Origin of the sequence: Pseudomonas sp. MS646, from assembly GCF_036693845.1 — a bacterium.
Lineage (GTDB): Bacteria > Pseudomonadota > Gammaproteobacteria > Pseudomonadales > Pseudomonadaceae > Aquipseudomonas > Aquipseudomonas chlororaphis_E.
Map to the genome: position 1 here is coordinate 1983008 of NZ_CP144763.1, position 57671 is coordinate 2040678.

Here is a 57671-nt window from a genome sequence, read left to right on the forward strand (position 1 = left end):
GCCCTCATCGTTGGAGGCGTTGCCTTATGTCTGTTGCCAGGGGTTATGCAGTGGTTGTGCCAAGTGGGCCGAGGGTGTGGATTTATTGGGCGGGCCGCTGGTCGGGCGCGCAATGGCGGGATTTATTGCACCGAATCAAAGCGTATTGCCCGGTAATGGAGCGTTGAGGCTGGCGCATCGCGGCGCAAGCTTTGCTCCTGCATCGGATCCATTGTGGGAGCGGGCTTGCCCGCGAAAGCGGTGCGTCAGTCAACATCCATGCTGAAGGTGCTGACGCCTTCGCGGGCAAGCCCGCTCCCACAGGATCTCAGCTGTGAAATACCAGGAACAGCAGCACGATGTTCACCACCAGAGACACCAGCGCCAACGTGCGCCAGACCTTCAGCGGCTCGCGTTCCAACAGTGGCCGGGGCCTTACGCTCAAGCTGCGACGTTCGCCCTGTTCCAGCAACAGCAGCCATTCCTCGGCGGTTTCGAAGCGCTCGTCCGGGTCTGCCGCCACGGCGCGCTCCAGACTTTGCCCGAGCCATTCGGCCAGGTCCGGTCGATAACGGTGGGCACTGACCGGCACGCCAAAGCGCGGCCGCTGGAACGCCTCGATCTCGCCATAGGGGTAGTGGCCGGTCAGCAGGAAGTACAGGGTCACGCCCACGGCGTACAGGTCTTGCCGAGCGGTCGGCGCGTGGCCGGCGAAGGCTTCCGGGGCGATGTAGCTGGGCGTTCCGGGCAAGACGTTGGCCTGGTCTTCGGACAGCCCCGGGCAGTAGGCCAGCCCGAAATCCAGCAGGCGCAATTCGCCATCGTCCCCCAGGTGCAGGTTTTCCGGCTTGATGTCACGGTGGTAGATCTGTCGTCGATGCAGGAGCCCCACCGCGCGCACCAGCCGTTGCGCCAGGTCCAGCCATTGTGCCAGTGGCAACGGGCCGCCCTGGTCGAACAGCTCGGCCAGGGTCGCGCCGGGGTATTCGCGCATCACGTAATACAGGTGCTGGCGCTGGGGCACGCCATGGACTTCCGGAAATTGTCGACCGGCGACCCGCCTGAGAAACCATTCCTCGGAGAGCAGCGCTTGCCCGGCCCGACTGTCGTCCCGGAGCTGGCCGGGCAGGGTTTTCAACAGCCATGGCTGGCCCTGGCCGTCGTGCACCCGGTAGAGCAGTGATTGCTGGCTTTGACCGAGCAAAGCTTCGACCTGCCACCCCTCGAAGGCCTGGCCTGCTTTCAGCGCTGGGGGCAGGGGCCATTGCTGCAACTGGATCAGCGCGTCGCCGATGCTCGCTTCGCCCAAGGCGTCGACGCGCACCAGCAAGGCGCTGGCGTTGTCCTGGCTGCCGGCCAGGTGCGCGGCGTTGACCAGGGTCTGCGCTGCGCGATCGAGGTCCGGTTGGTCGCGCAGGACGCCGGCGATGGCCGTGTCCCCCAGGGCGGCCCAGACGCCGTCGCTGAGCAGGACGAAAGTTTCGTCGGGGCGCAGTTCGCCATCGAGGAAATCCAGCACCAGGTGTTGATCCAGCCCCAACGCTCGCTTGAGCACATGTTGCATGCCCTGTTGGTCCCAGACGTGGTCTTCGCTGATGCGATGCAGATGATCGGCGTGCCAGCGGTAGACCCGGCAATCGCCGACATGGGCGAGGGTGAAGCGACGGCCCCGCAGGACCAGCGCGCTGACGGTGGTGAGCAGCGGTTGCCCGCCACCGTTGGCTTGCAGCCAGCGATTCTGCGCCAGCAGCAGGCGATCCAGTGCCTGGGCCACGCCCCAGGTTTGTGGCGTGGCGTAATAGTCCAGAGCCAGCGCCTGCAAGGTCGACCGGGCCGCCAGCCCGCCGTCGGCGCATTGGCTCACGCCGTCGGCGATGGCGAACAGGTAGCCCTTGCTGGCGGCCAGGGCCGGGGCCGGGGTGACCAGGCGCAGGGCGTCCTGGTTTTCGTCCCGTGGGCCGATGGCGCTGGCTTCGGCAAAACTCAGTTGCAGGCTCATGGGGTTGGCTTACACCCGGGCGGCGGTGACGGCGGCCGAACCCCAGGTGGTTCTCCAGCGACGCTTGACGCCGTACAGGCCGAACCAGGCCAGGACGCCGAGACTGGCGAACAACCACAGCGCCATCTGGTAGCTGCCGGTGCTCTGCTTGATCGCACCCATGCCCGCCGCCAGGGCGAAACCGCCGATGCCGCCGGCCATGCCGATCAGCCCGGTCATCACGCCGATCTCGCGACGGAAGCGTTGCGGCACCAGTTGGAACACCGCGCCGTTGCCTGCGCCCAGGCCGAGCATGGTGCAGACGAACAGGGCCAGGGCGGCGTAGGAGTTCGGCAGGTTGAAGCCCACCGCGGCAATGCAGATGGCCGCGACGGTGTACATGCCCAGCAAGGTGCGGATGCCGCCGAAACGGTCGGCCAGGGCGCCGCCCAAGGGCCGCATCAGGCTGCCGCCAAAGACGCAGGCGGCGGTGTAGTAGCCGGCCGTTACCGGGCTCAGGCCATACTGGTCGTTGAAGTAGCCGGGCAGGGCGCTGGCCAGGCCGATGAAGCCGCCGAAGGTCACGCTGTAGAAGAACATGAACCACCAGCTGTCACGGTCGCCCAGGGCCTTGAGGTAATCGGCCATGGATTTGGCTTTGGGGCGCTCGGGAGCGTTCTTGGCCAGCCAGGCGAAGAGGACCAGGGTCAGCACCAGGGGGATGAGGGCGAAACCGAACACGTTGGTCCAACCGAACGTCACGGCCATGATCGGCGCGATCAACGCGGCGAGCACGGTGCCCGAGTTACCGGCACCGGCGATGCCCATCGCCTTGCCTTGGTGCTGGGGCGGATACCACTGCGAGGCCAACGGCAGGGCCACGGCGAACGAAGCCCCGGCCACCCCCAGGAACAGGCCCAGCAGCAGGGCTTGTTCATAGCTGTGGATGCCCAGCTTCCAGGCGCAGAACAATGCGCTGATCACGATCACCTGACCCACCATGCCGGCGGTCTTTGGCGAAATCCGGTCGGCCAGAAGGCCCATGAACAGGCGCAGCACCGCGCCGGCCAGGATCGGCGTGGCGACCATCAGGCCGCGTTGCTGGGTGGTCAGGTGCAGGTCGGCAGATATCTGCACCGCCAGTGGGCCGAGCAGGTACCAGACCATGAAACTCAGGTCGAAATACAGGAAGGCCGCGAACAGGGTCGGGGTGTGGCCGGATTTCCAGAAGCTTGAATTCATCGCGCACCTCAGCGGTTAAAGTCTCGAAAATGAGTCAGTGCTTCGAGGTGGTGCGCCACAACGGCGACCCCCACCGACCCCGGACGTTGGGGCCAAAGCAAAAAAACGCCGCAACCCGAGTCGCCAAGCCAGGCGAAAAGGGTGTGCGACGTCTTTGTCGTAGGTGGGGCAACCGCCGTTGGTTACCTGTGAGGTTGCTTAAGCGAGATCTGTGCCAACCTGTGAGGGCTATCGCGAGCAAGCTCGCTCCCACAGGTAACTTGGGGGGGCTCACAAAGGCAGTGTTCACCCTAAAGCCCGCTCCCACAGGTGACTTGGGGTGTTCACAAAGGCAGTGTTCACCCTAGAGCCCATGTGGGAGCGAGCTTGCTCGCGAAGGCGTCGGGCCAGGCGCCGCGGGGCGTTCAGCCGAGCAGTTCGTTCATGGCAATGATCTGCTCGGCCACCTGGATCAGCTTCTGCTGGCGGCTCATGGCCTGGCGGCGCATCAGGGTGTAGGCCTGTTCTTCGTTGCAATCCTTCATCTTCATCAGCATGCCCTTGGCCAGTTCGATGCGCTTGCGTTCGGCCAGTTGCTGGTCGCGGGCCAGCAGTTGGGCGCGCAGGGCCTGGTCGCTTTCGAAGCGGGCCATGGCCACGTCGAGGATCGGTTGCAGGCGCGCGGCGTGGATGCCTTCGACGATGTAGGCGCTGACCCCCGACTTGATGGCCTGGCGCATCACATCAGGGTCGTGCTCGTCGGTGAACATGACGATCGGTCGTGGCTGGTCGCGACTGACCAGCACCACTTGCTCCATCACATCGCGTCCGGGTGACTCGGTATCGATCAGAATCACGTCCGGACGCACCGTTTCGACGCGTGCGGGCAAATCGATGGTCAGGCCGGATTCGTCGATCACCTCGAACCCGGCTTCAATCAGGGCCGCTTTCAGGCGCCCGACTTTTTTCGCGGTGTCATTGATCAGCAGGATACGCAGCATGTGGAAGGCTCCTGTCAGCGACTGGCGAAAAGGGCGGCGGCATCGCTCAAGGCGTGCAGCTTGAAGCTTTTGGCATACCCGGCCGGGTCCGTGCCGTCCCAGGTGGTGCCGTCGATCAACAGGCTGCTGCGCATGTCCGGCAGCGGGGCGGGGATGTCCAGCGCCGCGCAGGCTTCACGGTACAGCGTGAGTTGCTGGACTTGCCGCGCCACGTCCAGGTAGTCCGGGTCTTGGCGCAGCAAGCCCCAGCGACGAAACTGGGTCATGAACCACATGCCGTCGGACAGGTACGGCAGGTTCACCTCGCCGCCGCCATGGAAGCGCATGGCGTGGGGATCCTGCCAGCTGTGGCCCAGGCCATCGGCATAGATCCCCAGCAGCCGCGGTTCGATGCAGTCCAGCGGGGCGTCGAGGTATTGCGGCGCACTTAACAGTTGCGCGGTGCTGCGGCGGTTCTCGCTGTTCTGCTCGATGAAGCGGCTGGCCTCGAGAATCGCCATTATCAGGGCCCGGGCGGTGTTGGGGTACTGCTCGACGAACGCGCGGGTGCAACCCAGGACCTTTTCCGGGTGATCGGGCCAGATGGTCTGGGTGGTCGCCAGGGTGAAGCCCAGGTTCTGTTTCACCGCGCTGGCGCACCAGGGTTCGCCGACGCAGAAACCGTCGATCCGCCCGGCCTGTAAGTGCGCGACCATCTGCGGTGGCGGCACCACCACGCTGTCGACGTCGGTCAAGGGATGGATGCCCTGGGCCGCCAGCCAGTAATAGAGCCACATGGCATGGGTGCCGGTGGGGAAAGTCTGGGCGAAGGTCAGTTTCGGGCGAGATTGGTGCACATGCCGTTCCAGTGCCTCAGGACTGGTCACACCTTGGGCCTGCAAGCCGTGGGACAGGTTGATGCTCTGGCCGTTCTGGTTCAGCCCCATCAGCACGGCCATATCGGTCGGCGCGACACCGCCGATGCCCAGGTGCACCGCATAGACCAGGCCATACAAGCTGTGGGCGGCATCGATCTGACCACTGACCAGCTTGTCCCGCAGGTTGGCCCAGGATGCCTGGCGCTTGAGGTTCAGGGTCAGCCCGTAGGGCTGGGCGAAACCCTGGGTGGCGGCCACCACCAGTGGGGCGCAGTCGCTCAGGGCCATGAAGCCAAGATTGACCGCGCTCTTTTCCGGGGCATCGCTGCCGTTGACCCAGGCCAGGGGGTTGGCTGGAACTTCATTCATCGTGCATCACCTTCAACATGAAAGCGCCGTCATCCGGCTGGATGACGGCGCCCTTGTCCTCAAAACCGTGTGGCACTCATCCCGACGAGGGCATGGGCACTGATGAGCGAAAAGGGTGCAAGGCATATGCCATCGCGGTGCTCATCACCTTTCCATCAAGATTTCAGGCGCCGCGCCTTCCATCCTGTCGCTTCTTCCATTCGCCACGTTGCAGAGGAGACACCGGTGCAGGACACATCATCTCGCTCCACGGCATTGACTGACCCGCGCGAGCGGGTGGTGCACCTGCGGGTCGTCCAGGGCACGGTGGCGCTGAGCAACGCCCGGTGCGGGCATTGCCAAGCGCTGCCGAGCGGCTGGCAAGGGCTGGTGGTGCTGCGCGACCCGTTACGGTTTTCCGGCGGCGAGTTACAGGTGCTGCCGGTCAGCGCGGCGCCGCTGGTGAAGTTGCAGGCGTTCTTCGACATGAGCGATGCCTTCGCCGCGAAAAGAGCCGAGGCCGCGCCGTGGGCGGTGTTGCCGGTGGCGGATGACGTCGTCCGGTCCCAGGCGCGGCTCGAACGCTGGTTCATCGAACAGGCGCTGGGCGGTACCCCGGGTTATCACGCCGTCGCCCAGCTGTTGCGCCAGCATGAAAGCTACGGGCTGGTGCGTTTCCTGTTGGAGCAAGGTACCCGCAGTGAAAAGCTCAACACCCTCGCGCAGCGCTACGGGGTGTCGGTCTCGCATTTTCGCCGGCTCTGCCGGCAGGCCCTGGGCAGTGCGGCCAAGCCCGCCTTGCGTGGGTGGCGCACGGCCCAGGCGTTGTTGGACATGAGCCTGGGCAATGGTTCGCTGACCGACGTGGCCCTGGCGTTCGGCTTTGCCTCTTCCTCGCATTTTTCCAAGGAAGTGCGCGAGCTGGTGGGGTTCGCCCCCAGCAGCCTGGCCGACATCACCTACCTGCCGGGCAAATGAGCCGATGAGCCGCCGCGTGTTGTCCCTGTCCTTGCTCCTGCTGCTCGCACCCCTCGCGGCCCGGGCCGATGTCTACAGCTTCGAGGCGCGCGAGCAGAGTGCGCGAACGTTTTTCAGCGAGCTGGCAGGCGTGTTGGGCAAGCCCGTCATCGTCAGCAAAGTGGCGGCGGCCAAGCGGGTTGGCGGCACCTTCGACTTGCGCACGCCGCAGCAGACGTTCGAGCGCATCAGTGCGCAGATGGGCCTGATCTGGTATAGCGACGGCCAGGCGATCTACCTGTATGACGGCTCGGAAATCAAAAGCTCGATGGCCTCGTTGCAGACCCTGACGGTGGCCAAGCTGCTGGCGTTCCTCAAGCAATCCGGGCTGCACGACACGCGTTACCCGCTGCGCAATGACGGCCTGCGCACCTTTCACGTGTCCGGGCCGCCGATTTATGTCGACCTGGTGCTGCAGGCGGCACAGTTGATGGACAACCAGCGCTCGGAGCTGCTGTTGGGCAAGCAGCAGATCGGCGTGATCCAGGTGCGCAATACCTTTGTCAGCGATCGCCAGTACGAGTTGCGCGATGACAAGGTGACGCTGCCGGGGCTGGCCAGCGTGATCGAGGCGTTGTTGCGCGGCGAGCAGCATGAGGTCGAACCGGCGGTGGCCCAGGCGCCGTTGCAACGGCCGCGCGGCATGATGCCGGTGTTTCCCCTCGAAGGCTTGGCGAACACGCCGTCGGAACACGACCCCACCGCGCCGCGCATCCTTGCGCGGGAGGTGGCCGCCGGCAACATCCGCGTGGTGGCCTACCCGGACACCAACAGCCTGCTGGTCAAGGGGCTGCCGGAACAGGTGCATTTTATCGAGAACCTGGTGAACGCGCTGGACACGCCGAAACGCCACGTCGAACTGTCGCTGTGGATCATCGACCTGCACAAGGACGAACTCAATCAGCTGGGCATCAACTGGCAAGGCGCGGTGAAGTCCGGCGGTACGTTCAGTGCCTCGCTCAATGCCGGCTCGGCGACCACCCTCGACGGCGCGTCGTTCGTCACCCGCGTGCTGGCACTGGAACGCACCCAGCGGGCCAACGTCGTGTCGCGCCCGGTGATCCTGACCCAGGAAAACGTCCCGGCGATCTTCGACAACAACCGCACCTTCTATGCGCCGCTGGTGGGAGAGCGCAGCGTCGACCTGCAACACGTGACCTACGGTACCCTGGTCAGCGTACTGCCGCGCTTCGCCCAGGCGGACGAAATCGAGATGTCGCTCAACATCGAGGACGGCAACGAGGTTGAGCGCCCGGCCCAGGACGAGCGCCAGGGTGCGTTGCCGACGGTGGGCCGCACCCGCATCAACACGGTGGCGCGGGTGCCCCAGGGCAAAAGCCTGCTGGTGGGCGGCTTTACCCGTGACGATCACGGCGAGCAGATCGGCCGGGTCCCGGTGCTGGGCTCGATCCCATGGCTGGGCAGGTTGTTCAGCTATCGTCAGAGCCGTTCGGCCAACACCGTGCGAGTGTTCCTGATCCAACCTCAGGAAATTCGCCAGGCCCTTGAACCCATCACAAGCGAGCCGGGCGGCCCGTTGCTGACCCCGGAGCAGCATGAGCGCTTGCGTCGTTCTTACTTCCGGCTGTCGCAACCATGATCCTGCCGCCGGTTTCCATGGGGGGACGCGTCGCCCAGGCCCGCCTGAACAGCGAGAAGGCTGCCGAGCATCCGCAGCCGCCGGCCGACGCCTGGGCGGACGCGGACGACAGCGCCACGGCGGCGGTGGCGCAGCGCATCGTGCAGATCAGCGACGAGCTGTCGGCGGCGCTCACCCAGTTCCGTGGTCGGCGCTTGTTCGAGCTCAAGTCCGAAACGCCGACCGACACCTTCGAGCGCGTGCTGGAGGACGACACCGTGCCCAAGGCGCGGCAGGTGCTGAGCCTGGCGAGGCTGGCGGACAAACCGGTGGCGTGGCTGCTCGACCTGGCCCGGCAACTGTTCCCCGACGACAGCGACCTGGCTTTGGTGCTGCGTGCGTTATTGCGCCGGCGCAAACTGGAAAGCCTCACCCGCCAGCGCCTCGAAACGCTGTTGCAGACGGTGGTTGCCCAAGGCTCGCCCAAGCGCATGAACGCCGGGATCAATGCGGCGCTCAAGGCGCGGATGTTCGGTGCGAGCATGGCGGTGCGGGCCGGCTTGTTGCGCGAAACCTACCGCGACTTTCTCGAATCCGACGACGGCCCGCTCAATGCCTACCAGGATTGGATCGCCCTGTACGGGCCGTCGCAGCGCATGAACGTGCTGGCTTTCATCGAGGCCGCGTTGCTCACCGACATCAGCGCCCAGGACCCCAGTTGCTCGCACACCGAGTTCGGTCAACTGCTGGGGCGGCTGACCGACCTCAAGCACCTGCGCTCGGCCGATGTGCTGTTCATCGATGCGCTGCTGGGCGATGCACTCGTCTGCCGGCACAACGCCGATGAGGCCGACTGGCTGGTGTTCCTGTTCGGTGTGCTGGCCTACCCCGATGACCTCGACCAGTGGCTGCTCGGCGCCTTGGGCGAGCCGGTGCTGCTCAGTTCCCACCGTGACCGTTCGGCGCTGTTGCAGACTGTGCGCCGGCTCAGCCTGCGCTTGCCGCCGCCGTTGTTCGCCGATGCAGACGCGCCACAGCGCCTGGCGCAACAGTTCACCCGCCTGGCCGATGTCGCCTATGCCCATGAATGCATCGAGCAACGCCGCGCCGGCGGTTGCCCGTGATGCCATCCCGGAGCCTGGCCTGAATGCTCAATGTATTTTTGCGCAACGTCAGCGCGCGTCCGGAGCTGCTGATCCTGACCTTGATGGTGATGATCATCGCCATGCTGATCATTCCCTTGCCCACGGTATTGGTGGACGCGCTGATCGGCCTGAACATCGTCATCTCGCTGCTGGTGTTCATGGGCTCGTTCTACATTGAGCGCATCCTCAGCTATTCGACGTTCCCGGCCCTGCTGTTGCTGACGACTTTGTTTCGCCTGGCGTTGTCGATCAGCACCAGCCGGCTGATCCTGAGCCAGGCCGATGCCGGCGAGATCATCGCCTCGTTCGGTGACTTCGTGATCGGCGAAAGCCTGGTGGTGGGCTTCGTGATTTTCTCCATCGTCACCATTGTCCAGTTCATCGTCATCACCAAGGGCTCGGAGCGGGTCGCGGAAGTGGCTGCGCGCTTCTCCCTGGATGGCATGCCGGGCAAGCAGATGAGCATCGACGGTGACCTCAAGGCCGGCGCCATCGATGCCGCCCAGGCCCGGGAAAAACGCAGCGTGCTGGAGCGCGAGAGCCAGTTGTACGGCTCCTTCGACGGGGCGATGAAGTTCATCAAGGGCGACGCCATTGCCGGCATCATCATTATCTTCGTCAACTTCATCGGCGGCATGGCCATCGGTGTCGGGCAATTGGGCATGGACATGTCCATGGCCTTGTCGACCTACACCCTGTTGACCATCGGCGATGGTCTGGTGGCGCAGATTCCCGCGCTGCTGATCGCTATCGGCGCCGGGTTCATCGTCACCCGGGTCAACGGTGACGACAGCAACCTGGGTCGCAACATGCTCAGCCAGATGCTCGGCAACCCGTTCGTCCTCGGCGTCACCGCGTTGCTGGCGGTGGGCGTCGGCCTGTTGCCGGGCTTTCCCTTGCTGACCTTCCTGGCAATCGCCAGCGTGCTCGGGCTGGTGGTGTTCGTGCGCCAGCGCAACACCTGGCGCCAGGGCTCGGCCGAGCAGCGTGGCGAACCCGCCGGCCAGGACGTGCCACAGGCCGATTCAGGCTTGCTCGAAGACGTCGACAACATCGCCACGGAGACCGTCGCGTTGATGCTGCTGGTGCCCGCCGCACGCCTGCCGACGCTGGAAAAGCAGCGTTGGGCCGCACGCTTTCGTAGCCAGTTTTTCGTCGACTACGGGTTGCGCATTCCCGAACCCCGATTGCGAGCCAGCGAGGCGCTGCCGGCGCATCAAGTGGCGGTGCTGATCAACGAAGTACGCGCCGAACAGTTCGACATTCATTTCGACCACTGGCGCCTGCTGGACTATTCGCCCGAGTTGGAGCCCCTGGGGTTTGCCCTGGTGCGCGGCAACGACAGCAATCGCCAGGGCGGGGTCTGGGTTGGCGCGGCTGACCGCGAGCGGGTGCAGCAACTGGGCTATCACCTGCGTCCGGCGGACGAGGAATGCTATCGCTGCCTGGTCACGTTGCTGGCGCGCAACATCCGCGAGTTTTTCGGCGTGCAGGAAACCAAGCAACTGCTCGACGAAATGGAAAGCCGCTATCCCGACCTGCTCAAGGAAGTGTATCGCCACGTCACCGTGCAGAAGATCGCCGAAGTGCTGCAGCGCCTGATCGGCGAGCGCATTTCCGTGCGCAACATGAAGCTTGTCCTTGAATCGCTCGCGCACTGGGCCTCCCGGGAAAAGGACGTGCTGGCGTTGGTGGAGCACGTGCGCGGGGCCATGGCCCGCTACATCAGCAACAAGTTTGCCCAGGGCAACGACTTGCGCGTGCTGTTGTTGTCGCCGGAGTTCGAAGAGGGCATACGCCGGGGCATCCGGCAAACCTCGGGCGGCAGCTTCCTCAACCTTGAGCCAGCCGAATCGGAAGAGCTGATGGACCGCCTCAGCGTCGGCCTGGACAGCGTGCACATCGCCCACAAGGACCTGGTGCTGCTGTGCTCGGTGGATGTGCGGCGCTACATCAAGAAACTGATCGAGGGCCGCTTTCGGGAGCTGGACGTCATGTCGTTCGGCGAAATCTCCGAGACCGTTTCGGTCAATGTCATCAAAACGCTGTAGGGAAATCTTTCGTCAATGAACCTGCGCCTGGAACGACACGCCGCCCACCCCCTGCGCCTGCGCGGTCCGTTGATCGAAGCAGCGCTGACAGAGGTAGTGGTCGGCGAGATCTGTGAAGTGCGTCGGCACTGGCGTTCGCCCGAGGTGGCGGCCCGGGCGCAGGTGATCGGCTTCAAGCCCGGCACCGTGTTGCTCAGCCTGCTGGGCGAGGCGAAAGGCTTGTCCCGGGAATCGATGATCGTGCCCACCGGCGCAACCCTGCAATTGACCTGCAGCGATGCCTTGCTCGGCAGCGTGGTCGATCCCCAGGGCCGCATCGTCGAGCGCCTGGCACCGTCGACAGCGTTGGCGCAACGGGACTGCCCGGTGGATGCCGACCCACCGTCGTACCAGCAGCGGCGCCCGGTGACGGAGCCGTTGCGCACCGGCATTCGGGCTATTGACGGTTTGCTGACCTGCGGCGTCGGCCAGCGCCTCGGCGTCTTTGCCGCCGCCGGGTCCGGCAAGACCACCTTGATCAACATGCTGATCGCGCACACCGATGCCGAGGTCTTCGTGATCGGCCTGATCGGCGAGCGTGGGCGGGAGGTGACCGAGTTCATCGCGCACCTGCGCGAGTCGCCCCAGCGTTCGCGCTGCGTGGTGGTGTACGCCACCTCGGATTTTTCCTCGGTGGATCGTTGCAACTCGGCGCTGCAGGCCACCACCATCGCCGAGTACTTTCGTGACCAGGGCCGGCGCGTGGTGTTGTTGCTCGATTCACTGACCCGCTACGCCCGCGCGCGCCGCGACCTGGCCCTGGCGGCCGGTGAAGCGCCGGCGCGGCGCGGTTTTCCGGCCTCGGTGTTCGATGCCTTGCCGCGCCTGCTGGAACGCCCCGGCGTGACCGCTGGCGGCAGCATCACCGCGTGGTACACGGTGCTGCTGGAAAGCGATGACGAACCGGACCCGATCGCCGAGGAGATTCGCTCGATCCTTGACGGCCACGTCTACCTCAGCCGTGCGTTGGCGGCCAAGGGGCATTACCCGGCCATCGACGTCTTGCGCAGCGTCAGCCGCGTGGCGACACAAGTCACCACGCCGCAGGCTCGGCAATTGGCCGCGTCTGCCCGGGACACGCTGGCCCGTCTCGAACAGTTGCAGGTGTTTGTCGACATGGGCGAGTACAGCCCAGGGGCGGATGAGGCCAACGACCGTGCGATGCAATGCCGCGACGCCCTTGAGCAGTGGCTGCGCCAGCCCACGGATGAGCGCTGCGAGCCCGATGAAACCCTGCGCCGCCTGCATGACATCCTCGCTTGATGGGCGCCGCCTGCTGGCCCTCAGTCAGTGGCGCCAACAGCGCGGTGAGCACGCGCTGCTGCGCGCCCAGCTGCAATTGCAGCCGTTGTTGCAGGAACGGCGCGGCTTCGAGACGCAAGAGGCGGCGCTGCTTGAGCTGTTGGCCAGCCACCGCGCGAATGACTGCGTGCTGGATCACGGGCAACTGTTGGCGCTGCTGCGTACCCAGGCCGTCATCCGGCGACGGATCGATCTGCTGCGGGTCGAGCGTGACCGCGTCGACCAGCAGTGCGGAGCGGTTGAGCAACAGGTGCAAACCCAGCGCGAGTACCTGCGTTCGTTGCAGCGCAAGCACCTTCAGCTTCAGGGTGCGGTCGAGCAGCAACGCCGCCGGCAACGGCTGGCGCAGATACGCCAGGAAGAACGGGAGCAGGAAGACATGACGGGGATGAGGCGATGAATCAGATTGTCGGGGCGCCCGCTCGGCCGGTGCAGACGTTGGAGCCCGTGGGCGAAGGGCGACTGGACGAGCGGCAGGACATGCTCGTCCCGGTGCAGGAAGAGGACTTGCCCCAGGGGGTGCTGGACCTACTGGCGGCGTTGCCGGGTTTTCCCCCACTCCAGCTGGACAGCGGTCGCGGGCTGGCCCGGCATGCGATGCCTATCGTTCAGGAGGGCGACGCCGTCCAGCACCGCGACGCGTCGCTGAGCGGCACGGTCGCGAGGGATGTCGTGCATGAGCGAAGCGTGACCGCGAAGCCTTTGCCACAGGCGAGCCCGTTGTCCGAGGCGATGTCAGTGGCGGTGTCGTCACGGCTGGAAATGGCCGTTGAGTACACGAATCTACCCATGCAGGCGGCACCGATGGAGCCGGCGCCGGCCGAGCCGTTCGCGGCTGTCGAGCAAGCGTTGCGCACGTCTGCACCGAGCTCGCAGGTTGTGCGCCTTGTGCCCGGCGCCATCCCGGCGCCGCTTGCTCCCGTGGTCATGCCGACAGCGCCGGACGCAGGGGGGATGACCTCGCCGGGATTGCTGCAGGTGCCGTTCAACAACGGTGCGGCCAGCGGCCAGGTGACGATCCATCGGCTGCCGGACGAGTCCGCTCGCCTGATGCTCAGCCCCAGCAATGCCCTGGTCCTGGAGCAACTCAAGGAGCCTTTCGCCCAGGCGCGGGAGCCGGCCTGGCGATTGACCGACAGTGACGGCGAACAACCGCGCCAGGGGTCGCAGCAGACGCCGGATGACGATCAGGACGAAGCGCCGGAACATCCAGCGTGAGGGCCTTGAAGCTGCGGCGGGTCGATTCCCGCCTGCATGCCTGCACGCAAGCGATCGAGCGTTGGCGCCGGGCCGGTCGGACGGCTGGGTTGGGCCGGGTGCCCGACCGCTCGGGCTTCATCCAGTTTCGCGCGCAGGGCGACGGCGGGGACTGGCACGGGCTGATCCTGGCCCATGACTGGCTGCATCGAGCGTTGCCGACCTCGCCGTCGTGGGTGGGGCGGCAGAGCCCGTTGTCGAGGATCGTCGCTTTGTTCCGTGCGGTGCCTCGGCCCTTGCCGTTGGCGGTGGATGAGCTGTGCTACAGCCGGCTGGCGGATATCGAAGGCGTAGAAAGAGCGTGGTCTCCGACGCACGACGTGCCCTGGTTGGACACGCCTCGCGGGCGCGTGTGGGTCACGCGCTTGCCGCCATCGGGCAGCGTGACCGAGCCCCTCGGGCCGGACACCTGGCTCAAGTCATTGCCGATGCGCCTGTTGTTGCAGTTGGGCGTCAGTGAGCTGCGCGCTGCAAGGCTTCGGCGCCTTCACAAAGGCGATGTCCTGCGCATCACCGAGCGGACTCAGCACGGTTTGCTGGCAAACCGTTGCCTGGGCGTTTTCACATTCACCGAAGAGGGCTTACATATGCAACCGAGCGTGGCCGATGCCGATCCACCGATCCCCCCGTCACCTGGCCCATCCGTTGATCCGAGCGGGCTGATGGTGCGCCTGGAGTTCGTCCTCGCGACCCACGACATCGACTTGGCGCAACTGTCGCGGTTCATCGACGGGCAACTGATCCCACTGGCCGCCGATGCCGCGCGGCACATCGAGATTCGCGCCAATGGCCGGCCCGTGGCCGTGGGGGAGTTGGTGCAAATGGAGGCGCAGTTGGGCGTCGAGCTGCTTAAGGTCTATCGGGACGGCCGCGATGAATGACGTTTCGCTGATCGCGCTGCTGGCGTTCGCTTCGCTGTTGCCGTTCCTGGTGGCGGCGGGCACGTGCTACCTGAAGTTCTCCATCGTCTTCGTCATCGTGCGCAACGCCCTGGGGTTGCAGCAGGTGCCTTCGAACATGGCGCTGAATGCGCTCGCGCTGATGCTGGCGATCTTCGTCATGACCCCGGTGATGAAGCAGGGCCATGACTATTACAAGCACGAGGCGGTGGCCTTTACTGACCTCGAGTCGGTGGTGAATTTCGCCGAGAACGGCCTGGGCAGCTACAAGGATTACCTGCGTCGGTACACCGACCCGGAACTGGCGCTGTTCTTCGAGCGTGCCCAGGCGGGCCAGGTCGATGCCGACGCCGACCGGTATGCCGAGGATGACCTGGCGCCGTCGTTGTTTTCGCTGCTGCCGGCCTATGCGCTGAGTGAAATCAAAAGCGCCTTCAAGATCGGCTTTTACCTGTACCTGCCGTTCGTGATCGTCGACCTGGTGATCTCCAGCATCCTGCTGGCGCTGGGCATGATGATGATGAGCCCGGTGATCATCTCGGTGCCGATCAAACTGGTGCTGTTTGTCGCCCTCGACGGTTGGGCGTTGCTGTCCACCGGGTTGGTCAAGCAATACCTGACGTTGTTGGCATAGGGGCGGACGATGAACGACCTGGTCTATGCCGGTAACAAGACCCTGTACCTGATCCTGCTGATGGTGGCCTGGCCGATCATCGTCGCCACGGTGGTCGGCCTGGTGGTGGGGCTGATCCAGACCGTGACCCAGTTGCAGGAGCAGACCCTGCCGTTCGGGTTCAAGTTGTTGGCGGTCGCCGCCTGCCTGTTCCTGCTCTCGGGCTGGTACGGCGAAACCCTGCTGGATTTCAGTCGCGAAGTCATCCGCCTGGCGTTGGACTAGGCCGATGTCGATGACCTTGTTCTTCGAGCTGTACGCCGGGTTCGCCGCCGCGCTCCTGGGCGTGGCACGCCTGGCGCCGATGTTCTTCATGCTGCCGTTCCTCAACAGCGGCGTGCTCACCGGCGTGCCGCGCCAGGCGGTGATCGTGCTGGTGGCGCTGGGGTTCTGGGCCTATGTGGGCGTGCCCGTGCCCGCCCTCGACAGCCTGGCGTTTCTCGGCTTGATGCTGCGAGAGGCGAGCATTGGCGTGCTGCTGGGCGGGCTATTGTGCTGGCCATTCTGGGTGTTGCATGCCATGGGCAACCTGATCGACAACCAGCGGGGCGCGATGCTCAGCAGCACGGTGGACCCGGCCAACGGCGTGGACACCTCGGAGCTGGCGAACTTTCTCCAGTGGTTCGCCGCGGTGGTCTACCTCGAAGGTGGCGGCCTGCTGTTGATGCTTGAAACCGTTGCCCAGAGCTATCGTCTGTGCGGGCCGGCGAGTGGTTGCGCGATGAACCTGCCGGCTATCCATGCCTTGCTGGACATGCTGGTGGGCAAGACCCTGGTGATCAGTGCACCGGTGGTGGCCGCCTTGCTGGTCAGCGAAGCCCTGCTCGGCTTGCTTTCGCGCTATGCGCCGCAGATGAACGCGTTCTCGGTGTCGCTGACGGTCAAGAGCCTGGTGGCGCTGGTGGTGCTGATGCTGTACTTCGGCGTGCACCTGCCGGATGAAGTGCTGCGCATGGGCAGCACGTCCGCAGGCCTGGCCGACTACCTGGAGGCCGAGGAGGGCGGGCATGTCGTCCAGCGCCTCGAAGACTGAAAAACCCACGGCCAAGCGGCTCCGGGATGCGGCCCGCAAAGGCCAGACGTTCAAGGCCAAGGACCTGGTCATCAGTTGCCTGACCCTGTGCGGCATCAGCTACCTGGTCTTCAACAGCTCGCTGGTCGAGGTCATGGAGGTCTACCGGCGGATCATCGACAGCGGCTTTGACGCCGACCTGCAAGCGTACTCGATGATGTGGGTGCTGCTGGGGCTGGAAGCGTTGCTGCCGCTGTTGCTGGTGTGCGTGCTGACCAGCGCCGTGCCGGCTTTGCTGCAAAGCGGTTTTGCCTTGGCCAGCGAAGCGTTGAAACTCAATTTTGGCGCGTTGAACCCGGTCAACGGCTTCAAGAAGCTGTTCAGCCTGCGCACCGTCAAGGACACCGTGAAGGCGCTGTTGTACCTGGGCAGTTTCGCCCTGGCGCTATGGGTCGTCTGGGTCACGCAACGGCCGCTGCTGTTTGCCCAGCTGTTCGCCCAGGCCCCCGATCTGTTCGCGATCTGGGGACGTTTGTTGCTGGTGCTGGTGCTGGCGTTCCTGGCCTGCGTCGTGTTGATCGTCGTGCTCGATGCGGTGTGCGAGTACGGGCTGTTCATGAAGGACCAGATGATGGACAAGGATTCGGTCAAGCGCGAACACAAGGAGCAGGACGGCAACCCGCAGATCAAGGGCCGCCGCCGTGACCTGCACATGGAGCTGCTGTCGGAGCAGGTCAAGTCCGACGTGCGCAGCTCGCGCATGATCATCGCCAACCCGACCCACATCGCCATCGGCGTGTACTTCCGCCCGGAAATCACCTTGCTGCCGTTCATTTCCCTGATGGAAACCAACCAGCGCGCCCTGGCCGTGCGGGCGTACGCCAAGGAGGTGGGGGTGCCGGTGGTCAACGACGTGGCCCTGGCCCGGCGCATCTTCAAGACCCACCAGCGCTACAGCTTTCTGCAGGTGCAGGAAGTGGAGCAAGTGCTGCGCTTGCTGATCTGGCTGGAGCAGGTGGAGCAGGCGTGAGGCCGATGTGCGCCCAGGCTCATGCACAACCCTGTGGCGAGGGGATTTATCCCCGCTGGGCTGCGCAGCGGCCCTAAACCAGACAACGCGGTGCGTCATGTCAATTGAGTTTGCCGTTTTGGGGCTGCTGCGCAGCCCAGCGGGGATAAATCCCCTCGCCACAAAAGATTTCTGCCGACCAGGGGAAGGCACTCACCGCAATGAGCGCAATTTGGCAGCGCCCCCCACCCGCGGTTTGGCTCAATGCACCCGTCAGCGACGCTGGCATTTTTTCAGGAGTGGGGCCGATGAGTCGCAACAACAAACAAGACGAGCAGGTGGCCCTGGAGGTCGTCGATGCGGTGCTCGCGGGCGCGGCGTTGAAGGACGTGCAAGGCATCAGTGACGAACACATGGCCAGCCTCTATGCCTTCGCCTTCGAGTTCTACGAGCAGGGGCGACTGGACGATGCGCAGAAGTTCTTCCACTTCCTGTGCATCTACGACTTCTACAACAGCGATTACTGGATGGGACTGGCCGCCGTGCACCAGCTCAAGCAAGACCACCAGAAAGCGATCGACCTGTATGCGATTGCCTTTGCCCAAGGCAAGGACGACTACCGGCCAATGCTCTACACCGGCCAGTGTCACCTGGCCCTGGGCAAGGTTGGCAAGGCCCGGTTGTGTTTCGACTACGTGCTCGAGCACGCCACGCAAGACACGCTGCGCGAGCAGGCCAAGGTGTATCTCGACACCTTGGCCCACATGGAACAGCAATGTTCGGAGGACTGAACATGAGTGAGATTACCCGCCCCGCGTACCCGGGCGTTACGATGAACCGCGCCGAGGCCTTTGAGCGCTACGGCGCCGCCGCCAGCCAGGCCGCCAGGACCACACAGTACCGCGAGGCGGGCCAGAAGGCGCTGGAGGACCTGATGTCGGTGCGCTACGAAGGCCAGGGTGGCCCGTCCACCGCCAGCCTGGGCCGGCCCGTGCTGCATCCGCCGCTGCGAGCCGACGGCAACAGGCAGGAGACCAATGGCGACCTGTTCACCTTGTTGATGGCGATGATCAGCGAGCTGATCGGTGAAGTCGACGTCAACAAACTGAAAAACCGCCTGGCGATGCTGCAGAGCATGGCGAGCGCCCGGCAACAGGGGCTGGAAAATCTCTCGGCCGATTACGCCGCGGCCCTCCAGGCCTGGGCGGCGGCCGAAGGGCAGGTCGGCAGCAGCCAGGAGCATCTCGAGCAATTGCATGAGCGACTCGTGCATGTGCAGGGCTTGCTGGCCGAAAGCGAAGCCCGGCTGGCGCAGTTGGACCCAGGGTCCGCCGAGTACGCTGAAGAGCTGAGCCGTCGTGACCAGCTCAAGGGCGAGTTGGCGAGCCACACCCAAGCCTTTAACGCGGCGACCGAGGCCCACCTGAAACTGATCGGGATCGCCAATGCCTTTGCCAACACCTTGAGCGGTTTGGTCGCCAGGGTAGTGGTGTCCGGCATGAGCGGCCCCGCCACGCAAGAGACGGATGAAAAAGCCCTCAGCAGCAGCGCGCTGGCGTTACTCAATCGCCTCAAGATCATCGAGTTGCTGGGCGAGGCGGCGCAGAACAAGGAGGAACTCAGCCAGGCGCTATTCCAGGAGTTGCAGGTCAAGCTTCAGGAGCACATGAAGCGTGAGTCGGATAAATACCTGGAGGAAGTCCGCAAGGCCGAGGCACTGCAGAAAACCATGGGCTGCATCGGCAAGATCGTCGGGGCGATCTTGAGCGCTGCCACCATTGTCGCTGGCGTGTTGACGGCCAACCCAGTACTGATCGCGGTGGGCGTGGTTGGCGCAGCGGTGATGATCGGCGATGCGGTGGTGGAAGCAAAAACCGGCAAGTCATTCATGGCCGAGGCCATGAAGCCGCTGACCGTCGTCATGCAGGAAGCCATCAAGCGCTTCACCGAGCTCTACACCCAGCTCTTGATCGATTTCGGCGTCGATCCCGAAAAGGCCCGAGACATCGCCCAGATCGCCGGCATGATCCAGGGCGTGATCTCGACCTTGGCGGCGGTGGCCCTGGTCGCCATGGTCGGGGTGCAGGTGATCGGGCCAATGGTAAGTGCCGTCGCTTCGAAACTCGCTTCCGTGGCCGCCCAGGCAGCACCCGCCGCCATGCAAGCCATGAAGCAGATGGCGTCGTCGGTCGGTAACGCCCTGACGCAGGCGCTGACCCAACTGCGTGGTTTCATCACCCACGGCGCCGATCCGATGACGCTGGCCCGTTATGCCGCGAACCTGGAGATCGCCCAGGCCCTGACCGAATTCGGCAGCGTGGCGGTGCAGGGCGGGTTGCAGATCCAGAGCGGCAAGCACCAGGCCCAGGCCGCCGTGCACCTGGCGGACGTGCGGGTGCGCATGGCGATCAGCGAGGAAATCAGCCGGTACCTGACCCAGGTGGTCGAGGACTACGGGCAAGCGATGCGTGACAGGACCCGACAGATCGAACAGGTCTTCGCCGACCTGCAACGCAGCCATGCCGTGAGCCTGAGCATGGTTCGGCATGTTTGAAATCAATCACTGACCCCAGGTATCCGAGATGATCAATCCTTACGCTACGACCGGGATCGCCCCTGTACGGGTCGATGCCAACCCAGAGCACCCGTCCAAAACGTATCGCTCCGGTTCCGCGGTGTTCGACGCGGCCACGGCCAGTCAGGTACTCGAACGCGACAGCTTCATCGCGCCGACTGAGCTCGAACGCAGAATCAACGCCTATCAGCCCACCGAAGCGGATGGGCAAGACTTCATGGCGGCCTCGATGATGCTCAGCGACGAAGCGCGCAACGAACTGATCTTCGACCCCGGCGCCTGGGAAAAACACGCCAACGTGTTGGTGGCCGCGATCATCGCGCTGAACATCGCGCGCGTCGCCAACGCGCAACTGCGCGGCCATTTCACCGTCATGGCGTCCGACGCGGCCAAGGCCCAGGGCAGGGCCATCGTCGAATCCGGCCAGGCGGCGCTGTACAGCGCCATCACCGCTGCCGTGGTGTCCGGCGCCGTCGCCGGTTTTTCCATGGTCAAGACCCTCCACGGGCAGGCCCTGAAACACGCCGACATCGATCTGCACAGGCGCAACGCCTTGGACGCCGGCAACCTCGAACGCGACCTCAAGCTGCAGCGCCAGCGGGAGAACTGGGACCCGAAGACCACCTACAAGATCAACACCCTGGATGATTTCGCCCGTCCGACCACCGTCGATTTCAAACCCAAGGGTGCCACCCTGACGCCCCAGGAACAGGCCTGGTTCGACGGTGAGATCCTCAAGGCCCAGAAGGTCGGCCAGACCTCCGACTGGCTGAGCCAGATGGGCAGCCAGGGCATCGAGAAAGAACTGGAAATCGGCCGCGCCCTCGGCGCCATGTCGATGAACTTAAGCCAGGTAGTGGCCAACGTGGTGCGCCTCACCGAGCACGCCGCCCGGGAGCAGGAAGTGCTGCAGCAAAGCGCGCAGAACAGCCAGAAGAGCCTGGCCGATGAAGTCGCGCAGAAAGACGCGGCCGAAGCCGCGTTGTTGCAGAAACTGATGGACATGGTGATGCAGCTTTTCCAATCGCGCGCCGACGTCGTGCGTGCCGTTACCGCTTGAGGGCATTCATAAGATGGACATACAAGGTGTCACCCAAACGCCTCGGCAAGCGACCTATGCCGATCATTCGGATCCCGCGCAGGCCCCGCCTGAAATGAGCGCGATGGGTCAGTCGGCCTTCCAACCGGTGGACGTATTGGAGCGTTCTTTCAAGACGCTCAATCGCCACCTCCAACGAATGCTCGAATGCTCGGCAGACACGATCGGTCGTTTGAAGAGCCTGACGGCCGAAGGCTTGGCGAAGATGGATCTCGCAGAGGCCTTCGAACAGATCCACGCCAAGCGCACACGGTCGCAGTTGTGGAGCTTGCAATTGCGTCAGTGCAGCGCGGCCATGACCGGCTGCATGAGTGCTCTGGACGAAACCCGGCTTCGCCAGCTCGAAAGCAAACAAGGCGAAATCCTGCGCGATCTCAAGGTGCACCTGGACAAGGACAAACCCATCGAGATCGCGGAGGCCCTGGACGCCTCGATCAATTCCTCGAACGATTTCTTCGAAAAGCTCCTCGAACTGATCGACCTGATCAAAAACGGCTACCTCGCCGGCTACGAGCACATCATCGCCGCCTATTCGGACTTCTTCGCCGACTTCAACGCCGAGATCACCGCGCAGATGAAGGACTGGATCGAAGGTGCGAACGACGGCAAGGACGTCAAGCTCGATGTCGGTGCCCTGCGCGCCGCACTGACTCGGCTGATCGAAAAATACAGCCACCCCAATCCGGCTTCGGTGCTGTTTCCAAAGCCCGGAGAAGGCGGCGCCAGCAAGGACGAAGCCGAGAAATGGCTCAAGGCCCTGGGCCTGCCCGGCAGGTGTCTCAAGCCAAACGGCGACGGCACCTGGTGCGTGGTCATCGACCTCGACCCGCTCACCCTCATGAAGGAAGGCCTGCCCGCCAGCGGCGGCACCGTGACCTGGGACACCGCCAAGTACAACCAGTGGCAGACCGGCTTCAACGCCCAGGAAGAACGTATGAAGAACCTGCTGCAATCGTTGACCCAGAAGTATTCGAACGCCAATGCCTACCACGACAACTTCAACAAGACGCTGTCGGCGCATTTGAATCAGTTTGCGGATATGTTAAAGGCAATGTTGAATTTCTGAAAAAAACAAGGCGTCATTTTTTAATCCGGTATGGCCAGCGAATTATTTGGCTTGCCGGATTTTTTTATGGAGGAGGGATGCGATGGTGAGTTCATTGGAGCGGGTGGAAATTGAGCGGGAGGTAATAGAAATACTGTCGGGCAGCCTTATGCAGAGTGATCGGTTGATAGGCTCTGATTCGCAGTTGGTCAAGGATTTGTATGTGGACTCCATTGTTTTGATTGAGATGATATTGGAGTTGAATGAGCGGTTCGGTATTGAACTTTTCGAGGCGGAAGTTGCTGAGTGGAAGACGGTGCGAGAGATATGCAGATCGGTGGAGAGCTGTATAGTCCAAAAATTTTGAAGAGGCGCTAGGTTTGTTAGTTTTTATGAAGGGCACTTCAAGAATGAGCTAAAAGCTAAGCAAGGGGATGGTTTGTGCTAGTCGAGATGGCGGGGTTGAGGCAGTTAAATAGCTCCACTGCCTCTCTGCAAGCGTTTGAGACAGAGACCGTCGACAGATGGTCTCTTCTTGCAAGGGTTGAATTAGTTTGTTTTTTTGCGTTCGTTCAATAAGCTGGATAATTCTTCATCAAGGATTTCAATGGTCAGCTGTTTGTCGAATAAATCTTGTTGATTGTTCGAGATCAGTTTCTCTAGCGCCTCGCTATTTATTTCGATTAATTCGTCATCGATGAGCGCTGCAACGTCCTCGGAGAATTCACGATGTTCGACTCCGTTGTGGGCTTCCATTTGATAAATGGCAAGCGTCGGAAGAAAAGAGGTTTCTATGTAGTTTGGTTCCTTGTAATCGGCCATATGTTTTTCTTCGCCGATCGTAAGTGGGGCGCCAGCTTCGAATTTTGCGAGCAGCAACGTGTTTAGCTTGTCGCTAATGACAAGTACTTGTAAGTGAGTTATCTGATCTTGAAGCATGCTGGTGAACGCTTCTTTGCTTTCTATTTTTATTTCTGGAAGTGCTTTGATGTCATTGTTTTTTTTGAAGGAAATAGATATGTCGGAGGCGGCCTTGCTTGTATGGGCCAAGGTCATGGTCGTACCCATGACGGCCGCATGCGTTTCCACGCTGTGTGGTTTTACTATAGGGAAATGATTCAAATCACCTTCTGCGTACAAGGTCCTCCCTGTAGGTTTCATTTCTGCCTCTGATATATATTTTGCCGTACGTACTTCATTGCTCGATTGGGATTTTGATGAGGCTAATTCGTATTTGGAAAAAGCATTTTTTTGTGAGGTTGAATCTGTTTTCGGGCCTTCTTTATATTCAACGTTTATATATCCTCCTGCCAGAACTTTTGATGCTAGTGTCCACCGATGATAGTGAGGGCTATCTTCTTCGCCCAAGCCGCTACCTCTGACGTTAAAAGAATGGAGACGGAGATTCCAACCCTGTTCAGGGTTGGACATTAAATAAAATTTACTAAAAAACGGCGCTTTAGCGGAGTTCTGCTTGCAGTTTGCTAATAAGTCATCGTTGGATTTAATATGTTCCAGAATGTCTATGAGGTCCTTTTTTGAAATGGGCTCGATGTCTGCGGTTACTCCAGGGCTTTGTTGAAAGCCGGACTCGGTTTCTGGGCGAAAGTGCTCGTAGCGATCACTGATCATTGAGAACACTTTTTGATAGGTTTTTTCTTTTTCTTGATTGTTGGAGGCCGATTTATTGGGCTCAGTGGTAGAGGTGGTTTCGCTTGTTGAAGGACGAACTGAAAAATTAGAAGCGATACTTGTAATGGTCATGGGTATTAGTTGCTTGGGAAAGGAATGGTTACGATAAAATCTCCTTTGAGACATCTGCTTGTAAAAAAAGCTCATGACTTTACTTGTTTGAAATTTAAGGTGGTCATTAAGTTCGCTGTATAGCCTAACGATAGCAATCCTACGGCTTTTGTCGTAAATTCTTACGGCTATAAAGTTAAAGTCCTACGGAATCCCCCCAAGCATCTTCCTATAGTCACGCAGCTCGTCATCCTGAGCCTGCCTACCGGCAGGCTCAATCGCGCTTCAGTCACTTTCTATAGAGAAGTCTCAGAGTATGGACAGTACAACTGATCAAACGCCGGGCAAGTCATTCGTTTTTGACCGCTGGCTATTGCAAGGCGATGGAACGCTGATGCGAGATGGACAAGGAGTTCATGTACCACCCAAAGAGTTGCAAGTACTGCGTTTGTTGTTGAATTCGGCGGGGAGTGTCGTTAGCAAGGACTATCTGCTGGACCATGCCTGGCCGCGGATGGATGCCGCAGAAGAGTCATTGACCCGCTGTATCTATGCGCTGCGCAAGTTGCTCATGAACAACAAGGATTACATCGCAACGGTGTACGGCCAGGGGTATCGATTCACCTGGCCGGTGGTTGTGCTCGATGCATCGGAGCCGGTGAAGACTGTGGCGCCTTCGCTGGCGGTCTTGCCGTTTCGCAATCTGGACGAGACAACTGCGCTGGATCTGCAGGACAGGGTGATCCGACAGTTGAGCATCGCGTTCGGCGAGGCGTTGCATGTGATGCCTTCAGGTGTGATCGCGGCCTGCAGCACATCGCAAACCGTGCATTCGTTGGTGAGGAAATTGTCGGCGGACTACTGCTTGAGCGGACGGTTTATCGGTTCGGGCGGGCAGCGACATTGGTCGGTGGAGTTTATCCGCGGCAGTGATCAGGCGTTGCTCCATGGGCAGACGCTGGACGCCCGCGATGCCGGCGAGGCGTTGGGCGCGCTGACGTGTCTGGTGGCCCAGCGCGTGCCCGGCCTGCGCCCGGTGGGTGATCGGTGTGGTGCCTATCCGGTGGCGGTGGCTTATCTCAACGGGCTGTGCCAAGTGCAACGACACACGGTCCAGAGCCTGCGCGATGCGGCGGTGCTGTTCAGGCAGTGTGTGAACCTCGATGCCGGGTACGCGCCACCGTGGTGCGGCATGGCCGATGTCTGGCTCGGGCAGGCGATGATCGGGGTGGTCGATCAGGAGCGGGCCATCGAAGAGGCCCATGTGGCGGTTTCCAAGGCCTTGGCACTGGACCCCGGCAGCCTGCCGGCGTTGACGCGATTGGCCTTGCTTACCAGTCTGCGCGGCTGCGAACAGGCGGCCGAGGTGTTGTTTCGACGCTGCCTGTTGTCGGCCGATCAGGCGGACGTGTTGTACTTTCACGCCTGGCATCACTGGTTCTGGCGCCGTAACGAACTGGCTGCGAGCGTCATCGACCAGTGCCTGGCGCACGATCCCGATTGTGTCCGGGCCCGACTGTTGAAGGGGCGCATTGACGAGCAACTGACCTGGGCCGGCGAGCGGCGCCTGGCATGAGGGGGCGTCCAAATGCTTGGTTGTGCTGGCCGGTGTGTCTCGGTCTGGGCCTGGGCGTGACGCAGGCCAATGCCTGGTGCTGGAGCAAGGCCGGACAGTTGCATGGCATCGAACCCGAGCTGCTGCAAGCGATTGCCGAGGTCGAGTCGGGGCAGCAGCCCGGCGCGATCAACCACAACCGCAACGGCACCCGCGACATTGGCCTGATGCAGGTCAACAGCAGCCATCTGCCGCGCCTGCAACGCCAGGGGATCACCGAGCGGCGGTTGCTGGAAGAGCCGTGCCTGTCGGTGGAAGTCGGGGCGTCGGTGCTGGCCGAATTCATCGCCCGCCATGGCTACAACTGGACGGCGGTCGGCGCTTACAACGCGGGCAACTCACCCCATCGCCAGGCCGCACGCCTGCGCTATGCGCGTAAGGTCTGGCAGCGCTACCAAGCGCTCACTCAGGGCCAGCCAGGACGACCTGCAACCGAACCGTCGGACGGATAAGCCTCGCCACGGGGCTTGCTCGGGATTCTGATCCCTTGCGCGGCACAACCGGCAGATTTCGATCAGGAAGCCTGTTTGCGCAGTGCCTACCATGGCGGCTCATTCGACTGCCCTGGAGTTTGGACGGTGACAGTGCCGACGGCCCCTACGCTACAGCCTTGCGTCCTGCGGATACTCAATGGCCCGTTGCAGGGCTGCGAGTTTGCGCTGGGCGAAGGCACCACGGTGTTCGTGGTCGGGGCGGTGGAGCTGTTGGAGGAGGGCGCGCTTTCGGCCAGTGTGCCTGCCGAGGCCATTTTCGTTCCACTGCAGACCGGTGGCTGTAACTTCGAGGTGCTGGCCGACCAGGCCACGCCGCAGGGCGTGCCGTTGCGGGTGCTCGGCGATTCGGTCGAGGTTCGCCATGCAGCCTTCCAGGCCAGGGTCCAGGTCGGTGGTTTGTACATCGCCTTGCGAGCCCAGAACGAAGTTTGGGCGCCCGATCTTTTCAAGCATCCGAGCGCTGCGCTTGATCATGCAGCCGCACCCATCGCGTGGAACAGCCCACGGCCCCGTTGGATCGCCTGCGGCCTGGTGCTGGCTGCACTGGCGATTGCGCTCGGCTTCGTGGCGCGACCGGGACCGGCGCCTGAAACCGCCGTTCGCGCGTTGATTGCCGGCGCCAGCGCCCAGGTACAGGTGCTGGGCGGGCGCGATGGGGCGGTGTACGTGTTCGTTTCCAGCGAGCGCGATGCCGGCTGGAGCCGTCAGGTGCTGACTCGCCACCCCGGCTTCGAGGGCACGGTGCTGCTGCTGGAGCAGGAGCGGCGTCGGCTGGAGCAGGTGCTGATCGACCATGACCCGCAACTGGCCTGGCATGTGCTCGATCTCAAGGACCCGTCATTGCCGCGCCTGTGGCTCAGCGCACAACGCAACCTGCTCACGCCCGACAGCCAGGCGCGCCTGCTCGAAACACTGCTGGCGGCGGCGCCGTATGCCCGCGATGTCGTGCTGCAGATGCAGGATGACCGAAGGCTGGCTGACCTGGCCCAGAGTGGTTTGCAACGCCTCTCGCTGGCGTTCAGCCGGGTCGAGCACAGCGACAGTGTCACGTTCGCCGTCGAGGGCAACTTGCAAGATGCCGAGCTGGCTGCGGCGCGCCAGTACGTCGACGATTTTTACCGGCAGTGGGGGGATCGCTACGTGCACTTCACCGTCGAGCTCAAGGACGACGCGCTCAAGGGCAAGTCGTTTCAAACCGGCCCCCAGGGCTACGTCAAGACGGGGTCTTCGTCCTGGCATTTTCTAAATCAGACAGAGTAGGTGACGCATGGCTGGTATCGGACTCCCCATCACATTCCCCGATGACTTTCTCGGTGAGCAGGCCGCGGCATTCGAAGAGGGGGCGAAGAAACTCAAGGAAGCCTTGGACGAAGCGCTGGAGAAGCTGAAAAACGATGCGTCCGACCCCGGGCTGCTGGCGGCCTACCAGACCGCGTTTTCCTCGTACACGGTCTTTCGCAACGCCCAGACCAACACGATCAAGGGCTTTAAGGACATCGATATGGCGATCATCCAGGCGGCGCGTTGACGCTTTCTCTTTCGGCTGGCCATCGCGTGTGACGATGGCCCTTTCATGAGTGCACCGTATGCCTTTGCAAAGTCTTTACCCGTCGGCCATCGAGCGGCTGGCCATCGCTGAATTGCATGGCCCCCAGGAGGGGCCGATCGTTTCGCTGGAGTCGCGACTGATCGACAGCTATGCCAGGGCTTTCGTTGACAGTGGGCAGGATGTCTCGGCCATCGGTCAGTTGCTGCGCCGCCCCGACGTCACCGACCCTGACGTGTTGGCCCAGTTGCAGGAGCTGACCGGGCAATACAACGTCGACATCAACTTGCTCAACGTGATGGTGCGCAAGGCCGTGGGCACCGCCGAAACCCTGTTGCGTGCTTCATGAGAACGAGCCTTTGTTGCGTGTTGCTGTGCCTGGCCCTGGCGGGGTGCCGCCAGCCGAGCCTGCTGGAGGGTCTGGATCAGCAACAGGCCAACGAAGTGCTGTCGGTGTTGCAGCGCAACAACATTGCCGCGGTGAAGGTTGACACCGGCAAGACCGGTTACGCGGTGAAGATCGATCCACTGGATTTTGCCGCCGCCGTCGACCTGCTCAACCTCTACGCGCTGCCTTCCAGGCCGCGCCTGCAAGTCTCCGAGATGTTTCCCGCCGACGCCCTGGTGGCCTCGCCCCGCGCGGAAAAGGCCCGGTTGTATTCGGCGTTGGAACAGCGCGTCGAGCAATCGCTGGGGGTGCTCGAAGGGGTGGTGTCGGCGCGGGTCCACATCAGCTATGACCTGGACGCCGGCGAGGGCGGTCGCAAGCCTGCGCCTGTGCACCTCTCGGCGGTGGTGCTGCATGAACGCGACGTCGAGGCGCAATTGCTGATCAACGACATCAAGCGTTTCCTCAAGAACAGTTTCGCCGCGGTGGACTACGAGAACATCTCGGTGGTGCTGTCCAGGCGCTCGCCGACCCAGCACGTTGCGCCGTCGCGGTTGACCACCCAAGGGTATTCGCCCTGGCCGTGGTTGTTGGGGGTGATGAGCGGACTACTGGTGGCCGGTGGAGCGGCCTGGCTTTACCACTTTGCCGGTGTGAGGCGACGTGATGTCGGACGTTGAATGCCTGCGGCGTCTTCTCGTCGAGCCTTTGGCTTACCTGCACCCGCAGCGCCTAGTGGTGCCGCCGGACTTCGAGGGCGAAGAGGCGCGCCGGCGGCTCAATGACATGCTGCGTGATGGGCTGGCGCTGCCACTGGCGCTGCCTTCGACAGCGCTGGGCGGCGTGGCAAAACAGTGGGTTCGCCAGTGGCGGCAGTTGCCCTGCGTGGCGTTGCTGATGGGGGCCTATCGGCTGTGGCCCACGTTGGCGCGAGGGGCGGCATGGCGATGCCTGCCGGCGTCGGTGCGCCGGTTCGCCGGCTGTCGCCTGGGGGCCCGCGGCGGCCTGCCGGTCGCGGACCTGCCGGTTTCAATCGAGCAGGTCGAAGCGGCCGGCCTCAATGCGCTGTGGGGCTGGCACAGGCAGGTCCCACCGTGGCTGCTGGAGTGCCTGGCCTTGCAGTTTTCCGAACCGGTCGTGGGTTTGCATCGGCAGTGGCCGGTCCCTGCACCGGACCCGACGCTTTTCTTCCTGGCGGTGCAGCATGCTCGACTCGATCCGATCCATCGCTGACCTGCCCGTTGACGAAGACGTGCACCTGGCCCGCGAGGACATCGCCGCTGCCCGCCGCCGTCGACGCCTGCAACTCGAAGCCCAGCGCCGGGCCCGAGAATGTCTCGAACAGGCGCGGCGCGAGGCCGAAGCGGTGCACGCCGAGGCGTTCCGGCAGGGGTATGCCGAGGGCATCCTGCGGGCGGCCGGGCAGTTGGCGGAAGGCTTGTTGACCGCCCAAACCCTCGGCCAACAACTACACCAGCAACTGATCCGGGCTGCGGGCGATCTGCTCGCCCAGGCCTTGAATCAGCCCCAATGGCTGGACGACATGCTGGCGCGCTGGCTGGTCGGGCAAGCCGGCGACAGCGACGCGGTGTTGCAGGTGTTATTGCCGCAACACTGTCGTCCGCGCGGCGATGAACTGCGTGAGCGCGTGGGCAAGCACTGGTCGGGCGAACTGCTCTTGGAGTACCACCCGCAGGATCGCTACGTGCTGCGGCTGGCGGATCAACTGCTGGAGTTCGACCTGGAAGCCACGCGCGAGCGGCTCGCGCCGCGCTTGTTGGCGAGCATTGCCGACTTGCCGGATTCGGTGCGCGTGCTGGACCAGGCCGCGTTGCAAGCCCTGTCGGCGCTGTGCGCCAGTTTCGCCCCACACACCGCGTCTGCCGATGTGCCTTGTGAAGATTGAACCCACACCCGGCACCGTTGCCCTCGATCGCGACGCCAGCTCCCCGGTGCAAACATTGGAATCGCGTTTGCTGGCCGCCCATGAACCATTGACCGCCACCAAGCGTCCTGACCCTGGGTTCGAGCAACTGTATCAATGGCTGTTAGGGATGGAGGGGCAGGGCGAAAAGGCCCTCTATGAATTTTTGCGCGGGCTGCGAGGGCCAGACGGCGACACCGCGGCGTACCCCACCGCAAGCGCATTGAAGGCGGTCACGTTGCAGGTGCTGTTTCGATTGAAGGACGAGGGGCTGGAAAAGTCCCGGCTCTACAAAGAGATCAGCGGCGCCAATGGGCTGGCGTTTGCCATGGAGGTGTTTGTCACGGGGTGGATGCGTGAGGTGTTTCAGCCGATGGGGGATGAGGCGTGGGAGAGGAGTGAGTGGTGACCCGGACCTCCGTTGGTACAACGAATGCTGGACCCGGGTAATCATTCGTGGCGAGGGAGCTTGCTCCCGCTGGGCTGCGCAGCAGCCCCAGGACAGGGCCGCTTCGCGCTGGTGCGCGAGCCCGGCCGAGCGGGAGCAAGCTCCCTCGCCACGGTTTGCCTCTGCCTGAGCGCGCTGTGTCAGGCAGAGAACGCGGGTGGCAAAGGCGATTATCCTGGCTGAGTCCGCGCGTTGACGTAGGTCGTTCCGGGACGTAGAGCGAATACCACCAGAGCGACCAATGCGTTGGCGATATGGTCTACCCATTCTTTTGAAATTGGCAGGGTTGAAAAGTATCGGGAAGCCGAGATGACGACGGCCATGATGACTTGGCCTACGGAGGTTCGTATTGCATTCGTGGAAAACAATTGATTGCCTATCTGCTCGGCGGTGGGTATGCGTCCGGTAAGAGGGGTAACCCGGAATCCCTCCTTGGAAGGTGTTTCCTGGAAGGCGTGCATCGCTTCGCCCATGAACAATTGGCCGAGGACGTCAGCGCCGCCGTTGTAGAAACCTCGCAACCAGTCGTGTCCCAGCACCAGGATCAGGGATTCGACAATCTGACTGGCGCGAGCCTCTGGTGACAGGTTTGCGTCGGGCGCCCTGGCGTTCTGTTGTTCAAGCCAGGCCGACAGTTGAAAAGACAGGCCTTCTGCCTCATGCGCAGGAGGCTTGTTACCTTGGGCCATGACATAACCGGGACCGGAATGGGGGGCGGTGTAGTTCATTGCGGTAAACGACAGAAATTGCAGAGCGCCATTGAGCAGGCCGGCGACGGCCGTACCACCGGGATTGGCCTTGGCGTTGTCGCCGGTCGGGCAGAACAGGCTCACCATATCCTGGGCAAACGTATAGAACGCCATTTGCGACCCAAAGGAAGCCAAGGCCGGCAGCGCGGAGGGGACAGTGACCGCGGCGGCGAAGGTAACCAGCGATAGGGTGAGCGTAAGCAGACGGGCCAGGCGGGTTTCCTGGTTTGCCGTACCGTTGCATTCGTCCCTGATCGCGCCCAGGACATTCAGCAGCGGGCCGATCAACTGGACGATCGAGCCGATGACGTTGCGTGTCAGCGGCGAGGTGGCATTGGATTGGAGGGTTTTTTCCAAGGTGAATCCGATCAGTTGCCTGATCACCGTGAGTGTGGCGGTGACAAGACCAGTGCGTAAGACGGAGTGCGTCACGTTGCCGGCCCAGCGTCCAGCATCGCCTTCGAATTCGTTACGGGCCAGTTTGCCCAGTTGGTCGCTGAGATAGGCTAGGGCTTTCTGGGCGCGGGATATGAATCGGTCAGGTTCCAGGGAGCTTTTCAAGTCTTCGAGACAGGCCAGGAGGCCGGTTTCCAGGCCGGACGTGGCATTCGGTGTGTAGCTGCCGGGGTCGTCTATCAGCAGTTCGATGTGGTCCAGGAGAGGAATGGTGCGCTGAGCGTCGTTTCGCTCTTCAACGATCTTTCGGATCGCACCCTCTACACTGCTCAAGGCGAGCTCCATGTCTTGCGATGAAAGCGGTGCCCTTTGTCCGGCAGGGATCTCGCGATCGAGCATCCTCAGCGTTTCTTCGAGTGAGTCCATATCGATAACAGTGTGCGCTTTATGAAGGTGCGCCTCGGGAATGGATTGGGTTGTGTGTTGGGTTGTACCGACGATCGTCATTTTTTGATCCTGCAATGGCGGAACGTGACTGGAATGCTGCAATCGCAGCTGCAGTGATCTTTTGAAGGCTTTTTGCGTTCACCACTATCAAATAACGCTCCCAAGTGCTGGCGGTGGTGTAGGGAGACAAAGATGTAGCCTGCAATCGCCAGGGTTCTCGCCGCTAGCCGTCCTGGCCGGTATACTCGCGTCACTTTTTATTGCCCAGAGTCAAACCCGCCCATGTACACCCTGGCCCGTGAGCTGCTGTTCAAACTTTCCCCCGAAACTTCCCACGACCTGTCCCTGGACCTGATCGGCGCGGGTGGGCGGCTGGGGCTTAACGGTTTGCTGTGCAAGGCCCCGGCGAAACTGCCGGTGACGGTGATGGGCCTGGAATTCCCTAACCCGGTCGGGTTGGCGGCGGGGCTGGACAAGAACGGTACGGCCATCGACGGGTTCGCCCAGTTGGGCTTCGGTTTCGTGGAAATCGGCACCGTCACCCCGCGTCCGCAGCCGGGCAACCCCAAGCCGCGGCTGTTCCGCCTTCCGCAAGCCGAGGCGATCATCAATCGCATGGGCTTCAACAACCTCGGTGTCGACCATCTGCTCGCCCGGGTGGCGGCGGCCAAGTACCGGGGCGTGCTGGGGATCAACATCGGCAAGAACTTCGACACACCGGTGGAGCGCGCCGTCGACGATTACCTGATCTGCCTGGACAAGGTCTACGCCCACGCCAGCTACGTGACCGTCAACGTCAGCTCACCGAACACCCCGGGGCTGCGCAGCCTGCAATTTGGTGACTCCCTCAAGCAACTATTGGCCGACCTGGCCCGTCGTCGTGCGGAACTGGCGGTGATCCATGGCCGGCATGTGCCGCTGGCCATCAAGATCGCCCCGGACATGAGCGACGAAGAAACCGCCCAGGTGGCCCAGGCCCTGGTTGAGACCGGCATGGACGCGGTGATCGCCACCAACACGACCCTGGGGCGCGAAGGTGTCGAAGGGCTGGAACACGGTGACGAGGCGGGCGGCTTGTCTGGCGCGCCGGTGCGTGACAAGAGCACCCACACGGTGAAGGTCCTGGCCGCCGAACTGGCGGGGCGCTTGCCGATCATCGCGGCGGGCGGGGTCACCGAGGGACGGCATGCCGCCGAGAAGATCAGCGCCGGTGCGAGCCTGGTGCAGATCTATTCGGGCTTCATCTACAAGGGGCCGGCGTTGATTCGTGAGTCGGTGGATGCGATTGCGGCATTGGGTTGATTCAGCCTTTCTGAAAATCGGGCAAATCCATTGTGGCGAGGGAGCTTGCTCCCGCTGGAGTGCGAAGCACTCCCGAAATCTGCTAACGCGATATGACTGAATCTCCGTGTGTCATGGTGTTTGGGCTGCCGTGCAGCCCAGCGGGAGCAAGCTCCCTCGCCACACCTGTGTTCACAGCCAGGCATCGGCGTTGTTCATAAGATTCCGGCAATAAAAAGGGCTCCTCGAAGGAGCCCCTGGGCCGTAGCCCGCCGTCCGGATGGGACGCGCGTGGTTAAATCGATTGGCACATCAGATTGTCGAGTTCTTGAGTGTTAAGCCCTGTGTCAGCCGACGGCGTGAAGTTCGTTGAGTCTATGGATACCCGCAGTGCCGGTCATACCGTCCCAGTTGTCGCCGCGTCCTTCTCGCCAGCCGTTGATCCAGGCTTGACGTACTGACGGTAGAGTAAAGGGGCAAAGCTCACGGGATTTACCACCAACGCCATATTGGTAACCGCGTAAAAATGCTCTTTCCAACGGATCACGCTTAAGTCTTCTCATAGGGTGTTGCCCTCACTTGTTGACTGTTTCTTTAGCGTCGGCCCTTGTCGAGGCCGGGGCAGAATCATTCTGCCGTTGGTGGCTCGTTGCCGGCGTGACGAGCCAAGGTGTTGGCGCCGTGGCGACGTCAACCTGTGTTGAGTTCTAACCAAAGCGTCACATGGATGGAATGATCGTTTTGTCATAAGCACGTAACAATAAAGATGTTAGGGCGATAAGTAACTTGATGTTCAGCGTCCGCTTTTGAGCAAGACCCCTGTATGATCAGCCCTGCGCTCAAAGGCGCGGTCCTGACCCGGATGAGAATGTCCTCCCGTTGCACTCGGGTACTATTCGACGAAAGGGTCGGGTTTTCACAATTTGTTGCACAGAATTTTTTATCTGCCCCCGCATCTAAGCTCTTTTAACCTGAGCGGCGAGGGTGGAGCGGCACACCTTCGTGCCACGCGGGTGCTCTTGAGAAAAGCACCTGACTGAACCCGACCCGGCAATGCGTTGCCCGGTCCACTTAGCCAAAGGCGCTGGAATCCCCATGTCCGACCGTTTCGAACTCTTCCTCACTTGCCCCAAGGGCCTCGAAGGCCTGCTCATCGAGGAAGCCGTCGGGCTTGGCCTTGAAGAGGCGCGCGAGCACACCTCGGCCGTGCGCGGCATGGCCGACATGGAGACCGCGTACCGCCTGTGCCTGTGGTCGCGCCTGGCCAACCGGGTGCTGCTGGTCCTCAAGCGGTTCGAGATGAAGAACGCCGACGACCTGTACCACGGTGTGCTGGACGTCGACTGGCAAGACCACATGCTGGCCGACGGCACCCTGGCGGTGGAGTTCAGCGGACACGGTTCGGGCATCGACAACACCCACTTCGGCGCCTTGAAGGTCAAGGATGCCATCGTCGACAAGCTGCGTACCCCGTCGGGCGAGCGGCCGTCCGTCGACAAGCTCAACCCGGACCTGCGCATCCACCTGCGCCTGGACCGTGGCGAAGCGATCCTGTCCCTCGACCTTTCCGGCCACAGCCTGCACCAACGCGGCTATCGCTTGCAGCAGGGCGCCGCGCCGCTGAAGGAAAACCTCGCCGCCGCGATCCTGATCCGGGCCGGTTGGCCGCGCATCGCCGCCGAAGGCGGGGCGCTGGCCGACCCGATGTGCGGCGTGGGCACGTTCCTGGTGGAAGCCGGCATGATCGCCGCCGACATGGCGCCGAACCTGCGTCGCCAGCAGTGGGGCTTCACCGCGTGGCTCGGCCATGTGCCGGCGCTGTGGAAGAAACTCCACGAAGAGGCCACCGCCCGCGCTGCCGCCGGGCTGGCCAAGCCGCCGCTGTGGATTCGCGGCTACGAGGCTGATCCACGGCTGATCCAGCCGGGCCGCAACAACGTCGAGCGTGCCGGCTTGAGCGAGTGGATCAAGATCTATCAGGGCGAAGTCGCCACCTTCGAACCCCGCCCGGACCAGAACCAGAAAGGCCTGGTCATTTGCAACCCTCCGTACGGCGAGCGGCTTGGCGACGAAGCGAGCCTGCTTTACCTCTACCAGAACCTCGGCGAGCGCCTGCGCCAGGCCTGCCTGAACTGGGAGGCCGCGGTGTTCACCGGCGCGCCGGACCTGGGCAAGCGCATGGGCATCCGCAGCCACAAGCAGTATTCGTTCTGGAACGGCGCCTTGCCGTGCAAATTGTTGCTGATCAAGGTGCTGCCGGACCAGTTCGTCACCGGCGAGCGTCGCACCCCGGAACAGCGTCAGGCCGAGCGCGAGCAGGCCCTCCTTGACCAGCAAGCGCCCGCGGCACCGCAGGAGCGCCAGTACAACAAGAATGGCAACCCGATCAAGCCGGCTCCTGTCCCCGCCCCGGTGGTGGAGCAGGCACGCTTGAGCGAAGGCGGGCAGATGTTCGCCAATCGCCTGCAAAAGAACCTCAAGTTGCTAGGTAAGTGGGCCAAACGTGAAGGCGTGGACTGCTACCGGGTCTACGATGCCGACATGCCGGAATACGCCATGGCCATCGACCTGTACCATGACTGGGTCCATGTGCAGGAATACGCCGCGCCGAAATCCATCGACCCGGAAAAGGCCTCGGCCCGACTGTTCGATGCCCTGGCGGCCATTCCCCAGGCCCTGAGCGTCGACAAGAGCCGCGTGGTGATCAAGCGTCGCGAACGCCAGAGCGGCACCAAGCAATACGAGCGCCAGAGCGCCCAGGGCAAGTTCACCGAGGTCAACGAAGGTGGCGTCAAGCTGCTGGTCAACCTCACCGACTACCTGGACACCGGGCTGTTCCTCGACCACCGGCCGATGCGCCTGCGGATCCAGAAAGAGGCGGCCGGCAAGCGCTTCCTCAACCTGTTCTGCTACACCGCGACCGCCAGCGTCCATGCGGCCAAGGGCGGTGCTCGGAGCACCACCAGTGTCGACTTGTCGAAAACCTACCTGGACTGGGCGCGACGCAACCTCTCGCTCAACGGTTTCTCCGACAAGAACCGCCTGGAGCAGGGCGACGTCATGGCCTGGCTGGAAGCCAGTCGCGACGAATACGACCTGATCTTCATCGATCCTCCGACCTTCTCCAACTCCAAGCGCATGGAAGGGATCTTTGACGTGCAACGCGACCACGTCCAGCTCCTGGACCTGGCCATGGCCCGCCTCGCACCGGGTGGCGTGCTGTATTTCTCCAACAATTTCCGCAAGTTCCAGCTCGAGGACAACCTCGGCGAGCGCTACGCGGTGGAGGAAATCACCGCCAAGACCATCGATCCGGATTTTGCCCGCAACGGCAAGATCCATCGTGCCTGGAAGATCACGGCCCGTTGATCGATTGCTGATTGGATCCACGCAGGCCTTGTAACTCAAGGCTTTCAGCTCATCTTGGGGCTGGTCAAAATGATGGCTAATAGCTATAACTTAGCCTGTGGCCGGGTTGAACCTACTGCCTGGCCCTTTTTGAGTCGTGTTTATGGCCTTGCATCAGGTGCGCCCCAGGATCCTGGGCTTTATCAGCGAAGACGTCTCGGCCTGGCTCGTGGCAACGCTGGTCTTGCTGGCCGGCAGCTTTCTGACGGCGGTGCTGAGCTGGGCGATGATGAACCTGTTCGACCAGCAACTGCGCCAGCGCTTCGAACTGCAGGCCGAGGAGCGTTTCAGCCGGATCGAGGAGCGCTTCCAGGAGCAGGAGCAGCGTCTGGATGGCCTGCGGCGCTTCTTCGCCAACTCGGAGTCGGTGTCCAATGACGAATTCCGCGGTTACGCCGAAGCCTTGTTGCGACGTACCCGGGCGCTTGCCTGGGCGCCCAGGGTGCGACGGGACGAACGGCTGGCGTTCGAACAGCAGGCGCGGGCCGACGGCTCGATAAACTTCACCGTCCGTGAAGCCGACGGCAGCGGTGGTCTGCGGCCGGCCGCCGAGCGGGACGAGTATGTGCCGGTGCTCTACGTGCAAAGCCAGGCCTCCTATGGCTCGCCCTTGGGCATGGACCTGCTGTTCGAGCCCGTTCGGCGGGCCACCCTGGACCGGGCGCGGCAGAGTGGCCGGCTGGCGGTTTCACAGCCACTGGACCTGATTGGCGTCGATCCGGCCTTCACCCGCGGCGTGTTGCTGGCGGCACCGGTCACCCGGCCAGGGGCCACCGAACCGTTCGGGTATGTGGTCGCGGCCATCAGCATGCGCCAACTGGCGGGCGATGCGCTGCCGACGGCCGGTCATGACAACCTGTCGATGCGGGTTATCGACCTGTCTGCGGACGATCGCGAGGAAGCCCTGTTCGAATCGCCCACCCCGGCCGGCCACAGCGAATTGTCGGAGACCCGCCGGGTGCGCCTGGCCGATCGCGATTATCGGGTGGAGCTGCGGCCCAGCCGGACGTTCCTGACAACCAACCACTCATCGGCGGCAAGCCTGATGGTGCTGGGTGGCTTGCTCAGCCTGTTGCTCAGCGCCTTGCTTTACGTGCTGGTCAGCCAGCGGCAACGGGCACTGAAACTGGTGGAGCAACGCACCCGCGAATTGCGGGCCAGGGAGCAGGAACTGCGCGGCACCCATGGCCAGTTGCGCGGGGTGCTGGATGCGGCGACGGAGGTGGCGATCATCGCCACGGACCTGCGCGGCGTCATCACGACTTTCAACGCCGGCGCCGAACAGATGCTCGGCTACCCCAGCAGCGAGGTCCTGCAAAGCATGACCCTCGAAAGCCTGCATGTGCCGCGTGAACTCCAGGACCGGGCCGCCCAGCTCGGTGCGCGTTTCGGCAAGCCGATCCCCACCTGTCACGCGATGTTGCTCGAGGGGGGCGAGCAGGGCGGCCAGCAGGCACGGGAGTGGACCCTGGTGCGTCGCGACGGCAGCCATCTGACCGTGAACATGCTGGCCACGCCGATGCTCGATGACCAGGGGCTGTGGGTCGGGCACCTGGCGATCTGCATCGACATCACCGAACGCAAGCGCGTCCACGAAGCCCTGGCGGCACGGGACCTGTTGCTGAAGAAACTCAGCGCCCATGTACCAGGCGGCATCTATCAGTTCAAGATGGATTTCAACGGCCGTTTCAGTGTGATCTACGCCAGCGACGGCATTCGCGACATCTACGAATTGGAGCCGCACGTGCTGGTGCAGAACGCCGAGGCGATTTTCTCGCGCATTCATTGCCTGGACGCCAGCCGCGTGCGCAGCTCGATTCGTGCGTCGGCCGATACCCTGAGCCCCTGGCGTGAAGAATACCGGCTGCAGTTGCCGCAGCGGGGCCTGCGTTGGGTCCGGGGCGAGGCCACGCCGGAGGAACTGCCCGGCGGCGGGGTGTTGTGGCACGGCTACATCTCGGATATTTCCGACCTCAAGCGGGTGGAGGAAGAACTGCGGGCGCTGTCGGTTACCGATGCCTTGACGGGGATTCGCAACCGCCGTTATTTCCAGGAGCGACTGACCTCGGAGATGTCCCGGGTCGAGCGCGGTTCCGGGGGGCTGGCGGTGATCATGTTGGACATCGATCACTTCAAGCGCATCAACGACCAGCATGGCCATGCGGTGGGCGACCGGGTGTTGCAGGCGGTCTGCCAGCGGGTTGCCCAGCGGTTGCGGCGTACCGATGTGTTCTGCCGATTGGGTGGGGAAGAGTTCGTGGTGTTGTGTCCGGACACGGACAGCGAGAGTGCCTATGCCCTGGCCCTGGGGCTGTGGGAAGGCTTGCGCTCGGCCCCGATCGAGGACGTGGGAATCGTCACCGCCAGCTTCGGCATCGCCACCTGGCGCGCCGGTGAGGGCGCCGATGCCTTGTTGCTTCGGGCCGACTCGGGCGTGTATGCCGCCAAGCAGGCTGGGCGGGATCGCGTGGAAACGCAGTTGGGATAGCGGTGGGTCAGTGAGTGATGATGCGGCCGTACCGCCGTCTTCGCGAGCAAGCCCGCTCCCACAGGTTGATCGTTGGCGACCACAGATGTGTGTTCACCGTAAATCCCTTGTGGGAGCGGGCTTGCTCGCGAAAGCGGTGGGTCAGTTTGCATTGATGTTGAATGTACCGCCGTCTTCGCGAGCAAGCCCGCTCCCACAGGTTGATCGTTGGCGACCACAGATGTGTGTTCACCGTAAATCCCTTGTGGGAGCGGGCTTGCCCGCGAAAGCGGTGGGTCAGTTGATGGAGATGTTGGACAGGCCTGGCCTCTTCTTCGCGAAGACGGCAGTCCAGACAACCTTAGCCGCAATCCTTTGCGGCGGTGAGGGCTACCAGTTGTAGGTCAGGTCGGTGGTGAGGGTGCGGCCCTGGCCGTAGTAGCAGTCCCAGTTGCTGCGGCAACTGGCGACGTATTTCTTGTCCTCGAGGTTTTCCATGTTCATCCGCACGCTCACGCCCTTGATGTGCAGCGGGGATTTTTCGAAGTCGTAGGACATCATGGCGTCATAGACCGTGTAGGACGGAATCGTGAATGCGCCTTCGTAATCGGTGCCGTAGCTCTCGCGCACATACCGTGCGCCGATGCCCGCGCCGAGACCGGCCAGGGGGCTGGCGCCGGTGAAGGTGTAGTCGATCCAGGCCGAGGCGGTCAGGGGTGGCGCACTGGCCGGGTGACGGCCTTCGCGACCATCGTTGTCCTTGGTGTACTCGATGTCGTTGCGCGACACCGAACCGATCACCCGTACGTTCTTGTTGAGGTTGACCTTGCCTTCCAACTCGATGCCCTGGGAACGCACTTCACCGGACTGGCCGCTGAAGCCGGGGGTGAGCGGATTGGACGTCACCACATTCTTTTGCACGATGTCGTAGACCGACACCTGGATAAAACCGTCGATAGCCTTGGGTTCGTACTTGATCCCGGCTTCGTACTGCTTGCCTGTCGTCGGCTTGAACGCGGTGTTGCCAAACCCGGTGTCAGTGACGGGGAGGAATGACTCCGAGTAGCTCACATAAGGCGTCAGACCGTTATCGAACAGGTAGCCGAAGCCGGCCCGGCCACTGAATTTTTCATCCCGGGTCTTGGTGCTGGTCCCGTCAAGCGGACGCTTGTTGTCGGTTTCGGCAAAGTCATAGCGGCCGCCCAGCGTGAGGAACCACTTGTCCCATTTGAGCTGGTCCTGGACATACAGCCCGGTCTGGCGAACGGTGTTGTCCCAGCGGTAGGGCGAGCTGAAATTGATCGCGCCGCCGTACACCGGGTTGTACATGTCGATGGCCGACGCGCTGCGATCGTACAGGCCGAGGAACTTCGACTCGAAATGGTAGTGGTCCACGCCCAGCAAGACGGTGTGGTCCAGTGCCCCTGTGTGGAATTTGGCCTGGGCAGTGGTATCGATGTTGTAGACCTTGTTGGTCTGCGACCAGTCCACCCCGTAGCGGCGCATGTAGCGTTGGTCGTTGGCCCCGGTGACCGGGTTGGCGATGAAGCCGTAGCCGTGCAGCGGATCCACGTACTGGTCATCGACCTGGGCGTAACGCGCGGTCTGCTTCAGCGTCCAGACGTCATTGAGTTCATGGGAGGCCTCATAGCCCACGACGAACTGCTCGCGGTTGTACTTGTTCACGTCCGGCTCGCCGAAAAAGGTCGAGCGGCTGTACTTGCCGTTCGGGTTCGGCAGCACCGTGCCGGAGGCGGGCAGGCCCTGGGCGGACGGGGTGTCGTGGTCTTTCTGGTACTGGGCGAAGAAGGTGATGCTGGTTTCGTCGCTCGGGTTCCACGTCAGGCTCGGCGCCAGGAGCATGCGGTTTTTCTCGACGTAGTCGATTTCCGAACCGGAATCCTCCGCCACGCCGGTCAGGCGATAGAGGAATTCGCCCTGGTCATCCAGCGGGCCGGCCAGGTCGAAGCCGAGCTTCTTGCGGTCGTTGTCGCCGGCGCCCAGGGTCACCTCATGCAACGGCGTGGCGGTGGGGCGCTTGCTGACCATGTTGACGATCCCGCCCGGCTGGTTCTGGCCGTAGAGCACCGAGGCCGGGCCCTTGAGCACTTCGATGCGCTCCAGGGTGTACGGGTCGATCTGCAGGGCGCCGCCGGTGCTGCCGCCGCCGTAGGGCAGGTGCAGGCCGTCGAGGTACAGCGGCGTCGGGATGAAGCCGCGGGAAGTCGGTTCGTCGAAGATCGTCACACGGTCGGAGAAACCGCCACCGGTCATGCCGGCGGTGTAGCGCAGGGCTTCGGTGACGCTCTGCGAGCCGCGCAGCTTGACCTCGTCCTGAGTGATGACGTTGACGGTCTGCGGCACTTCGTTGAGTGGCGTGTCGGTCTTGGTGCCGGTGCCGGTTTTTTTCGCGACGATCCCATCCACCGGCCCCCATGCCGACTCCTGGGTGCCCGAAATGTTGATCGGCACCAAGTCCAGGCCCGCGCCATCGTTGCGGCTGCGCAGTGTCATGCTGTTGCCCTGGACGCTGTAGGCGATCGGGGTGCCCTGGAGCAACCGGGCCATGGCGGCGGCCGGCTCCAGGTCACCGCTCACCGCGGTGCTGCGCAGGCCACTGACGTCGGCCGGGTTGTAGAGCACTTGCAGGTTGGTCTGGCGACCGAACTCCTGCAACGCGCTGCCCAGCGGTTGCGCCTGGATGTTGATCGGCAGGCTCTGGGCCTGGGCCGTCAGCGGCAGGCCCAGGACCAGCGCGCAGAGGACCGGGACATGCGGTCGAAACGAATGACGGATCAGTAGAGCCTGGGTGAGCGGTTTCAGTCCTAGCGGTGCTGGCATTATTTTTTCTCGTCAGAATGTTACTGAGAACTATTTCTATTGGCTGCTAGTAAGACGTTGGGCCTTTGGTAAACCGGAAAGACCCAGCGTCTTTTTTTAAAGAAATGTTCACCGTCAGGCCGGTTGCAGCTCGGTGACGACATGGCCGGCTTCCATACGCACCAACTGGTCGGCGATATCGAAGTAACGGTCGTCGTGGGAAATCACGATGATGGTCTTGCCCAGGCGCTTGAGGTCCGGCAGCAGCTCGGTGTAGAAAATCCGCCGGAAAGTCGGGTCCTGGTCGGCGGCCCATTCGTCGAACACCAGCACCGGGCGTTCTTCCAGCCAGGCGTTGACCAGGGCCAGGCGCTTGCGTTGGCCGGTGGACAGGTCGGTGGTGGTGAAGGTGCCGTCGCGCACGCTGACCTTGTGGGCGATCTCCAGGCGTTGCAGGTACTGGTTGGCGTCGTCGGGGATGTGGGTCTCGCCCTGCACGACGTCGTCGAACAGGTAGTAGTCGGCAAAGATCGTTGTGAACAGTTGGCGGTAGTCGTCGCGGTCCAGGTCGGTCACCGCCCGGCCATTGAGGCGGATTTCCCCCTGTTGCGGGGCATACAGGCCCAGCAACAGCTTGATCAGCGTGGTCTTGCCACAGCCGTTTTCTCCGACGATGAAAATGATCTCGCCCTGGTCGATGCGCAGGTTCACCGGGCCCAGGCGAAAGGGCGTGGCGCCTTCGACCGACGGGAAGCTGTAGGCCACATTGTTCAGTTCCAGACTTCGCACCGCGGTCTTGCGATTGCCCGGGTCGCTGAGCAGCAGGTGTGGTTCGGGCGAGGAAAACCGTTCCGACAGCTCGGCGATCCGGCGGAAGGCGATCTGCGCGCGGCTGACGATCGGCAGTGTGCCGATCAAGTGTTCCAGCGGCCCCTTCATGTACAGCAGCACCAGCACGAAACCGCTCATCACCGCTTTGTCCGCGCTTGGCCACAGCGATTGCAGCGCCAGGGCCAGGCCGATAACCACGAAAAACAGCATGGAGCCTAGGGTCTTGGCGACCACGAAGATATTCACCGAGCGGATCTGTGTGTCGCAGATCGTGTCGGCGGTGCGTTCGATGCCCGAGACGAACATGCGCTGGCGACGGGGGCGGTGGATGCGCAGCTCCTTGGCGCCCTCGGCGATGGCGTTGTAGTGCTTCTGCAGTTCGTCCTCGTGTTCGCGGGCGTTCAGGAAACCCTGCATCCCGCGGCCTCGGGCGATGTACTGGATGACCGTGCCGATCAGGATCGCCACCACCGTGACCAAGAACATCGGCCACGACAACAGCGCCAGGTAACCCATGCAACCGAGTGTGACGGTCAGGGAAATGGCCAGCGGGGCAAAGGCGAAGGCGAAGTCGCTGATAGTGTCGACGTCGTGGGTCAGCACCGGGATCAGGCGATGGCTGCGGTAGCGCTCGATCTGTTCGATGGGCGCCGACAGCACTTTTTCCCCTAGGGTCTTGCGCAAACTGGCGATGATTTTCTGGCCGACATAGTTGGTGCCGATGTCCGAGAAGATCGAGCTGGTCAGCGCCAGCAGGCACAGCCCGGCAAACACGCCGACCACTGTGGCGCTGAGGCCGTTGTCGGCGTGCAGGACCTGGTTGATCGTCGCCAGCAGCACCGTGACGCTGAGCCCGCCAAGCATGCCCAGCGCAATGGCGCCGATGACAATCAGCCGGAAAGGTTTGAGCAGCGTGAACAGCTCGTGCATCACCCCGCGTGTTGGTTGGTTCATGGCGGTTTCCTGCTTGAAGAAAGGGCGAAGGCCCCCGCAGGTATTCATCGCAAGGGCTTGAGGACGGAGCGCGCCGGTTGTGTCGCGCCCCCCTGTAGAACGGTTGGAGGAACATGGGATTTAGCGACCGGTGTCCGTGGCGAGGGAGCTTGCTCCCGCTGGCCGCGCAGCGGCCTCTCGTCCCCTCAACCCGTCCGACACAACGCATGTCCAGGCTATGGGGGCATTGCGCGCGCCAGTGGGGATCAATCCCCTCGCCGCAGGGTGCCCTCCGCAAGTGAATTCACGGGCTACATATCCCGCACTACCCTAAACCCCAGCCAATCCCCACGCGCATCGGGGTACGCCGCGTTACGGTTGCCCGAGCGGGAAAACACCGGCGCCTCGCCCCAGTCGTTGCCACGGATACGCCGCACCTTGCAGTCGCCGTCGAGCCAGGCGCTGCCGTCGTTCGGGGCGCCGGTGTAGCTGTCGTTGTAGCAATCGGCTGTCCACTCGTAGACATTGCCGTGCATGTCGTACACGCCGAAGGCGTTGGCCGGGAAGCTGCCGGCCGGCGAGGTGAAGTTGAAGCCATCGGCGGCGCCGTAGGTGTTGGCATGCCGGGCGATGCTGTAGTCCTTGCCTTCATCGAACGGGAAGGGGAACGGCCCGGTAGTGCCGCCGCGCGCGGCGTATTCGCGCACCGACTCGCTGGTCAGTCGGTAGGGCTTGCCGGTTTTCTTCGACAACCAGGCCACGTAGGCATTGGCCTCGTTGAAGTCCATGCACACCGCCGGGTGGCGGTCGCTGTATTGCTTGCGCGGGTCGCTGCCCTGGTAATCCGGGATGCCGGCCTTGCAGGCGCGGCCAGGGCGGTCATCACCGTCTGGCATCGTGTAGCCGGTGTCGCGCAAATAGGCGAACCATTCACCCTTCAACACCTGGAAGCGGCTGATTGCCAGCGGCCGGGCGAACGTCACCGGGTGCATCGGGCCTTCGTCCGGCTCGCGGCCGACTTCGTCCGGCGGGGTGCCCATCTGGAAGGTGCCGGTGGGCAACACGACCATCTCCGGGCAATCCTTGCAATCGCGAAACACCTGGCCCGGTTGAGACGCTTCGGCGCCGCTGGGCAGCAGGGCGACCAAGACCAATGCGGCAAGTACCTTCAGTGGAAAACGGTTCATTTTTTTCTCTCGATTAAAGTCCAACAAGCGCGGGTCAGATCGCCTGGTTCAACAGCGTCATGAAACGATCGATTTGGGCTTCGTTGTTGAGCAGGCCCGGTGCGGTGCGTATCACCGGCCCGGCATCGCGGTGAACGGCGTCGACGATCACGCGTTGCTTCATCAGGTCACCGGCCACCCGGTCGCTCTCGCGGCCCTTGATGCGGAAAAAGGTAAAGCCGGCCGACAGCGCCGGGCTCAACGGCGTGACCAGTTCAACCTGCGGCATCGCCACCAGCTGTTTTTTCAGGTAGCTGTTGAGGGCGTGAATGCGCGCCTGAACCTCGGCCTTGCCCAGCTCCAGGTGCAGCTTGAAGGCCTCGTCCACCGCCCAGCGGTGCTCGAAGGCATGGAAGCCGCCCGGGGTCATGACGGTGGAAAACGCCGTGGCTTCGGAAAAGGTCGGGATGATCGGCGTGACGTATTTGAGTTCGTCGCTGCGGCTGCACACCAGCCCCGTGCCGCGCGGGCCGAACATCCACTTGTGGGTGCCGGCGATGAAGAAGTCGCAGTTCATCGCCGCAAAGCCCACGTCCTCCACGCCGAAACCGTGTACGCCGTCCACCACGTAGACGATGCGTTGGTCATCGCGGCGGCCCTGGTTGTGCCGCTCCACCAGCGCACCGATCTGGTCGATGGGCAACTTCACGCCGCTGCCGGAGTGCACCCAGGTCATGCCCAGCACCCTTGTTTGCGGGCGGATGGCGCGGTCGATGGCGGCCAGGATTTCATCGTGACTGGCGCGGTGGGCGTCCTCGAACAGCTTGATCTTGCGCACGCGGGTGCCGTCCCGTTGGGTGCGTAGGTCGAGGATGGTGTGGGTGGCGTAGTGTTCGTGGACGGTGGTGAGGATTTCCTGGTCAGGCTTGACCTGGACCCCGCCGTAGATCATCGCCAGGCCCTGGGTGGTGCTGCCGGTGAGGGCGATCTGCCTGGGGCCCGCTTGCAGGTAGCGGCCGGCCCAGGTGCGCACGTTCTCCTCGCGGGCTTCGGTGATGCCCAGGTCCCAGTCCATCTGCAGGCCGGGGTTCTTGTCGAGGGCGGCGCGGTGTTGCTCGATGGCCTCGCGCACCGGGCGCGGGTGGGTGGTGACGAGGAAGTTGGCGAAATGCAGGTAGTCCGGATCCTGGTCGAACAACGAGCGCAGTTGCGCCCATTTATCCCGGGGCAGCGACGGCAGCGATGGGGTGCCGGCCGTGGCGGGCAGGCTGTTGGCCAGGGGTAGGCCGGCGGCGAGGATCCCGGCCCGCTTCAGGAACGTGCGGCGTTCATTCATGGCTGGCCGACCTTCTGGTTCGAGGCCACGGCCGGTCGCGCGGCCTTCTGGACCTGATCCCAGACCCGCAGGAAATTGCCGCCCCAGAGCTTGGCGATGTCGGCTTCGGAGTAGCCGCGGGTGAGCAATTCGGCGGTGACGTTGCGGATGTCGCCGACGTTTTCCCAGCCTTTCACGCCGCCGCCTTCGTTGAAGTCGGAGCTGATGCCAACGTGGTCGATGCCGATCTTGCGCACGGTGTAGTCGATGGCGTCCCCCAGGTCCTTGAGGCTGGCCTTGGGTTCTTCTTCCAGGATGCCGTAGAGCTGGGCGGCGTATTCACCGAACTTCTGCTCGGGCCAGGCGGCGATGATCGGATCGCCGGGCATCAGCGCCATGGCCAGGTTGGGCAGCGGCGGCAGGTCGAAACGTGCGCGCAGGGCGTTGAGCTTGTCCTGGGTCTTTTGCGTGAGCGGGCGCAGGTACTGGGAGAAACCGACGATCTGCACCACGCCGCCGCTGCGCTTGATCAGTTGCAGTTCCTTGTCGCTGAGGTTGCGCGGGATGTCCACCATCGCCCGTGGCGCGGAATGCGAGGCCACCAGCGGTGTGCGGCTCAGTTGCGCGACCTGCTCCAGGGCCTGGGTCGACATCTGCGACACGTCGATGATCACACCGAGGTCATTCAGGCGGGTCACCGCTTGCTTGCCGATGTCCGACAGGCCACCAAGGGCATCCGGCGAGTCGTTGAAGAACGGCAGCGGGCGCGAGGAGTCGGCCCAGTCGTTGTTGCCGATGTAGCTGAAGCCGAACATGCGCATGCCTCGCGCCGTCCACAGGTCCAGCAGGTTCAGATCATCGCCAAGGGGGTAGGCGTTGAGCATGCTGATGAAAATCGCGAACTTGCCTTCACCGTGCAGCCGGCGAAAATCCTCCGGGGTGTAGGCGATGGCGACCTGGTTGGGGTAGTCGCGGACCAGCCCGGTGATGATCTTGTAGCGCACTTCCTGTTGGTTGCGTGCTTCCTCGACGAAGCCGGCGGTGGGCTTGTGCGGCGCGTTGGGGCCGTTCCACAACTCCGGCCAGCCGAACACCGTCAGCGCCGCGCCGGACAACTGGCCGCGATTGGCTTTCACCAGGTCGAACTGGCCGTCGCCGTCCTTGTCGGCTTCGTGGCCGGCGGTGCCGAAATCCAGCGGCAAGGTGATGTGGCTGTCGAAGGAGAGCAGGCGCTCATGCAGCGCCCGAGCCTCTTTCATCACCTTGACCGGGTAGCCGGGGTTGTCCCGCCACCCGTAGTCCCAGGCCGCGAGGCCACCGCCCACCACCAACGCCAGGGCCAGGGGCACGCCGGTGAACAGCGCCTTTTTCGAACGTCGTGTTGTCATTGCCGATCTCAGTCAGGTTCGCCTTTGCTGTCTGGGAAGAACGAGTGATCGGTGGGGAAATTTAGCGGTCTGGGAGGGCCTCTTCGCGAGCAAGCTCGCTCCCACAGGGGATCACCTCCAGGTGGCTGACCTTTGTGGGAGCAAGCTTGCTCGCGAAGAGGCCCCCACAGTCTTTAAATTTGTCCCCCCAGCCATCGTCCTAGCTTGGATAACGCCCACCCCAGGGCTGAACACAGGTATGGCAATGACGATTTCTCGACGAGGGTTCATGGCAGGCCTGGCACTGACCGGTGCCGCTGTGCCTGCGGTGTATTACGGGCATCGCGAACTGACCCGCCCGGACCCGACCATCACCCCCGGCGAGGCATCCTTCGATGTGGCGGATGTGGCGGGCCAGCGCCGGGCGGATACGTTGCGGGGGATCTGGACGATCCGTTTCAGCGGGCAGGAGGCCGGCCTTGCGGGCGTGCCGGACGACGATCTGCAGCTCTTCCTCGACATCGCCCACAAGGGCCGTGGCCTGGTGGGCTGCCTCGACACCGCCGAGCGGCTGCGCAGTGGCGCCGAGCCGCGCTACCGGGTGCTGGGTGACCTGGCCGGAACCGACCCCAGGCAGTTGAGCTGGCGGCTGGTCGATGGGGCGAGCGGCGTGCCGCGCTATGAATTCATCATGACCCTGGACGAAGTCTGGGCCGGTTTCGGCAATGCCGGCCCCGCGACCCTCAGTGGGCGCGCGTGGTCGTTGGATCGTCCGCTGGCCCAGCCGGAACTCGACAACCGCTTCATCGCCGTCAAGCAGCCATTTCCCGAAGCCCGCGACCGCGTGCCACTGAGCCCGGCGCTGTTGGCCTGGTTGGTGTCGCCCGAGCATCGCTTGTTCCATCAACTCTGGCATGCGACGCGGGACAAATGGCACACCCTGGACGAAGACAAGCGCAACGCCTTGCGCGGCATCGGCTGGCAGCCCGGACCAAGGGGCCAGGAGCGTGACGCGCGCGGGCCGCGCAAGGATCGCAACGGCTCGGGCATCGACTTCTTCTTCATGCACCGGCACATGCTGGGCACGGCGCGCTCGTTCCAGCCGTTGCCGTCCTGGCCGCGCTTCCCGTTGCCGCAACCGGAACTGGCGCGTGATCGCATTGGGTTCGCCCGTTATTTCGACAACCACGACGGCACGGCCTTGCCGCCCACCTGGCTGGCCGACGGCGACGAGCAGTACGCCCAATGGGTGAGCGACATCAAGACGGCCGAAACCTACCACAGCAATTTCCAGGTCTGGGAATCGCGCTACCGTGACCCGCGCTACCTGTCGAAACTGACCTTGGGCCAGTTGGGTTCGGAGATGGAGCTGGGGCTGCACGACTGGCTGCACATGCGCTGGGCCTCGGTGCCCAGGGACCCGTCCAACGGCCACCCGGTGCCGTTCGCCCGTGACCCGGCCGACTTTGCCCAGCGCTGGTATGCAGCGGAAAACGACTTTCTCGGCGACCCGTTTTCTTCCCACGTGAACCCGGTGTTCTGGTCCTTTCACGGCTGGATCGATGATCGTCTCGAAGACTGGTTCCGTGCCCACGAACGTTTCCACCCCGGCGAAGTGAGCCGCCTGGACGTCAACGGCGTACCCTGGTTCGCCCCGGGCCGCTGGGTGGAAATCGCCGACCCCTGGCTGGGCCCGGACACCCACGGTTGCAGCACCACGCCGGGGCTGCAAGTGGGGCGTTCGGTGGAAATGGACCCGGAAACCATGAAACTGGCCCTGCGCATCACCTTCGGCAGCGACGACAAGAAACTCGCCGAACTGTTTCGCCGCGTGCCGCAACGACCGTGGTATGCGCGCAATCTCAAGGCCAAGCCTGCTTAACCGTTCTGATTGGATGAACAGGGGCGGGAATTATTTGTGGCGAGGGAGCTTGCTCCCGCTCGGTTGCGCAGCGACCGCAAGATCTTAGGGCTGCTGCGCAGCCCAGCGGGAGCAAGCTCCCTCGCCACGGGTGTCACTTGGCTTGGAGGTATGCGTTTAGCGCGGCGCGGCGATGTCCAGGGCGCGGTTTGCTAGCAGTTCTGCCAACTCAAATCATTTGCTGGATGCCCAGCGCTCGCTTGCCACGGCGCAAGGCGATGTAGCCTGGCTGGGGAGTCCTACATTGCAGCCTCAACAGCGCTGAAGAGAACGCAGTTGTGGCGAGGGGATTCATCCCCGTTGGGCTGCGCAGCAGCCCCAGAGCCGGCACCTCGGTGTGTCAGGGGTATTGAGTGAGCCGGTTTGGGGCTGCTGCGCAGCCCAGCGGGGATGAATCCCCTCGCCACAGGTGTGTGTGGCTTGGCTTGAGGAGTTGAGGGATGTTACATCACCCGCCACCCCCCACCCCCCACCCCCCACCCAACGCCTTGTACAGCGCCACGCTGGCCTGGACTCGGGCCAGGCGCAGTTGCACGTTCATGTCCTGGGCGGCGTAGAGGGTGCGTTGGGTTTCCAGTACGGTGAGCAGGTCTTCGGCGCCGGCCTGGTAGCGGCGCTGGGCGATGTCGAAGGCGCTCTGGGCCTGTTGCAGTTCTTCGGCTTGCCACTGCCGTTGTCGTTCCAGGCCGTTGATGCCGTTCAAGGCTTTTTCGACGTCGGCGAAGCCGTTGATGATGGCCGCGCGGTAGGTTTGCAGCAGCTCTTCCTGGCGGGCGGTGGCCTTGTCCCGTTCGGCTTTCAGGCGGCCGTTGTTGAACACTGGCGCCGCCAGGCCGGCGGTGAGGTTGTAGACGTTGTTGCGCAACACCTGGTCGGCGATGTCGGCACCGCTGGCGAGGCTCAGGCCCAGGGTCATCGAGGGTAGCATCGCCGCGCGCGCCACGCGGATGTCGGCTTCGGCGGCGCTCAGGCGCGCTTCGGCGGCGGCGATGTCCGGGCGGCGGCGCAGCAGGTCGCTGGGCACGCCGGCGTCGATGGATGGCCAGTGCAAGCGCTCGAAGTCCTCGGCATCGAGGCGGACCGCCTGCACCGGCTGCCCCAACAGCGTCGCCAGGGTGATCAGCGCCTCCCGGGCCTGTTGCTGCACCTGCGGCAGCCGGCGCTGCTGCGCTGCCACCAGGCCTTTCTGCTGGGACAGTTCCACGGCGGTGGCGCTGCCGGCGTCGTAGCGGGTCTGCACCAGGTCGAGCACGCTTTGGGCATTGGCCAGGTTCAGTTCGGCGATGCGTCGTTGTTCGCCCAAGGACAGCGCCTGGGTGTAGCTGTTGGCGACGCCACTGAGCAGGGTCAACTCCACGGTCGCCCGGTCGAACCGGCTGGCCGCCAGGGTGCCCAGCGCACTGTCCCGGGCCGCCCGTTTGCCACCCCAGAAATCCAGCTCATAGGTGGCGCTGAGGTTGGCGTCGTAGTAATCCAGCGAGCGGTTGTCCCGGTCCACGTCCAGTTGGCTGTAGCCCTTGCCGCGCAACAGTTCCTGGCGCGTGCCGTTGAGCCCGGCCTTGAGTTCCGGCAGCAGGGGCGCACCGGCGATCACTGCGTTGGCCTGGGCCTGGCGAACCCGTGCCATGGCGGCGGCGAGGTCGTGGCTGTCCAGGCGTGCCTGCTCGATCAGACGATTGAGTTGTGGGCTGCCAAATTGCGTCCACCATTGCCGGTTGTCTGCCTCGGCGGCGGGAGTTTCGAGGTGCTGCCAGGTCGATGGCGATTGGATGCCGCTGTCCGGGGGCGACAACGGAGTGCTGCACGCCGCCAGTAGCAGGCTGGCGGCCAGGAGGGTCAGGTGCGCTTTCATCGGCATGCATTCATTCACTGGTGAGGGCCGCGACGGGGTCGAGGCGGGCGGCCTTGCGGGCCGGCATGAAGCCAAACACAACGCCGGTGGCCAGGGCGCAACCGAAGGCGCCGAACACCGCCAGCCATTCGAACGCCACCGCGATCTTGCCCAGCAGCAACGCGCCGCCCACCAGCAAGGCCAGGCCGATGCCAGCCAGGCCGCCGACCACCGAGAGCATCACCGCCTCGGTGAGGAACTGGCGCAGGATGTCCCGTTGGCGGGCGCCGGCGGCCATGCGAATGCCGATTTCCCGGGTCCGTTCGCGCACGGTCATGAGCATGATGTTCATCACGCCGATGCCGCCCACCAGCAGCGAAATCGCAGCAATCGCCCCGAGCATCAGCGACAGCGTCCCTTGGGTGCGCGCCTCGGCCTGGATCATCGCGGCGTTGTTGGTCAGTTCGAAATCCTGCTGGCCGTCATGCAGGCGCAACAGGGTGCGGGACACCGCCTGTTCGGCCTGACGGACCTTGCCGGCGTCCCGGGCGGCGATCACCACGTATTCCGGGTGCCGGCTACCGAACAGTCGCACGCTGGCGGCGGAGTAGGGCACGGCGATGCGGTTGTCGGCGTCGGAGTCGCCGGAGCTGGCGCCTTTTTCCGCGAGCACGCCGACCACCTGGAACGGTACGTTCTCGATCAGGATGTAGCGGCCGATGGGGTCGGCGACGTCCTTGAGCAGTTTCTGCCGGACCTTGTGGCCGATCACGGCGACCGCCGCCGCGCTGCGCTCATCGGCATCGCTGAAGTAACTGCCCTGGACCACCGGCCAATTGAAGATAAGCGGAAAGTGCGTGTCGTTGCCGCCGACGTAGCTTTTGTGGTCGAGGTTGCCGAAGCGCACACTGGCTTCGGCACCGTTGACCGGCATGATGCGCTGCACCTCGGGCAGGGCGGCGAGGGCGGCCAGGTCCTGTTCGCTGATGATGCCCTTGGTGGCGCGCGGGTTGGGCGCGATGCCGTTGAGGTAGATGATGTTGGAGCCGAAGGCGCCCATCTGGGCCATCACCTGGCGCTTGCTGCCTTCGCCCACCGCCAGCATCACTACCACCGATGCCACGCCGATGATGATGCCGAGCAAGGTCAGGGCGGTGCGGAAACGGTTGATCCACATCACCCGCCACGCGGCGTGCACGGCGTCGAGCAGTTCGCCTTTCCAGGCACCGTTGTGTTCGCTGCCGGCACTCAGCCGCTGGCGCAGGTCCACGGCCTGCAACGCCTTTGGGTTGGCGCAGGGCGTCGCGGGCGCGCCGTTGGCGCTGTCGCTGATGATCGACCCGTCGCGGATTTCGATGATGCGCTTGGCCCGTGCCGCCACTTCGCGGTCATGGGTGATCAGGATCACCACGTGGCCCTGGCTCGCCAACTCGTCGAGCAAGGCCATGACTTCGATGCCGCTCTGGCTGTCGAGGGCGCCGGTGGGTTCGTCGGCGAGGATGATGTGGCCGCCGTTCATCAATGCTCGGGCAATCGACACCCGTTGCTGTTGCCCGCCGGAGAGTTGGTGCGGACGGTTGCCGGTGCGGCTCGCCAGGCCCAGGCGTTCGAGCAGCGCCTGGGCCCGTGCGTAGCGTTCAGCGGCCGAGGTGCCGGCGTAGATGGCCGGCATTTCGACGTTTTCCTGGGCGGTGCCGGACGGGATCAAGTGGTAGCCCTGGAACACGAATCCGAAGGCTTCGCGCCGTAGCCAGGCCAGTTCGTCGCTGCCCAGGCGGGCGACGTCTTCGCCGGCGAAGCGGTACTCGCCGCTGGTGGGCCGGTCGAGGCAGCCGAGAATATTCATCAGTGTCGATTTGCCGGAGCCGGACGCCCCGACGATTGCCAGGAATTCCCCGGCATGGATCGACAGGTCGATGCCCCGCAGCACCTCCACCCGAGGGCTGTCGCCACCGCCGTAAGCCTTGCGGATGTCCCGCAGTTCGATCAGGGGCGTGTCCATTCAGCCTCCGCTGCCGGGCGCCGGGCCGATCAGCACCCGTTCGCCTTCATTCAGGCCGTCGAGCACCTGGGTGCGCAGTCGATCACTGATGCCGGTGCGTACCGTGCGTGGTTGGATGTCGCCATTATCGGCCACCACCAGCACCTGGCCGGCGGCGTCCTGTAACGCGGCGGTGGGCACGCTGAGCACGTCGTGGGCCTGGGCGGCGACGAAAAATACTTGGGCGGTCATGTCCGTCATCAGGGCGCGGTCGGCGTTGTCGACATCCAGCAGCACGGTGTAGAGCACCACGCGTTCGCTGCCGCTGCGACCACCGGTGGGGCTGCCGCCCTGGCTGGCTTCCAGGGGGCGCGGCGGCACCGGGAGGATCTGGCGAACGGTGCTGCTCCAGCGCCGGGTGCCGCCGGCCAGGGTGGTGAAGTAGGCGTTCATGCCCGGTTTGACGTGGCCGATGTCGGCTTCCGAGACCTCGGCCCAGACCGTCATGGGCGTCAGCCGGGCGATGCGCAGGATCAGCGGGGTCTGTTGCTGCGCGTTGAGCGTCTGGCCTTCCCGGGCGCCGACGGCGACCACGGTGCCGCTCATGGGCGCGTAGATCCGTGTGTAGCCCAACTCGGCCTCGTCGCTGCGCAGGCTGGCCTGAGCTTCGCGGATCCGGGCCTGGAACATGTCGATGCGCGCCTGGGTGGCCTGCACCTCGGCCTGGGCGGTCTGCACGTCTTCCTCGCGGGTCGCGCCGCCGGCCTGCAATTGTTGCTGGCGACGGGATTTCTGCTGGGCCAGGTCGTGTTGCGCCCGTTGCTCCTGCAACTGGGCCTTGAGGTTTTCGATGGCGAAGCGCCCGGCATCCAGCTTGGCTTTTTGCGTGGATGGATCGATTTCCACCAGCAACTGGCCTTCGCGTACTTCGTCGCCGGCTTCCACGTGGATCTTCTGGATCTGTCCGGACGCCTGGGCGCCGACGTCCACGTAGCGCCGCGGTTGCAGGGTGCCGAGGGCGGTGACGCTGTTTTCGATATCGCCACGGCTGACGGCGGCGGTCGCCCGGGCGGTGGGCGTCGGCGCGACGGCTTGCCAGGCGGCGAAGGCGACGGCGGGCAGCAGGGTGATGGTAAGGAGCCAGGCGCGTCGGGTAGGGCGGGGACGTTTCATGCAGGGTTCCGGCCGATGGGTTCAAGCCCGTCGTAGCAAGGGCAGGGACGGGAGGCTGTTCTGGTAAACGAGCGTTTTGGGCGGGAATTTACTGGTTGAAACACTTGGTAGCAGGTTGGCGCGTCAGCCGCCGCGACCGTGGCGAGGGAGCTTGCTCCCGCTGGGTTGCGAAGCGACCCCAAACACTCAACCTCCGATTTTTCTGGCTCGGTGGAAGTGTTTGCTCTTGGGCCTGCTGCGCAGTCCAGCGGGAGCAAGCTCCCTCGCCACAAAAGCTGTACTGGCCTAGAGATCTAGGGTGTGCGGCTGCGGTTCAACTTGAACGAATAGGCATCGACACAAACGAAAGCTTTAAATCTATATGAGAATTACTATAAATTACGCGATTGAATCTGCCACTATCGTGCCACTGCCTGTTCCAGGCACGCCGAGTGGACACAGGGATAGCGGTCGCAGCCATTGCGCACGGGAGTCATGTTGGAAAACTACTATCGCGAGCTGGTGTGTTTCCTGAACGCCAGGCTAGGCAGCCGCCAGGCGGCCGAGGATGTGGTGCATGACGCCTATGTGCGGGTTCTGGAGCGCGCCAGCGACACGCCCATCGAACAGCCGCGGGCCTTCCTGTATCGCACGGCGTTGAACCTGGTGATCGACGGCCATCGGCGCAACACCCTGCGCCAGGTCGAATCCCTGGACGTGCTGGACAGCGAAGAACGCTTCTTCACGCCATCGCCCCACACCTGTCTCGATCACGGCCAGCGCCTGGACATGCTCCAGCGCGCCCTGGCCGAGTTGCCGCCGCTGTGCCGCGAAAGTTTCCTGTTGCGCAAGCTCGAAGGCTTGTCGCACCCGCAGATCGCCGAGCGCCTGGGCATTTCCCGGGCGCTGGTGGAGAAGCACATCGTCAATGCCATGAAGCACTGTCGCGTTCGGGTGCGACAGTGGGACACGCCTTGATTTGCCGCTGGCGATTCGCGCAGCGGTAAATTTTTTTTCCTTGTCCTCGTTCCTCTCAACAGACGACTTGCCGGCCCTGCACTCGGGCCGGTCGGTTACCCCCAGGCTTTTCGCGCCCTGTTGAGGGGCTTCTCCAGAGGACACTGGAATGACACAGGCAATTGCATCGCCCATCGTTCACGACTTGATCGGCATTGGCTTCGGCCCTTCGAACCTGGCACTGGCCATTGCGTTGCAGGAGCGAGGGCCGGTCCAGGGCGAGCTGGACGTGCTGTTCCTCGACAAGCAGGCCGACTACCGCTGGCATGGCAACACCCTGGTGACCCAGAGCGAGTTGCAGATTTCCTTCCTCAAGGACCTGGTGACCCTGCGCAACCCCACCAGCCCTTATTCGTTCGTCAATTACCTCAAGCAGCACGGGCGCCTGGTGGATTTCATCAACCTGGGCACCTTCTACCCATGCCGCATGGAGTTCAACGACTACCTGCGCTGGGTCGCCGCGCAGTTCGCCGAACAGAGCCGCTATGGCGAGGAAGTGCTGCGTATCGAGCCGGTGCTGCACCACCAGCAGGTCGAGGCGCTGCGGGTGATTTCCCGTGACAGCCAGGGCGAGGAATTCGTCCGCACCGCCCGTTCGGTGGTGGTCAGCGCCGGCGGCACGCCGCGCATCCCGGACGCGTTCAAGGCGTTCAAGGACGATCGCCGGGTGTTCCATCATTCCCAATACCTGGAGCGCATGGCAACCCAGCCGTGCATGAGCGGCCAGCCGATGAAAGTGGCCATCATCGGTGGCGGGCAGAGCGCCGCCGAGGCTTTCATCGACCTCAACGACAGCTTCCCGTCGGTCCAGGTCGACATGATCCTGCGTGGCTCGGCCCTGAAGCCGGCGGATGACAGCCCGTTCGTCAACGAGGTGTTCTCGCCGGAATTCACCGACCTGGTGTTCCAGCAGCCCCACAGCGAGCGCGAGCGCCTGGTCAACGAGTACCACAACACCAACTATTCGGTGGTGGACATCGACCTGATCGAGCGCATCTACGGGATTTTCTATCGCCAGAAAGTCTCCGGCGTGGCCCGCCATGCCTTCCGTACCCTGACCACCGTGGAAAAAGCCACGGCCACCGACGCCGGTATCGAGCTGGCGGTGCGCAACAGCGCCACCGGCGAACTGACCGTGCGCCGTTACGACGCGGTGGTGCTCGCCACCGGTTATGAGCGGCAGATGCACCGTTCGCTGCTGGCCCCGCTGGCGCCGTACCTGGGCGATTTCGAAGTGGACCGGCACTACAAGTTGATCACCGATGAACGCTGCAAGGCGGCCATCTACATGCAGGGCTTCTGCCAGGCCAGCCATGGCTTGAGCGACACCTTGCTGTCGATCCTGCCGGTGCGCGCCGATGAAATCGCCGGCTCGCTGTATGACCATGGCAAGCACCGCGGGCAAGCGCGCCCGGTGCCAGACCTGCACCTGGCGTCGGCGTAACCGCCCACTGCCAGACTCCCCGTGGGAGCTTGCTCGCGAATGCGCTGGGTCAGTCGATGGCGATGTTGGCTGTGCGGCCGCTTTCGCGGGCAAGCCCGCTCCCACAATGGGCTAGGTGGCGACCACAGACTCAAGGCAAACCCAAAGTCCTGTGGGAGCGGGCTTGCCCGCGAAAGCGCTCCACCTGAATTTGCGCTGCATGGCAGGCAAATCCTCAGAAATTTCCTACACTCAGTCCACGCCTGCCGCCATTTGACAGGCCCATGGACGGTTCGCTGTTCTCCCGTATTGGCAGTCTGAACCCATCAGCCGGGTGTCCCGACTCGAACGCAGTCGGCGGCGTCCCGGGCCGACTACGCCAAGCGATACAACCTGACCCCGATGATGCAGCTTCTACGCACAGGCCTGGCGGCGCTGTTGCTGGGCTCGTTGAGTGTGACGCCACCGGTGGAGGCGGCGCCCGAGTCGTTGCAGGTGCTCGGGCGTTCGAACGTGGACGATTATTCGGTGTCCCTGGGCGCGGCGGACTGGGCCTGGCTGCGCCAGAAAGGCACGTTGCGGCTGGGGGAGTCGGCGCCGGACTATGCGCCGTTCGGCATGACCGGCGACGGGCGCCACTACGAAGGCCTGACCGCCGACTATGCGCAACTGCTGGGGCAGCTCTTGCACGTCCAGGTGGTGGTCCAGCGCTATCCGTCCCGGGCCGAATCGCTCCAGGCCCTGCGCGGCGGCGAGATCGACCTGCTCGGCAATGCCAATGGCTTCGAGGCCGGCGACCCGGACCTGGCGATGTCCCAAGCCTATGCCGATGACCTGCCTACCCTCGTGGCGCGCACCGACGACAGCCAGGACTTGCCGCCGGACCTGGCGGGCAAGCGCGTCGCGATGCTGTACCACTACT

General features: G+C 63.5%; 48 protein-coding genes (1 of these 48 cut by a window edge). 33 read left to right on the plus strand and 15 right to left on the minus strand.

Annotation, left to right across the window (positions count from 1 at the left end):
* Positions 1-307: 307 nt before the first annotated feature.
* From V3H56_RS08780 to V3H56_RS08795, 4 genes are all read right to left on the minus strand, one after another.
* Positions 308-1978 (minus strand): bifunctional protein-serine/threonine kinase/phosphatase, encoded by a 1671-nt coding sequence (locus V3H56_RS08780; protein ID WP_338474469.1) that lies wholly within the window; start codon positions 1976-1978, stop codon positions 308-310.
* A gap of 9 nt (positions 1979-1987) precedes the next feature.
* Positions 1988-3199: a nitrate/nitrite transporter gene (locus tag V3H56_RS08785; protein ID WP_338474470.1), complete on the minus strand. Its 1212-nt coding sequence runs from the start codon at positions 3197-3199 to the stop codon at positions 1988-1990.
* Between the two features lie 404 nt (positions 3200-3603).
* The gene (locus V3H56_RS08790) at positions 3604-4179 is read right to left on the minus strand and encodes an ANTAR domain-containing protein (protein WP_047737436.1); all 576 of its coding nucleotides are present in this window, start codon (positions 4177-4179) and stop codon (positions 3604-3606) included.
* A gap of 14 nt (positions 4180-4193) precedes the next feature.
* The gene (locus V3H56_RS08795; protein WP_338474471.1) at positions 4194-5405 is read right to left on the minus strand and encodes a CmpA/NrtA family ABC transporter substrate-binding protein; all 1212 of its coding nucleotides are present in this window, start codon (positions 5403-5405) and stop codon (positions 4194-4196) included.
* A 225-nt stretch (positions 5406-5630) separates the two neighbouring features.
* On the opposite strand from V3H56_RS08795, the gene V3H56_RS08800 reads away from it, so the two are divergent.
* The 17 genes from V3H56_RS08800 to V3H56_RS08880 all read left to right on the plus strand — a co-directional run bounded on the left by V3H56_RS08800 (position 5631) and on the right by V3H56_RS08880 (position 22453).
* On the plus strand, positions 5631-6362 hold the full coding sequence (locus V3H56_RS08800) for a helix-turn-helix domain-containing protein (protein ID WP_338474472.1): 732 nt from the start codon (positions 5631-5633) through the stop codon (positions 6360-6362).
* Between the two features lie 4 nt (positions 6363-6366).
* Positions 6367-8001, plus strand: a complete 1635-nt coding sequence (sctC, locus tag V3H56_RS08805) for a type III secretion system outer membrane ring subunit SctC (RefSeq protein WP_338474473.1) — start codon at positions 6367-6369, stop codon at positions 7999-8001.
* Positions 7998-9104 (plus strand): type III secretion system gatekeeper subunit SctW, encoded by a 1107-nt coding sequence (sctW, locus tag V3H56_RS08810; RefSeq protein WP_338474474.1) that lies wholly within the window; start codon positions 7998-8000, stop codon positions 9102-9104. The genes sctC and sctW overlap by 4 nt, the downstream gene beginning before the upstream one ends.
* Before the next feature lie 23 nt (positions 9105-9127).
* Complete coding sequence (locus V3H56_RS08815) at positions 9128-11176, plus strand: EscV/YscV/HrcV family type III secretion system export apparatus protein (RefSeq protein WP_338474475.1); 2049 nt, start codon at positions 9128-9130, stop codon at positions 11174-11176.
* Positions 11177-11191: 15 nt separating this feature from the next.
* Positions 11192-12478, plus strand: coding sequence for a type III secretion system ATPase SctN (sctN, locus tag V3H56_RS08820; protein ID WP_338474476.1), 1287 nt, complete (start codon positions 11192-11194; stop codon positions 12476-12478).
* Positions 12462-12917, plus strand: a complete 456-nt coding sequence (locus tag V3H56_RS08825) for a type III secretion protein (protein WP_338474477.1) — start codon at positions 12462-12464, stop codon at positions 12915-12917. The genes sctN and V3H56_RS08825 overlap by 17 nt, the downstream gene beginning before the upstream one ends.
* Positions 12914-13735 (plus strand): type III secretion effector protein, encoded by an 822-nt coding sequence (locus V3H56_RS08830; protein WP_338474478.1) that lies wholly within the window; start codon positions 12914-12916, stop codon positions 13733-13735. Before V3H56_RS08825 ends, V3H56_RS08830 begins: the two co-directional genes overlap by 4 nt.
* Complete coding sequence (locus tag V3H56_RS08835) at positions 13732-14655, plus strand: FliM/FliN family flagellar motor switch protein (RefSeq protein WP_338474479.1); 924 nt, start codon at positions 13732-13734, stop codon at positions 14653-14655. The genes V3H56_RS08830 and V3H56_RS08835 overlap by 4 nt, the downstream gene beginning before the upstream one ends.
* Entirely contained in the window at positions 14648-15307 is a 660-nt protein-coding gene (locus tag V3H56_RS08840) for an EscR/YscR/HrcR family type III secretion system export apparatus protein (RefSeq protein WP_338474480.1), read from the plus strand. Before V3H56_RS08835 ends, V3H56_RS08840 begins: the two co-directional genes overlap by 8 nt.
* A 9-nt stretch (positions 15308-15316) precedes the next feature.
* Positions 15317-15571, plus strand: a complete 255-nt coding sequence (locus V3H56_RS08845) for an EscS/YscS/HrcS family type III secretion system export apparatus protein (RefSeq protein ID WP_042732696.1) — start codon at positions 15317-15319, stop codon at positions 15569-15571.
* 4 nt (positions 15572-15575) lie between these two features.
* Complete coding sequence (gene sctT, locus V3H56_RS08850; protein ID WP_338474481.1) at positions 15576-16379, plus strand: type III secretion system export apparatus subunit SctT; 804 nt, start codon at positions 15576-15578, stop codon at positions 16377-16379.
* Positions 16354-17388, plus strand: coding sequence for an EscU/YscU/HrcU family type III secretion system export apparatus switch protein (locus V3H56_RS08855; protein ID WP_053146714.1), 1035 nt, complete (start codon positions 16354-16356; stop codon positions 17386-17388). The genes sctT and V3H56_RS08855 overlap by 26 nt, the downstream gene beginning before the upstream one ends.
* 287 nt (positions 17389-17675) lie before the next feature.
* Complete coding sequence (sicA, locus tag V3H56_RS08860; RefSeq protein ID WP_338474482.1) at positions 17676-18158, plus strand: type III secretion system translocator chaperone SicA; 483 nt, start codon at positions 17676-17678, stop codon at positions 18156-18158.
* Between the two features lie 2 nt (positions 18159-18160).
* Positions 18161-19921, plus strand: coding sequence for a type III secretion system translocon subunit SctE (gene sctE, locus V3H56_RS08865; RefSeq protein ID WP_338474483.1), 1761 nt, complete (start codon positions 18161-18163; stop codon positions 19919-19921).
* Positions 19922-19949: 28 nt separating this feature from the next.
* Positions 19950-21002, plus strand: a complete 1053-nt coding sequence (locus V3H56_RS08870; protein WP_338474484.1) for a cell invasion protein — start codon at positions 19950-19952, stop codon at positions 21000-21002.
* A gap of 103 nt (positions 21003-21105) precedes the next feature.
* Complete coding sequence (locus V3H56_RS08875; protein ID WP_338474485.1) at positions 21106-22107, plus strand: IpaD/SipD/SspD family type III secretion system needle tip protein; 1002 nt, start codon at positions 21106-21108, stop codon at positions 22105-22107.
* Between the two features lie 82 nt (positions 22108-22189).
* Entirely contained in the window at positions 22190-22453 is a 264-nt protein-coding gene (locus tag V3H56_RS08880; RefSeq protein WP_338474486.1) for a phosphopantetheine-binding protein, read from the plus strand.
* 182 nt (positions 22454-22635) lie between these two features.
* Here V3H56_RS08880 and V3H56_RS08885 read toward each other — a convergent pair whose 3' ends face one another.
* Positions 22636-23850, minus strand: a complete 1215-nt coding sequence (locus V3H56_RS08885; protein ID WP_338474487.1) for a hypothetical protein — start codon at positions 23848-23850, stop codon at positions 22636-22638.
* Positions 23851-24277: 427 nt separating this feature from the next.
* On the opposite strand from V3H56_RS08885, the gene V3H56_RS08890 reads away from it, so the two are divergent.
* The 9 genes from V3H56_RS08890 to V3H56_RS08930 all read left to right on the plus strand — a co-directional run bounded on the left by V3H56_RS08890 (position 24278) and on the right by V3H56_RS08930 (position 30205).
* On the plus strand, positions 24278-25405 hold the full coding sequence (locus tag V3H56_RS08890) for a winged helix-turn-helix domain-containing protein (protein WP_338474488.1): 1128 nt from the start codon (positions 24278-24280) through the stop codon (positions 25403-25405).
* Positions 25402-25896: a transglycosylase SLT domain-containing protein gene (locus V3H56_RS08895; RefSeq protein ID WP_042730843.1), complete on the plus strand. Its 495-nt coding sequence runs from the start codon at positions 25402-25404 to the stop codon at positions 25894-25896. The genes V3H56_RS08890 and V3H56_RS08895 overlap by 4 nt, the downstream gene beginning before the upstream one ends.
* Before the next feature lie 126 nt (positions 25897-26022).
* Positions 26023-27198 carry a PrgH/EprH family type III secretion apparatus protein gene (locus V3H56_RS08900; RefSeq protein ID WP_338474489.1) on the plus strand — a complete coding sequence of 392 codons (1176 nt, stop codon included), beginning with the start codon at positions 26023-26025 and terminating at the stop codon, positions 27196-27198.
* A gap of 7 nt (positions 27199-27205) precedes the next feature.
* On the plus strand, positions 27206-27466 hold the full coding sequence (gene sctF / locus V3H56_RS08905; RefSeq protein WP_042730845.1) for a type III secretion system needle filament subunit SctF: 261 nt from the start codon (positions 27206-27208) through the stop codon (positions 27464-27466).
* A 58-nt stretch (positions 27467-27524) separates the two neighbouring features.
* The gene (sctI, locus tag V3H56_RS08910) at positions 27525-27833 is read left to right on the plus strand and encodes a type III secretion system inner rod subunit SctI (RefSeq protein WP_338474490.1); all 309 of its coding nucleotides are present in this window, start codon (positions 27525-27527) and stop codon (positions 27831-27833) included.
* Complete coding sequence (locus tag V3H56_RS08915; protein ID WP_338474491.1) at positions 27830-28552, plus strand: EscJ/YscJ/HrcJ family type III secretion inner membrane ring protein; 723 nt, start codon at positions 27830-27832, stop codon at positions 28550-28552. Before sctI ends, V3H56_RS08915 begins: the two co-directional genes overlap by 4 nt.
* Positions 28539-29105 carry a secretion system protein gene (locus V3H56_RS08920; RefSeq protein WP_338474492.1) on the plus strand — a complete coding sequence of 189 codons (567 nt, stop codon included), beginning with the start codon at positions 28539-28541 and terminating at the stop codon, positions 29103-29105. The genes V3H56_RS08915 and V3H56_RS08920 overlap by 14 nt, the downstream gene beginning before the upstream one ends.
* Complete coding sequence (locus V3H56_RS08925) at positions 29077-29778, plus strand: HrpE/YscL family type III secretion apparatus protein (RefSeq protein ID WP_123578620.1); 702 nt, start codon at positions 29077-29079, stop codon at positions 29776-29778. Before V3H56_RS08920 ends, V3H56_RS08925 begins: the two co-directional genes overlap by 29 nt.
* Positions 29759-30205 carry a hypothetical protein gene (locus tag V3H56_RS08930; protein WP_338474493.1) on the plus strand — a complete coding sequence of 149 codons (447 nt, stop codon included), beginning with the start codon at positions 29759-29761 and terminating at the stop codon, positions 30203-30205. Before V3H56_RS08925 ends, V3H56_RS08930 begins: the two co-directional genes overlap by 20 nt.
* A gap of 209 nt (positions 30206-30414) precedes the next feature.
* Here the strand turns inward: V3H56_RS08930 and V3H56_RS08935 are convergent, their stop codons facing one another.
* Positions 30415-31896, minus strand: coding sequence for a hypothetical protein (locus V3H56_RS08935; RefSeq protein WP_338474494.1), 1482 nt, complete (start codon positions 31894-31896; stop codon positions 30415-30417).
* A gap of 222 nt (positions 31897-32118) precedes the next feature.
* On the opposite strand from V3H56_RS08935, the gene V3H56_RS08940 reads away from it, so the two are divergent.
* Complete coding sequence (locus V3H56_RS08940; protein ID WP_123578622.1) at positions 32119-33138, plus strand: quinone-dependent dihydroorotate dehydrogenase; 1020 nt, start codon at positions 32119-32121, stop codon at positions 33136-33138.
* A 326-nt stretch (positions 33139-33464) separates the two neighbouring features.
* Here V3H56_RS08940 and V3H56_RS08945 read toward each other — a convergent pair whose 3' ends face one another.
* On the minus strand, positions 33465-33680 hold the full coding sequence (locus V3H56_RS08945; protein ID WP_003223300.1) for a ribosome modulation factor: 216 nt from the start codon (positions 33678-33680) through the stop codon (positions 33465-33467).
* A gap of 532 nt (positions 33681-34212) precedes the next feature.
* Here V3H56_RS08945 and rlmKL point away from each other — a divergent pair.
* Positions 34213-36486, plus strand: coding sequence for a bifunctional 23S rRNA (guanine(2069)-N(7))-methyltransferase RlmK/23S rRNA (guanine(2445)-N(2))-methyltransferase RlmL (gene rlmKL / locus V3H56_RS08950; RefSeq protein WP_338474495.1), 2274 nt, complete (start codon positions 34213-34215; stop codon positions 36484-36486).
* A gap of 142 nt (positions 36487-36628) precedes the next feature.
* A complete protein-coding gene (locus V3H56_RS08955) occupies positions 36629-39013 on the plus strand; it encodes a diguanylate cyclase (protein WP_338474496.1) in 2385 nt (794 codons plus the stop codon).
* Positions 39014-39382: 369 nt separating this feature from the next.
* On the opposite strand, the gene V3H56_RS08960 is transcribed toward V3H56_RS08955, so the two are convergent.
* The 5 genes from V3H56_RS08960 to pvdM form a co-directional block, all read right to left on the minus strand.
* Positions 39383-41833 carry a TonB-dependent siderophore receptor gene (locus V3H56_RS08960; RefSeq protein ID WP_338474497.1) on the minus strand — a complete coding sequence of 817 codons (2451 nt, stop codon included), beginning with the start codon at positions 41831-41833 and terminating at the stop codon, positions 39383-39385.
* A gap of 114 nt (positions 41834-41947) precedes the next feature.
* Entirely contained in the window at positions 41948-43597 is a 1650-nt protein-coding gene (locus V3H56_RS08965) for a cyclic peptide export ABC transporter (RefSeq protein WP_338474498.1), read from the minus strand.
* A 290-nt stretch (positions 43598-43887) separates the two neighbouring features.
* Entirely contained in the window at positions 43888-44763 is an 876-nt protein-coding gene (locus V3H56_RS08970) for a formylglycine-generating enzyme family protein (protein ID WP_338474499.1), read from the minus strand.
* Positions 44764-44797: 34 nt separating this feature from the next.
* A complete protein-coding gene (locus V3H56_RS08975) occupies positions 44798-46078 on the minus strand; it encodes an aminotransferase class V-fold PLP-dependent enzyme (protein WP_047737377.1) in 1281 nt (426 codons plus the stop codon).
* On the minus strand, positions 46075-47445 hold the full coding sequence (gene pvdM, locus V3H56_RS08980) for a pyoverdine-tailoring dipeptidase-like protein PvdM (protein WP_338474500.1): 1371 nt from the start codon (positions 47443-47445) through the stop codon (positions 46075-46077). Before pvdM ends, V3H56_RS08975 begins: the two co-directional genes overlap by 4 nt.
* A gap of 244 nt (positions 47446-47689) precedes the next feature.
* Here pvdM and V3H56_RS08985 point away from each other — a divergent pair, with 244 nt between their 5' ends.
* Positions 47690-49306 carry a PvdJ/PvdD/PvdP-like protein gene (locus V3H56_RS08985; protein WP_338474501.1) on the plus strand — a complete coding sequence of 539 codons (1617 nt, stop codon included), beginning with the start codon at positions 47690-47692 and terminating at the stop codon, positions 49304-49306.
* Positions 49307-49793: 487 nt separating this feature from the next.
* On the opposite strand, the gene V3H56_RS08990 is transcribed toward V3H56_RS08985, so the two are convergent.
* The 3 genes from V3H56_RS08990 to V3H56_RS09000 are packed head-to-tail and all read right to left on the minus strand — an operon-like array spanning position 49794 to position 54330.
* On the minus strand, positions 49794-51197 hold the full coding sequence (locus V3H56_RS08990) for an efflux transporter outer membrane subunit (protein ID WP_338474778.1): 1404 nt from the start codon (positions 51195-51197) through the stop codon (positions 49794-49796).
* Between the two features lie 10 nt (positions 51198-51207).
* Positions 51208-53178, minus strand: coding sequence for a MacB family efflux pump subunit (locus V3H56_RS08995; protein ID WP_338474502.1), 1971 nt, complete (start codon positions 53176-53178; stop codon positions 51208-51210).
* Positions 53179-54330, minus strand: a complete 1152-nt coding sequence (locus tag V3H56_RS09000; protein WP_338474503.1) for an efflux RND transporter periplasmic adaptor subunit — start codon at positions 54328-54330, stop codon at positions 53179-53181.
* 474 nt (positions 54331-54804) lie between these two features.
* Between V3H56_RS09000 and V3H56_RS09005 the strand changes: the two genes are divergently transcribed.
* The 3 genes from V3H56_RS09005 to V3H56_RS09015 form a co-directional block, all read left to right on the plus strand.
* Positions 54805-55287 carry a sigma-70 family RNA polymerase sigma factor gene (locus V3H56_RS09005; protein WP_042732749.1) on the plus strand — a complete coding sequence of 161 codons (483 nt, stop codon included), beginning with the start codon at positions 54805-54807 and terminating at the stop codon, positions 55285-55287.
* 148 nt (positions 55288-55435) lie between these two features.
* Positions 55436-56770, plus strand: coding sequence for a SidA/IucD/PvdA family monooxygenase (locus tag V3H56_RS09010; protein ID WP_338474504.1), 1335 nt, complete (start codon positions 55436-55438; stop codon positions 56768-56770).
* Positions 56771-57151: 381 nt separating this feature from the next.
* On the plus strand, positions 57152-57671 hold the beginning of the coding sequence (locus tag V3H56_RS09015; RefSeq protein WP_338474505.1) for a transporter substrate-binding domain-containing protein. Its footprint extends 2714 nt past the window's final position; only the first 520 of its 3234 coding nucleotides appear in the window; its start codon is at positions 57152-57154; the stop codon falls past the right edge of the window.

What these genes read in the sequence shown, in the direction of transcription:
- V3H56_RS08995 (WP_338474502.1), bottom strand. Translation starts at nt 53,178, where the DNA reads ATGGACACGCCCCTGATCGAACTGCGGGACATCCGCAAGGCTTACGGC.
- V3H56_RS08970 (WP_338474499.1), bottom strand. Translation starts at nt 44,763, where the DNA reads ATGAACCGTTTTCCACTGAAGGTACTTGCCGCATTGGTCTTGGTCGCC.
- V3H56_RS08830 (WP_338474478.1), top strand. Translation starts at nt 12,914, where the DNA reads ATGAATCAGATTGTCGGGGCGCCCGCTCGGCCGGTGCAGACGTTGGAG.
- V3H56_RS08945 (WP_003223300.1), bottom strand. Translation starts at nt 33,680, where the DNA reads ATGAGAAGACTTAAGCGTGATCCGTTGGAAAGAGCATTTTTACGCGGT.
- V3H56_RS08895 (WP_042730843.1), top strand. Translation starts at nt 25,402, where the DNA reads ATGAGGGGGCGTCCAAATGCTTGGTTGTGCTGGCCGGTGTGTCTCGGT.
- V3H56_RS08930 (WP_338474493.1), top strand. Translation starts at nt 29,759, where the DNA reads ATGTGCCTTGTGAAGATTGAACCCACACCCGGCACCGTTGCCCTCGAT.
- rlmKL (WP_338474495.1), top strand. Translation starts at nt 34,213, where the DNA reads ATGTCCGACCGTTTCGAACTCTTCCTCACTTGCCCCAAGGGCCTCGAA.
- V3H56_RS08915 (WP_338474491.1), top strand. Translation starts at nt 27,830, where the DNA reads ATGAGAACGAGCCTTTGTTGCGTGTTGCTGTGCCTGGCCCTGGCGGGG.
- V3H56_RS08985 (WP_338474501.1), top strand. Translation starts at nt 47,690, where the DNA reads ATGACGATTTCTCGACGAGGGTTCATGGCAGGCCTGGCACTGACCGGT.
- V3H56_RS08795 (WP_338474471.1), bottom strand. Translation starts at nt 5,405, where the DNA reads ATGAATGAAGTTCCAGCCAACCCCCTGGCCTGGGTCAACGGCAGCGAT.
- V3H56_RS08790 (WP_047737436.1), bottom strand. Translation starts at nt 4,179, where the DNA reads ATGCTGCGTATCCTGCTGATCAATGACACCGCGAAAAAAGTCGGGCGC.
- V3H56_RS08845 (WP_042732696.1), top strand. Translation starts at nt 15,317, where the DNA reads ATGAACGACCTGGTCTATGCCGGTAACAAGACCCTGTACCTGATCCTG.
- V3H56_RS08960 (WP_338474497.1), bottom strand. Translation starts at nt 41,833, where the DNA reads ATGCCAGCACCGCTAGGACTGAAACCGCTCACCCAGGCTCTACTGATC.
- V3H56_RS09000 (WP_338474503.1), bottom strand. Translation starts at nt 54,330, where the DNA reads ATGAAACGTCCCCGCCCTACCCGACGCGCCTGGCTCCTTACCATCACC.
- V3H56_RS08920 (WP_338474492.1), top strand. Translation starts at nt 28,539, where the DNA reads ATGTCGGACGTTGAATGCCTGCGGCGTCTTCTCGTCGAGCCTTTGGCT.
- sctT (WP_338474481.1), top strand. Translation starts at nt 15,576, where the DNA reads ATGTCGATGACCTTGTTCTTCGAGCTGTACGCCGGGTTCGCCGCCGCG.
- V3H56_RS08825 (WP_338474477.1), top strand. Translation starts at nt 12,462, where the DNA reads ATGACATCCTCGCTTGATGGGCGCCGCCTGCTGGCCCTCAGTCAGTGG.
- V3H56_RS08855 (WP_053146714.1), top strand. Translation starts at nt 16,354, where the DNA reads ATGTCGTCCAGCGCCTCGAAGACTGAAAAACCCACGGCCAAGCGGCTC.
- V3H56_RS08940 (WP_123578622.1), top strand. Translation starts at nt 32,119, where the DNA reads ATGTACACCCTGGCCCGTGAGCTGCTGTTCAAACTTTCCCCCGAAACT.
- V3H56_RS08990 (WP_338474778.1), bottom strand. Translation starts at nt 51,197, where the DNA reads ATGAAAGCGCACCTGACCCTCCTGGCCGCCAGCCTGCTACTGGCGGCG.
- sctE (WP_338474483.1), top strand. Translation starts at nt 18,161, where the DNA reads ATGAGTGAGATTACCCGCCCCGCGTACCCGGGCGTTACGATGAACCGC.
- V3H56_RS08975 (WP_047737377.1), bottom strand. Translation starts at nt 46,078, where the DNA reads ATGAATGAACGCCGCACGTTCCTGAAGCGGGCCGGGATCCTCGCCGCC.
- V3H56_RS09010 (WP_338474504.1), top strand. Translation starts at nt 55,436, where the DNA reads ATGACACAGGCAATTGCATCGCCCATCGTTCACGACTTGATCGGCATT.
- V3H56_RS08785 (WP_338474470.1), bottom strand. Translation starts at nt 3,199, where the DNA reads ATGAATTCAAGCTTCTGGAAATCCGGCCACACCCCGACCCTGTTCGCG.
- V3H56_RS08815 (WP_338474475.1), top strand. Translation starts at nt 9,128, where the DNA reads ATGCTCAATGTATTTTTGCGCAACGTCAGCGCGCGTCCGGAGCTGCTG.
- V3H56_RS08885 (WP_338474487.1), bottom strand. Translation starts at nt 23,850, where the DNA reads ATGACCATTACAAGTATCGCTTCTAATTTTTCAGTTCGTCCTTCAACA.
- sicA (WP_338474482.1), top strand. Translation starts at nt 17,676, where the DNA reads ATGAGTCGCAACAACAAACAAGACGAGCAGGTGGCCCTGGAGGTCGTC.
- sctC (WP_338474473.1), top strand. Translation starts at nt 6,367, where the DNA reads ATGAGCCGCCGCGTGTTGTCCCTGTCCTTGCTCCTGCTGCTCGCACCC.
- V3H56_RS09005 (WP_042732749.1), top strand. Translation starts at nt 54,805, where the DNA reads ATGTTGGAAAACTACTATCGCGAGCTGGTGTGTTTCCTGAACGCCAGG.
- V3H56_RS08880 (WP_338474486.1), top strand. Translation starts at nt 22,190, where the DNA reads ATGGTGAGTTCATTGGAGCGGGTGGAAATTGAGCGGGAGGTAATAGAA.
- V3H56_RS08925 (WP_123578620.1), top strand. Translation starts at nt 29,077, where the DNA reads ATGCTCGACTCGATCCGATCCATCGCTGACCTGCCCGTTGACGAAGAC.
- sctW (WP_338474474.1), top strand. Translation starts at nt 7,998, where the DNA reads ATGATCCTGCCGCCGGTTTCCATGGGGGGACGCGTCGCCCAGGCCCGC.
- V3H56_RS08780 (WP_338474469.1), bottom strand. Translation starts at nt 1,978, where the DNA reads ATGAGCCTGCAACTGAGTTTTGCCGAAGCCAGCGCCATCGGCCCACGG.
- pvdM (WP_338474500.1), bottom strand. Translation starts at nt 47,445, where the DNA reads ATGACAACACGACGTTCGAAAAAGGCGCTGTTCACCGGCGTGCCCCTG.
- V3H56_RS08965 (WP_338474498.1), bottom strand. Translation starts at nt 43,597, where the DNA reads ATGAACCAACCAACACGCGGGGTGATGCACGAGCTGTTCACGCTGCTC.
- V3H56_RS08875 (WP_338474485.1), top strand. Translation starts at nt 21,106, where the DNA reads ATGGGTCAGTCGGCCTTCCAACCGGTGGACGTATTGGAGCGTTCTTTC.
- V3H56_RS08840 (WP_338474480.1), top strand. Translation starts at nt 14,648, where the DNA reads ATGAATGACGTTTCGCTGATCGCGCTGCTGGCGTTCGCTTCGCTGTTG.
- sctF (WP_042730845.1), top strand. Translation starts at nt 27,206, where the DNA reads ATGGCTGGTATCGGACTCCCCATCACATTCCCCGATGACTTTCTCGGT.
- V3H56_RS08935 (WP_338474494.1), bottom strand. Translation starts at nt 31,896, where the DNA reads ATGACGATCGTCGGTACAACCCAACACACAACCCAATCCATTCCCGAG.
- sctI (WP_338474490.1), top strand. Translation starts at nt 27,525, where the DNA reads ATGCCTTTGCAAAGTCTTTACCCGTCGGCCATCGAGCGGCTGGCCATC.
- V3H56_RS08955 (WP_338474496.1), top strand. Translation starts at nt 36,629, where the DNA reads ATGGCCTTGCATCAGGTGCGCCCCAGGATCCTGGGCTTTATCAGCGAA.
- V3H56_RS08870 (WP_338474484.1), top strand. Translation starts at nt 19,950, where the DNA reads ATGATCAATCCTTACGCTACGACCGGGATCGCCCCTGTACGGGTCGAT.
- sctN (WP_338474476.1), top strand. Translation starts at nt 11,192, where the DNA reads ATGAACCTGCGCCTGGAACGACACGCCGCCCACCCCCTGCGCCTGCGC.